Annotated in this window: 35 protein-coding genes and 6 tRNA genes; 21 read left to right on the forward strand and 20 right to left on the reverse strand. The window is 41.6% G+C overall.

The window, feature by feature from the left end:
- Positions 1-132: 132 nt before the first annotated feature.
- The 3 genes from ACY3FQ_RS10585 to ACY3FQ_RS10595 all read left to right on the forward strand — a co-directional run bounded on the left by ACY3FQ_RS10585 (position 133) and on the right by ACY3FQ_RS10595 (position 6734).
- A complete protein-coding gene (locus tag ACY3FQ_RS10585) occupies positions 133-3009 on the forward strand; it encodes a bifunctional diguanylate cyclase/phosphodiesterase (protein WP_078388893.1) in 2877 nt (958 codons plus the stop codon).
- Between the two features lie 138 nt (positions 3010-3147).
- On the forward strand, positions 3148-5427 hold the full coding sequence (locus tag ACY3FQ_RS10590; RefSeq protein WP_078388892.1) for an NADP-dependent malic enzyme: 2280 nt from the start codon (positions 3148-3150) through the stop codon (positions 5425-5427).
- 83 nt (positions 5428-5510) lie between these two features.
- Positions 5511-6734 (forward strand): multifunctional CCA addition/repair protein, encoded by a 1224-nt coding sequence (locus ACY3FQ_RS10595; protein ID WP_151835901.1) that lies wholly within the window; start codon positions 5511-5513, stop codon positions 6732-6734.
- 52 nt (positions 6735-6786) lie between these two features.
- On the opposite strand, the gene epmA is transcribed toward ACY3FQ_RS10595, so the two are convergent.
- The 5 genes from epmA to ACY3FQ_RS10620 form a co-directional block, all read right to left on the reverse strand.
- Complete coding sequence (gene epmA, locus ACY3FQ_RS10600; RefSeq protein ID WP_201950828.1) at positions 6787-7770, reverse strand: EF-P lysine aminoacylase EpmA; 984 nt, start codon at positions 7768-7770, stop codon at positions 6787-6789.
- On the reverse strand, positions 7767-8834 hold the full coding sequence (locus ACY3FQ_RS10605) for a 4-phosphoerythronate dehydrogenase (protein WP_201950824.1): 1068 nt from the start codon (positions 8832-8834) through the stop codon (positions 7767-7769). Before ACY3FQ_RS10605 ends, epmA begins: the two co-directional genes overlap by 4 nt.
- A gap of 303 nt (positions 8835-9137) precedes the next feature.
- The gene (locus ACY3FQ_RS10610) at positions 9138-10310 is read right to left on the reverse strand and encodes an OmpP1/FadL family transporter (protein WP_201950822.1); all 1173 of its coding nucleotides are present in this window, start codon (positions 10308-10310) and stop codon (positions 9138-9140) included.
- A 623-nt stretch (positions 10311-10933) separates the two neighbouring features.
- Positions 10934-11098: a rubredoxin gene (locus ACY3FQ_RS10615; RefSeq protein ID WP_004693963.1), complete on the reverse strand. Its 165-nt coding sequence runs from the start codon at positions 11096-11098 to the stop codon at positions 10934-10936.
- Positions 11095-12312, reverse strand: a complete 1218-nt coding sequence (locus ACY3FQ_RS10620) for an alkane 1-monooxygenase (protein WP_201950820.1) — start codon at positions 12310-12312, stop codon at positions 11095-11097. The genes ACY3FQ_RS10615 and ACY3FQ_RS10620 overlap by 4 nt, the downstream gene beginning before the upstream one ends.
- 114 nt (positions 12313-12426) lie before the next feature.
- On the opposite strand from ACY3FQ_RS10620, the gene ACY3FQ_RS10625 reads away from it, so the two are divergent.
- From ACY3FQ_RS10625 to ACY3FQ_RS10635, 3 genes are all read left to right on the forward strand, one after another.
- Positions 12427-13461: a helix-turn-helix domain-containing protein gene (locus tag ACY3FQ_RS10625; protein ID WP_201950819.1), complete on the forward strand. Its 1035-nt coding sequence runs from the start codon at positions 12427-12429 to the stop codon at positions 13459-13461.
- 174 nt (positions 13462-13635) lie between these two features.
- Complete coding sequence (locus ACY3FQ_RS10630) at positions 13636-14598, forward strand: hypothetical protein (RefSeq protein WP_201950818.1); 963 nt, start codon at positions 13636-13638, stop codon at positions 14596-14598.
- A 4-nt stretch (positions 14599-14602) separates the two neighbouring features.
- Entirely contained in the window at positions 14603-15475 is an 873-nt protein-coding gene (locus ACY3FQ_RS10635; protein ID WP_201950817.1) for an arginase family protein, read from the forward strand.
- A 50-nt stretch (positions 15476-15525) separates the two neighbouring features.
- Here ACY3FQ_RS10635 and ACY3FQ_RS10640 read toward each other — a convergent pair whose 3' ends face one another.
- From ACY3FQ_RS10640 to ACY3FQ_RS10665, 6 genes are all read right to left on the reverse strand, one after another.
- On the reverse strand, positions 15526-15882 hold the full coding sequence (locus ACY3FQ_RS10640; protein ID WP_087526884.1) for a roadblock/LC7 domain-containing protein: 357 nt from the start codon (positions 15880-15882) through the stop codon (positions 15526-15528).
- Between the two features lie 39 nt (positions 15883-15921).
- A complete protein-coding gene (locus ACY3FQ_RS10645; protein ID WP_227556997.1) occupies positions 15922-16914 on the reverse strand; it encodes a hypothetical protein in 993 nt (330 codons plus the stop codon).
- An 83-nt stretch (positions 16915-16997) separates the two neighbouring features.
- Positions 16998-17414, reverse strand: a complete 417-nt coding sequence (locus ACY3FQ_RS10650; protein WP_004693977.1) for a roadblock/LC7 domain-containing protein — start codon at positions 17412-17414, stop codon at positions 16998-17000.
- Positions 17415-17423: 9 nt separating this feature from the next.
- A complete protein-coding gene (locus ACY3FQ_RS10655; protein WP_201950813.1) occupies positions 17424-17978 on the reverse strand; it encodes a GTP-binding protein in 555 nt (184 codons plus the stop codon).
- Positions 17979-18015: 37 nt separating this feature from the next.
- Positions 18016-18948: an IS5 family transposase gene (locus ACY3FQ_RS10660; protein WP_201950812.1), complete on the reverse strand. Its 933-nt coding sequence runs from the start codon at positions 18946-18948 to the stop codon at positions 18016-18018.
- 7 nt (positions 18949-18955) lie between these two features.
- Complete coding sequence (locus tag ACY3FQ_RS10665; RefSeq protein ID WP_201950811.1) at positions 18956-19516, reverse strand: hypothetical protein; 561 nt, start codon at positions 19514-19516, stop codon at positions 18956-18958.
- Between the two features lie 112 nt (positions 19517-19628).
- Between ACY3FQ_RS10665 and ACY3FQ_RS10670 the strand changes: the two genes are divergently transcribed.
- Positions 19629-20451, forward strand: a protein-coding gene (locus tag ACY3FQ_RS10670) for an IS5 family transposase (protein ID WP_087554504.1) whose coding sequence is annotated in 2 segments (ribosomal slippage) — positions 19629-20009 and positions 20011-20451 — 822 coding nt in all. Because the reading frame shifts where the segments join, the coding sequence is not laid out codon by codon here.
- 102 nt (positions 20452-20553) lie between these two features.
- Here the strand turns inward: ACY3FQ_RS10670 and ACY3FQ_RS10675 are convergent.
- The 6 genes from ACY3FQ_RS10675 to lldP all read right to left on the reverse strand — a co-directional run bounded on the left by ACY3FQ_RS10675 (position 20554) and on the right by lldP (position 28556).
- Positions 20554-20644, reverse strand: a tRNA-Ser gene (locus ACY3FQ_RS10675).
- Between the two features lie 87 nt (positions 20645-20731).
- Positions 20732-22768: an NADPH-dependent 2,4-dienoyl-CoA reductase gene (locus ACY3FQ_RS10680; RefSeq protein WP_125273175.1), complete on the reverse strand. Its 2037-nt coding sequence runs from the start codon at positions 22766-22768 to the stop codon at positions 20732-20734.
- Positions 22769-22956: 188 nt separating this feature from the next.
- Positions 22957-24654: a D-lactate dehydrogenase gene (dld, locus tag ACY3FQ_RS10685; RefSeq protein ID WP_201950809.1), complete on the reverse strand. Its 1698-nt coding sequence runs from the start codon at positions 24652-24654 to the stop codon at positions 22957-22959.
- Positions 24655-24955: 301 nt separating this feature from the next.
- Entirely contained in the window at positions 24956-26110 is a 1155-nt protein-coding gene (gene lldD, locus ACY3FQ_RS10690) for an FMN-dependent L-lactate dehydrogenase LldD (protein WP_195728858.1), read from the reverse strand.
- 2 nt (positions 26111-26112) lie between these two features.
- Positions 26113-26856: a transcriptional regulator LldR gene (lldR, locus tag ACY3FQ_RS10695; RefSeq protein WP_004694009.1), complete on the reverse strand. Its 744-nt coding sequence runs from the start codon at positions 26854-26856 to the stop codon at positions 26113-26115.
- 32 nt (positions 26857-26888) lie between these two features.
- A complete protein-coding gene (gene lldP, locus ACY3FQ_RS10700; RefSeq protein WP_171054209.1) occupies positions 26889-28556 on the reverse strand; it encodes an L-lactate permease in 1668 nt (555 codons plus the stop codon).
- Positions 28557-29182: 626 nt separating this feature from the next.
- Between lldP and argG the strand changes: the two genes are divergently transcribed.
- On the forward strand, positions 29183-30526 hold the full coding sequence (argG, locus tag ACY3FQ_RS10705; protein WP_004694013.1) for an argininosuccinate synthase: 1344 nt from the start codon (positions 29183-29185) through the stop codon (positions 30524-30526).
- A 53-nt stretch (positions 30527-30579) separates the two neighbouring features.
- Here argG and ACY3FQ_RS10710 read toward each other — a convergent pair whose 3' ends face one another.
- Positions 30580-31842: a GGDEF domain-containing protein gene (locus tag ACY3FQ_RS10710; RefSeq protein ID WP_195728857.1), complete on the reverse strand. Its 1263-nt coding sequence runs from the start codon at positions 31840-31842 to the stop codon at positions 30580-30582.
- Positions 31843-31993: 151 nt separating this feature from the next.
- Here ACY3FQ_RS10710 and pyrC point away from each other — a divergent pair, with 151 nt between their 5' ends.
- From pyrC to ACY3FQ_RS10765, 11 genes are all read left to right on the forward strand, one after another.
- Entirely contained in the window at positions 31994-33028 is a 1035-nt protein-coding gene (gene pyrC, locus ACY3FQ_RS10715; RefSeq protein WP_010326368.1) for a dihydroorotase, read from the forward strand.
- The gene (gene rnt, locus ACY3FQ_RS10720; RefSeq protein WP_005399764.1) at positions 33013-33672 is read left to right on the forward strand and encodes a ribonuclease T; all 660 of its coding nucleotides are present in this window, start codon (positions 33013-33015) and stop codon (positions 33670-33672) included. The genes pyrC and rnt overlap by 16 nt, the downstream gene beginning before the upstream one ends.
- 20 nt (positions 33673-33692) lie before the next feature.
- Positions 33693-33768: transfer RNA gene (locus tag ACY3FQ_RS10725), tRNA-Glu, on the forward strand.
- A 125-nt stretch (positions 33769-33893) separates the two neighbouring features.
- Positions 33894-34055: a hypothetical protein gene (locus tag ACY3FQ_RS10730; protein WP_171455598.1), complete on the forward strand. Its 162-nt coding sequence runs from the start codon at positions 33894-33896 to the stop codon at positions 34053-34055.
- Between the two features lie 193 nt (positions 34056-34248).
- Positions 34249-35610 carry an amino acid permease gene (locus ACY3FQ_RS10735; RefSeq protein WP_227556995.1) on the forward strand — a complete coding sequence of 454 codons (1362 nt, stop codon included), beginning with the start codon at positions 34249-34251 and terminating at the stop codon, positions 35608-35610.
- A 175-nt stretch (positions 35611-35785) separates the two neighbouring features.
- Positions 35786-35861, forward strand: a tRNA-Glu gene (locus tag ACY3FQ_RS10740).
- 109 nt (positions 35862-35970) lie between these two features.
- Positions 35971-37383, forward strand: a complete 1413-nt coding sequence (locus ACY3FQ_RS10745; RefSeq protein ID WP_078388883.1) for an amino acid permease — start codon at positions 35971-35973, stop codon at positions 37381-37383.
- 79 nt (positions 37384-37462) lie between these two features.
- The gene (locus ACY3FQ_RS10750) at positions 37463-38368 is read left to right on the forward strand and encodes an alpha/beta fold hydrolase domain-containing protein (protein ID WP_125273035.1); all 906 of its coding nucleotides are present in this window, start codon (positions 37463-37465) and stop codon (positions 38366-38368) included.
- A gap of 132 nt (positions 38369-38500) precedes the next feature.
- A tRNA-Glu gene (locus ACY3FQ_RS10755) sits at positions 38501-38576 on the forward strand.
- A gap of 24 nt (positions 38577-38600) precedes the next feature.
- Positions 38601-38676, forward strand: a tRNA-Glu gene (locus ACY3FQ_RS10760).
- Between the two features lie 47 nt (positions 38677-38723).
- Positions 38724-38799, forward strand: a tRNA-Glu gene (locus tag ACY3FQ_RS10765).
- Between the two features lie 78 nt (positions 38800-38877).
- Here ACY3FQ_RS10765 and ACY3FQ_RS10770 read toward each other — a convergent pair.
- Complete coding sequence (locus ACY3FQ_RS10770) at positions 38878-39486, reverse strand: YiiX family permuted papain-like enzyme (RefSeq protein ID WP_125274810.1); 609 nt, start codon at positions 39484-39486, stop codon at positions 38878-38880.
- Positions 39487-39548: 62 nt separating this feature from the next.
- Here ACY3FQ_RS10770 and ACY3FQ_RS10775 point away from each other — a divergent pair, with 62 nt between their 5' ends.
- Positions 39549-39944: a glutathione S-transferase N-terminal domain-containing protein gene (locus ACY3FQ_RS10775; protein ID WP_489774030.1), complete on the forward strand. Its 396-nt coding sequence runs from the start codon at positions 39549-39551 to the stop codon at positions 39942-39944.
- 38 nt (positions 39945-39982) lie between these two features.
- Positions 39983-40219, forward strand: a complete 237-nt coding sequence (locus ACY3FQ_RS10780) for a glutathione binding-like protein (protein WP_489774422.1) — start codon at positions 39983-39985, stop codon at positions 40217-40219.
- A gap of 8 nt (positions 40220-40227) precedes the next feature.
- Here the strand turns inward: ACY3FQ_RS10780 and ACY3FQ_RS10785 are convergent.
- The coding region (locus tag ACY3FQ_RS10785; protein WP_489774031.1) for an oxidoreductase at positions 40228-40868 on the reverse strand (641 nt) is incomplete at its 5' end.

Raw genomic sequence — 40868 nt, forward strand, 5'->3', positions numbered from 1 at the left:
TGATGTACAACAATATTACCCTTGACTTATATCAAAATATAAATTGATTGTGTTTTACACAATGCATTTAAATTTGAAAAAAGACACAACACAACGCCATTGGGTCATAAAAAAAATAAGGTTTCGCGATTCATGCCAGATATTTCTACAGAAAATCTTGATCGGCACTTGCAGACTGCGCAAATATCGCATTCCATTAGCCATCTTCGTTTCCTCATCAGTAGCTTACTGATTCTTAATTTTTATATTTTCTGTGCATATCACTATAATTTTTCTCAAGATTCTTTTTATTTTAACCTGTGGTTTTTTATTTCCGAGTTTATTCTCAGTATTTTTTGGCTCGTGAACACCGTGTATTTCAACCCGAAAAATCACTCTGCCAAACATGCACACCGCTGGATTCAAGGCATCTGTTTAAGTATTGGTCTTTTGGTTGCAGCAGGCGTCGTATGTATCTACTACTACTTACCCAGCCTATCTGGCAATTTTAACTATACAAATGCCCTACTCTTATCTGCACTTTTAGTGATTGTCACACAGACCGTTTGCCTCACCTATTTAACGCAACGCATCAGTTATTTTTGTTTGGTTTTTATTCCGTCTATCACCCCTTATGTCCTCTCGCAATTTATCAACTTCGATGCCAATCATACTCTTTTTCACCTTGCTGTGAACTTTATTCTGATTGTGATTTTGCTCTGTGCCAATGCCACCAACCGTATTAATCAGCACTTATCCCGTCTCTCAATTAAAAATCGAGAGTTGAAAAAAGAAGCTGAAAAACAAGTCGCTTGGACCGATGATTTATGCAAACAGCTACAAAACGAAATGAATAAATCCAAAGAAATTGAACAACAGTTACAACTGAATAATCAATTACTTGAGCAAAAAGTACGTGAACGAACCTTTGACGTAAATCAAATCAATAAAGACTTAAAAAATAAGCAAGAAAACCTATCGCTTGCCCATGAAATTTCAGGTATTCGTCCTTGGGATTGGAATATTAAAGATCGGCTCATTTCCCTGACCAATCACAAACAAGAAAAAGTACTTAAAAATTCCACAGAGCATCAACTTCAGCTTCAGTATCTGATTCATCCAAATGATATTGCCCCGTTTAAATCTGCAATGAAAAGTCATTTGCGGGGTCATTCAGATCGTTATGAAGCCACTTATCGTGTGCAACATAACAATGGGAAATGGTACTGGGTACATGACACTGGGCGTGTCATTGCTCGCGATCCAATCAATCAAAAACCGTTACAAATGGTGGGTATTCGACGAGATATTCAACATGAAAAAAGCAACCAAGAACGTCTGCGACTAGCAGCAAGCGTACTTGAACAAGCTGAACAAGGGATTTTCATCTTAGATGAAGACCTGCGTTATATCGACGTAAATCCGTTCTTTGAACGTTTGGCTGGCTTTGAAGCTGCACAAATTAATGGCAAGCATCTGTTTGATATTGTTGCAAACTATAAGTCGCATCAACGCAGCACACATAACCAAATCATTGGACAGCTCCTAAAAAAAGGCGAATACGACGGTGAACTGAATGAAAAGTTCCTATCAGGCAAAGAGCTGTGTATTTGGATGCATCTGAATGCCATTACCGATGAGCGAGATCGTGTCACGCATTATATTGGTATCGTATCCGATTTAACCGAGCGCAAACTGCAAGAACAGCGTCTGTCTTATTTAGAAAACTACGATACGCTGACCGACTTACCCAATCGTTTTTACTATAACTATCAGCTTCATCAGTATTTGGTTTCTCAACAAGACAGCATTAAACAACTGGCAATTATTCGGCTCAACATTGACCGTTTCCGCCCATTGAATGAATTCTTAAGCAATAATGGCGGCGATGAACTTCTGCGCCAAGTTGCTCAGCGCCTTCGTTTAACCAATGCTGAAGCCTTGATGGTGGCTCACTTAAATGGTGACGATTTTGCAATTGTATATGAGGTCTCTCATATTCGCCCCTCAGTTCAGGAACATATCGATCGAATTAACAAAGCCTTTAGCCTACCTTTTGATATTTTTGGTCAAGAACATATTATTACGCTTTCAATGGGGATTTCGCAGTACCCTGAACATGGTCGTCAACTGGACTACTTAAACAACTGTGCAGAACAAGCACTGAGTGAAGCAAAACGTTTAGGTGGAAATGCGACCAAGTTCTACAGCCTGAGCAATACCGTTGCATTAGAAGAAGTAATTTATTTAGAGCGTGATTTAAGGCTAGCGATACAAAACAATGAGTTGGTGGTTTATTACCAACCCAAAATCAACTTTCACGATCAGAAAATTTATGGTTTTGAGGCGTTGGTACGCTGGAATCACCCAACCAAAGGCATCGTGCCGCCGGGTCTCTTCATTCCGATGGCAGAAAAAACCAGCTTGATTTCAGATATTGGCCGCATTGTAATTTTACAAACCGCTAAGCAAATCAAAGAATGGAATAAATTGGGTTTTGATAATATCTGTGTTTCGGTCAATGTGGTTGCCCAACAATTACAACGTGGACAGCTTTTAAAGGACTTAGATGAAGCCCTTGATCGATATAAAATCAGTGGTAGTAGCCTCGAATTAGAAATTACAGAATCCACTTTGGTTGAAAATTCGGAAGCAGTGAAAAACCTCCTCGAAACCATCAAATTGCGTGGCATTCATATTTCTTTAGATGACTTTGGTACAGGTTATTCATCACTGTCTTACCTAACTGACTTCCCTATCGATACTTTAAAAATTGATCGAAGCTTCATTTCAAAAATTGGACACTGCAAACAAGAAGCCATTGTGAGCGCCATGATTGCCATGGGGAAAGCCATGGGTATGACCGTGGTGGCGGAAGGAATTGAGACCGAACAACAACTGAGTTACCTACAAAACTTAGAATGTGATATCGCGCAAGGTTATTTATTTTCCAAACCTCTTCCGCAGCTCGATGCTACCCAATATTTAAGAGATCATCTCGACACACCCTCGTATACATACTCAATATAAATCAGACTGTTTTAGCTCTAAGTTTGCTTAAAAAGCACCAGCTATCACTGGGATATACCAGCAACTAATGGTATATTCGGTCTTGTCTACTAAAAACTACCAGCTCCGCTGGCTAACCCACGCTACAAAGAGATTCAGATGGACGATCAATCATTAAAACAGCAAGCTTTGTATTATCACGAATTCCCAACCCCAGGGAAAATCAGCGTTACACCTAGCAAGCAGCTGGTCAACCAACACGATTTAGCCTTGGCGTATTCACCTGGTGTCGCAGCACCATGTCTTGAAATTGAAAAAGATCCTTCAAAAGCAGCGCTTTATACTGCACGTGGGAACCTTGTTGCTGTAATCACAAATGGTACTGCCGTTTTGGGTCTAGGTAATATTGGTCCACTTGCGTCTAAACCTGTCATGGAAGGTAAAGGCGTTTTATTTAAAAAATTCGCAGGTGTTGATGTATTTGACATCGAAATTGCAGAAAATGATCCTGACAAAATTGTCGATATTATTGCTGCATTAGAACCGACTTTTGGTGGTATCAACCTTGAAGACATCAAGGCACCAGAATGCTTCTATATTGAACAAAAACTTCGTGAACGTATGAATATCCCTGTGTTCCACGATGATCAGCATGGTACATCCATTATCGTTGGATCTGCTTTACTGAATGCTTTGCAATTGAATGGCAAAAAAATTGACGAAATTAAAATCGTCGCTTCAGGCGCAGGTGCTGCGGCTCTGTCTTGCCTAGATTTACTTTGTGCCATTGGTGCAAAAAAAGAAAATATTATTGTTGCAGACTCACGAGGTCTACTTACAACAAAACGTGAAGGTCTAGACGACTCTAAAAAACGTTATGTACAAGATGTTGAAGGCACTCAACTGGCTGACGTGATTGCAGGCGCAGATATGTTCCTCGGCTTATCTGCTGCGGGTATCTTAACCAAAGAAATGGTTAAAGTAATGGCGAAAGATCCGATTATCTTCGCACTTGCCAACCCAGATCCTGAAATTCTGCCTGAACATGCACACGAAGTTCGTGATGACGTGATCATGGCAACAGGTCGTTCAGATTATCCAAACCAAGTGAACAACGCACTTTGTTTCCCTTACATTTTCCGTGGTGCTCTTGATGTAGGCGCAACCACCATCAATGAAGAGATGAAAATTGCGTGCGTATATGCGATTGCGCGTATGGCACACATTGAAGCAGATGCGGCATCTTATGGTGAAAAATCTGCATCTTTTGGTCGCGATTACTTAATTCCACGCCCACTTGATCAGCGTCTGATTTTAGAAATTGCACCTGCTGTTGCACAAGCGGCCATGGATTCAGGTGTTGCAAGTCGTCCAATTCAAGACTTCTCTGCATACCGTCAACGTCTTTCTGAGTTTGTTTATAACTCAGCACTGATGATGAAACCTATTTTTGCTCAAGCAAAATCTGATCCGAAACGTATTGCTTATGCTGAAGGTGAAGACCTACGTGTACTTCGTGCAGTACAAATTGCGGTCGATGAAGATCTTGCAAAACCAATCTTAGTTGGTCGTACTGCGGTTATTGAAGCGAACATTAAAAAGTTAGGCTTACGTCTTGAACATGGTGTGAACATCACTATTGTCGATCAAGAAAAAAACCCTGACTACGAATTGTTTGCAGATGACTACTACACACTTATGCAGCGTAAAGGTGTAACACCTGAATATGCACAACGTGAAGCACGTCGTCGTTCAACCTTGATCGCATCAATGTTGGTGAAACATGGTAAAGCAGACGGTATGCTATGTGGTACGTATTCAAGCTACGACATTCACTTAGACTTCGTTAAAAACATCATTGGTAAAAAAGAAGGTCACAACTCTTTCTTTACATTGAATGCTTTAATGCTTGAAGACCGTAACCTGTTCATTGCTGACACTTATGTCAACACCAACCCAACAGCTGAACAGTTGGCTGAAATGACAATTTTAGCTGCTGAAGAAGTACGTCGTTTTGGTATGACACCACGTGTTGCTCTACTTTCTCACTCAAGCTTCGGTTCAGATCAAACTGATCCAAGTGCGCAAAAAATGCGTAAAGTGTTTGAGATTTTGACGCAAATCGCGCCAGAACTTGAAGTTGAAGGTGAAATGCATGCGGACGCGGCATTGGATGAAAACATCCGTAACTTTGCATACTCAAACTCGCGCTTCAAAGGTTCTGCGAACCTATTGATCATGCCAAACTTGGATGCAGCCAACATTTCATTTAACCTGTTGAAATCAACTTCAGGTAATAATGTTACCATTGGCCCTATCCTACTTGGCGCAGCGAAACCAGTTCATATTCTTACACCGACAGCAACAACACGTCGTTTAGTGAATATGACTGCGCTGACTGTAGCGGAAATTCAAGAAGCGGAGAAAAACGGCGAATAATTGTTTGTCGTTATACTCGTATCTTGTGACTTGAGAAAACCTCTATTCTGTAGCATGATGGCTGCAAGAATAGAGGTTTTTTCATGCAAGTTTATTTAGTAGGCGGTGCGGTCCGAGATCAGCTTCTGGGTCACCCCTATCACGAAAAAGATTATGTAGTTGTCGGTGCAACGCCTGAACAACTGCTTGCCCAGGGTTTCCAACCTGTAGGTAAAGATTTTCCTGTTTTTTTACATCCTGAAACCAAAGATGAATATGCACTTGCCCGCACCGAACGTAAGTCGGGACAGGGTTATCATGGCTTTGAGTTTTATACCGACAGTACCGTTACCTTAGAACAAGATTTAATTCGACGCGACCTTACCATCAATGCCATCGCCATGGATGCGGAAGGTACACTGTATGACCCCTATGGCGGCCAACGCGATTTAGAGCTCCGTGTTTTAAGGCATGTTTCTGATGCTTTTGTAGAAGACCCACTACGCGTCCTCCGTGTTGCACGATTTGCTGCACGTTATAAAACCCTAGGATTTACGGTGGCCGAAGAAACGTTGGCACTGATGCAACAACTCGCAGACTCGGGTGAACTGGAGGCACTGACTCCTGAACGCGTTTGGAAAGAAACCTCTCGTGCTCTGATGGAAGATCATGCCGATGAATACTTCGAAGTGCTACGTCGCTGTGGTGCTTTAAAAGTGCTTTTTCCAGAAATCGAGGCCCTTTACGGTATTCCACAGCGCCCTGAATATCACCCTGAAATTGACTGTGGTATTCATACCATGATGTCCTTACAACAAGCGTGTCGTGCCAACTACGCACTGGATGTTCGTTTTGCTGTTTTAGTACATGACTTAGGCAAAGCTTTGACACCTGTGGACGAGCTACCGCGTCATATCATGCATGAAGAACGTGGGGTCAAGCCTGTGACAGAAGTGTGTGAGCGCCTAAAAGTTCCAACGCAGATGAAGCAGCTCGCAATTACGGTCTGTAAAGAACATTTGAAATGTCATCAAGCCCTGACCTTAAAACCAGGCACTTTGTGGCGCTTACTGCAACGCTTAGATGTACTACGTCGTCCAGAACGGGTTGAAGCCTTTGTACAAGCTTGTGAATGTGACTCACGTGGTCGTTTAGGGCTTGAAGATCGTGAATACCCACAGTCTGCATATATTTTAAAGGTGATGGATGTGGTGCGAAATATCAAAGCACAAGACCTGCCTGCGGATATCAAAGGCCCTGATATTGGTGAAATGCTGATTGAACGTCGAATACACGCGATTGGAGAGTTAAAGGCTCAATACAGTTAAACCTTGATCGACTCAAATAAAGCGCCACAATCGGCGCTTTATTTAATTTCACTTAAGAAATGGATGCAGGAAAGGTAATTACTTTTTCCAACTGCATCTGTTCAGTTGCAATCATTAACAAACGATCCACACCTAAAGCAATACCTGCACATGCGGTCATTTGAGGCAAAGCAGCCAATAAAAACTCATCGATCGGCATCGCATGTAAGCCTAACTTTTCACGTTCAGCATTATCGGCTTCAAAACGTGAACGTAACACCTCCGCGTCGATCAACTCATCATATGCGTTGGCGAGTTCCAAACCTTCAATATACAGCTCAAAACGTGCTGCAACTAATTCACCATCTTCATCCGTTTTAGTTTTGGCAAGCGAGGCCAGCTCTGGTGGAAAATCGGTTAGAAATACGGGCGTATCAAAACCTAGGCTTGGCTCTACAAAATGTGAAAAGAGCAAATCGATATAGCCAAGTCGGTCATCACCCAAGTCCAAATTTAAACCCACGCGATTACAGCAGTCTTTTAACTCCTTCAAACTGGCTTGCAGTGGGTTCAAATCCAAACGATCCATAAACGCATGCTTATAGCTCAAAATGGTAGGGCGAACCTCACCAAAACGCTGCTTTAATGTGACATTCAATAAGTCTGTCACTTCAAACATCAAATCCTTCAAACTGAAATTCGGTCTATACCATTCCAGCATGGTAAATTCACTATTGTGTTTACGACCATGTTCATCATCACGGAAAACTTTACAGATTTGATAAATCGGCCCACTACCACTGGCCAATAAGCGCTTCATGGCAAACTCAGGTGAGGTCTGCAAATAATGCGTTTGTTGTTTGCCTTGTAGATGGCGCTGTGCTTGAACCGAAGCCAAATGCACATCGGTCACACCAGCTTGAGATAAAATCGGGGTTTCAACCTCAAGCACTTCACGTTCAGCAAAAAACTGACGAATTTGGCTGTACATTTGCGCACGCGCTCGCATGGCTTTTAAGTCACAGGTTGGCTGATAATGGATCACGTCCTGACTCATGCCTTCGGCCCTCCTTGTGCAGCCCATTCACGACGTAATGGATAAGTCTTTCTTAAATGATCAAAGGCTTTTTGGTCAATCATCCCTTCTTTTAAGCAAGCACGTAAGGCTTGGTCATCTCGTGCAATCGGGTAGATTTCCCTTAAATGCTGTTGAAGTACAGATTTCAAATCTTGGCCTTCAAAATATTGAGCACATACAGGCAACTGCGACTCGAAACTTTTATGTGCTTCAAACTGAAAGGTTTTACAGAAAGCCTCATAGATCATTTGTGTACCACGCGCTTTGCCTTCTAAGCTATAACCTGCGATATGTGGCGTCACCAGACTCACAGCATTCAACACTTGTTCAGAAATCACAGGCTCATGCTCAAAGACATCTAGTACCACTTTACGCTGTGTTTTTTCGATGTCGGCCAATAAAGCCTGCTCTTCAATTACAGGCCCACGCGCAGAATTAATCAATATTGCTGTCGTTTTCATCGCAGCGAAAGCTTCGGCGTTGAACAAATGGTAGGTTGGATGTGATCCTGTTTTGGTTAAGGGCACATGCAATGAAATCGCATCAGCAGTACTTAATAAGGCATTTAAATCGACCTGCTGAATCGCATCTTGCTGTACAAAAGGATCATGACCGATCACATTCCAGCCCAATAGTTTGACCATATAAGCTAAGCGAGAACCGACATTTCCTAGACCAATAATGCCCAAAGTAAAACTTTCTTTAGCGTTCAGCAATACTGGATTGAGATGGAGTAAAGCCGTAATTACATATTCAGCCACCGCCTGCGCATTACAACCTGCGGCATTCGCCCATTGAATATTCTGTTTCTCAATGGCTTCAATATCTAAATGGTCTGTACCAATGGTTGCACTACCCACATATTGAAGTGTGGTGTTATTGATTAATGCTGGATTGACTTGAGTTACGGAACGCACCAACAGTGCTTTGGCATCTACAACATCGGCATGTGTTAAAGTACGCCCTGCTTTGTGCTCAATTTCACCAAATTCGGCAAAAAAATAATCGGTAAATGCGAGATTTTCATCTGCCACGATTTTCATAATGTCTTCCAACGCTTTGTTGACTCTATGATAACCGTTGCACAAGCTCAACACTATGTTGCTCTGCAATACATCTGAATAAACAGTCACGATGTTTCATCTTCATGGTAAAAAACCGAATACTTTAAAGAATTGTTTAATATAGATTTACTTCGTTCAAAATACTGAAAAATATAAAGTCAACTCCGTAAACGCTATGATAGTACAAACAACTAGACAAATAATTTAATACTGTTATAAAAAAACCTTCTCCCAACATTTCAGAGAGAAGGCAAAACCTCAAGCAAGTAATAAGCGAGATAATTATTTAGATTTATAAGAGAGTTTCATCCCCACGATATAGCCTGTATTGTCCTCAAACTCGCCAACAATACGACGATCCGAAGTTTCACCTTCCGCATCACCAAACCACATATAGCGACCACCTACGCTGAACGCCAACTTTTGGTTGATATTATATTTCGCTGCCAAGCCAGCGCCCCAATAGCCATTTACTGGGCCTAAAGTTGGAGCAGGGTCGCCTGCACCAGAGTCCCATAAACCTGATACAGAAATCGCGAGCTTTGGTGTCAAACGTTTACCAACACCCAGTTCAACTGAGGTTTGATCTTCTGAATAGTCAACTAAAGGCAAACCTTTGCCCAATGCAGCTGTAGTAGATGCTTTTAATACTGGAGGATAGTAGGCAAAGTCCCCCCACGGCACATAACGGACTTTTGCATAAACTGCTGTGGTCGCATTCAGACCTGTTTGCAGGTTTAAGTTGATAGACTCAGGAGTCGTGATCGTGCCCGAGTTACTGTGTGAATAATCTCCTGCAAATACAATATCTGCCAAAGGAACATCTTCTTTAATCGTTGCTTTATGCTCAACTTCCGAGCGATAGGTTAATGAGGCCAAAATCCCCATTTCAGGTTTAGCATAGCTTAGACCTGCAACCCAACCGACAGCTATATCATCAAAATGGTTGTTATAACCACTATTTGGTCCATAAGTTAAACCACGTAAATGAACATCGGCTTGAAGCTGTTGAAGTGCTGGGCCAGCATAAATCATGACATTTTTATTTAGGTTATAGCCTAAAAGTGCTGTGATGTTTTTCGATTTAACATCTACACGCGTATTGGCATCTGCTGCTGGATGGTTTGTTGCAATGAAATTATTATCACCCTCAAACTTTACTTTGGCACCAAAAGGTTCATCATAAATCACCGCAAGGCGTAACTTCGGATTGATGTCCGTTTTTACTGCATAATTAAGTGATTGAAAGTCTTCAGCCATATCAGAGATATTATTACCACTGGCATCTTTACCAGTCACGTCTGGTGAAATATGCGTGTAGCCCACTTCTGCATAGGTGCCAGATTCAAACAAAGCATCAATTTGTTGTGGAGAACGCTCAAGACCCGTAGCATAGGTTTGGCCTGCACATACGGACAGTATCGCCCCAATGAGATACTTCTGATTCAATTTCATTTCTATTTCTTTAGTTGCGTTTTAAAACAGCAAATGCCGACCATTCCTATGAAAAGCACTCACCATATTTGATTAAATCTTGGATGACTTAATCCTTTTTGTTGGCCTCAAATATGTATTAAGGCGTATAAAACTCGACGACTTTTATGGCGTATTTGTGAGGGATAAATAACGTATGCTTGGATATACACATTTCAGTGTTAATTGGATTTGAAAATTGATAACAGCGGTTCTGTTCTTCTGATTCATCATAGCTATACATCCTTTTAAGCTTTGTTCTCTTGTAATCCACTACAAGACTTTTCTATCTCTGTTATTTTCGAACGTTTTATCTCGTTACTATCATTCGATTTCGCATCGATCTTTTTTAAATATGCTTTAGATTTTAAAGAAACCCACAATCGTCCTTAATAGTGGGTTTCTTTAAAACATGACTTACGATTTTCACTCTGAGACGGAGCATTCAATCTGCTTCAGAAGATTAGCAGTCTTAAAGCGCAGAGCAACCATGCGAAAGAATGGTTCTAGAATGGTTTAGCAAAATAAATTATCAAATAGAAAGGTTTTAGGTGCGGCCACAGTCCGTAGCAGCACCTTATACAGAATGCATTCAAATCTATTGTTTAAATCTCGACCATATCGAAGTCAGCTTTAGATATCCCACAGTCAGGACAGCTCCAGTTCTCGGGGACATCTCGCCATGGCGTACCCGCGGCAATTCCCTCTTGTGGCCATCCGAGTTGCTCATCATAAATCCATCCACAAACCAAACATTGATAGCATTTCATGTTAAGTCCTCATGTATAGAGGATGACTGAGCGAACAATCCCGCAAACTTCTGCTGAATTTTCTGTTTGGCTTTAGGGTAAATATTCATTTTGCTGAAATCACCGGCATAATGCTCCACCACCCGTTGATCCATCAATTTAAACCACCACTTCGGAATCAGTGCCGGTAAAATCATGGCTCCATAACCTGCTGGAAGCTGCGGTACGTCGTCATAGTTTCTTAGGGTTTGAAAACTCCGCGTTGGGTAAGCGTGATGGTCAGAGTGACGCTGCAACTGATACAAGAATAGATTAGTCACCAAGTTGTTATTGTTCCAACTATGTTCTGGCTGGGTGCGTGCATATTGGCCATTTTCAAGCTGCTCCCGCTTTAGGCCATAGTGCTCAATATAATTTACGACTTCAAATAACGTAATACCGTACAAAGCTTGAGTGGCTTGGGTGACCGCAATATTTTTCCCAAAACATTTCAGCATCGCCGCATGATAAAGCCCTGACATCGCCCAACCTTGCAACAACTCATTCTTGAGTGACCAAAAACCAAGACCTTGGCGCTCTAAACGTCGAGTTTCAATTTCAACTGCCGACTTAAAACTGCCCACAACCGTTCTCGGCCAAAACTGCCAAAAAGACTCGCCCATTTGCGAAGAAGCTGGGTCCTCAGGTGTCGCCACACGGTGATGGTGCCCATAAGGATGCTCAATTCGAAAATGATTATAAGCCGTCGGTGCCAATGCCAAATGCGACAACATTTGTTCTAATTTATTCGGTTTATGACTCAGCTCATGTGCAGTATTAATCGCGACACCATTCAATACACCCAATAACGTACCAATAAGCACACGATCATGCGTTGGAGTGCTATCACGACTGGCGAGGTATAAAGCATATAAGTTGGCAGTGTATTGTAGTGGAATAAACAACTTCAAAATACGGGCATAGTAGGGATCGGCCTCTAAGGCTGCAATTGCGGCATCAGGTGGGTTTTCGCTGTCCTCACCAATCAATTTGTCCAAAGCTGGCATGACCACGTGCATAAAAATCGGGCCTGTCGAGGCAAACACCGAACGTAATTTTTTGGGGCCAAACTGATAGCCTGCCAAAGCACCCATAGCAATACACGGGTACGCCAAACCAAATAACCATAAATGCCGTTTTTTATCCTTAAACTGATGTTCACTGTGCTGCTGCTCAAGCAAGGTCAGTGCATTCATGCGGAACTCCTTTTTATTTTAGATAGAACGCTTGCTCATTATTGGTAAAATCAGTTGTGATCATTATTCATTTTCGGACACTATATATTCAAAACAAGACATCACTTTAAAAATATGAATCCTCACATTCCATCTATTCCAGCCCGATATTATTTGCGTTTGCTGCCTTTATTGCTGGAACGCGAGATGGATTTGACTGAACTTTTTCAACTGTTAGGAACGGATTTGAGCAGCTATGTACAACAGGAGGATGCCAAGCTTTCTCTGGCACAAATTGAAACCTTAGTCAGCTATTTACTTAAATTTCCAGAAAACCGTGATTTGGCCTTTGAGCTCGGTCGCTCCTTAAAATTGAGCGCCCATCATTTAGTGGGTTATGCCTTACTCAGCTGTGAAAATGTTATGCAAGCCTTAGGCGTGATGTCGCAATATTTCAGCTTAATCATGCCGAACTTTCGACTAAAAGTGACTGAGTTAACAAACGTCGTGGTTTTGGACATTCACCCGCTGCAAGCCATGAGCACGCTCACATTGAATTTTCATTTAGAAGCCATTGCAGTGGGTTTTTGCAGCAGTTTTGCTGAATTGCTCAATCACCAAGTTAAACCCTATGACATTCATTTATCCGTGTTTCAACCGACTTATGTACAAGCTTTACAGCAACTCAAGCCCGCTCAATTTCACTTTGGTACACTCATTCGTCCTAGCATTAAAATCTTTATTCAAGCGGATAATTTAGACACTAAACTCCCCAAAGCAGATGCATTTTCATTGAACATTTTGGAACAACAGTGCCGCGAACAACTGAAACAAATCAGTTTAGATGGAGAGATTATTGACTGGATCAGCATGATGCTCCGCGAAGCATCTCCTCCGCCAAGTTTTGAAGACTGTGCACAAATGTTGAATATCTCAAGTAAAACCCTGCAGCGCTACTTAAAAAAGCAGGATGCCAATTTTAATACCATTCGTAAGCAGGTCATTTTAAGCCGTGCTGAGCATCTGCTGATGCACACCAACAAAAGCATCACCGAAATTAGTTTTGAGCTGGGCTACTCCACGACAGCGAATTTTTGTAGGACATTTAAAGCTGAATTAGGCACCACACCACAGATGTATCGGCTGAATTCCACACCGAAGATAAGCTGACCTTTGTAGTTTCAATAAAAGACACTTTAATAAGAGTTCATACCAAATAAAACAATGATTATCCTGCCAAAATAAATGTCGTAGTCCCTGCTGGTTTTTATTTCAATATCAATAGTAATTTGATATATAACTGTATAATAAAACAGATTTTAAATTTATTTTTTTGGGGCAAGGATGCGCGAAACTGATCACGAAATTATTCAACTTTTTAAACAACACGTTCACCCGCTTTCAAGCAAACTCACCGAAATGTTAAATGAGCATTTCTCCCACCAAACAGAACGTCGCGGTTGCGGCTATACGCAGGCGACACGTGTTTTAGCGGACTATATTAACAGCCCCAGACTCAGCCAAGATTTTGCCGACTTAAAACTGTTTGACCAATACGAAACCAAGACCTTAAAAGTATTGCTTGAGCAATCGCAGTACATGATTTCTGATTGGCATAATTTAGATTTGAATGAGCAAATTCAACCACTGCTCGCAACCGAAAAAAGCTCTGAATTTGCTCAGCAAGTGCAACGTCAACGGCAGTTACAACTACAATTACGCAGTATCAGCACACAAGCGCAACTGGAAGAAACTCAGATTCTGTGCCAACTCATTGCCGATATTATTCTCCCGCAAAGCACAGCGAAAACAGGTTTGGTTGAGCTCGAAGCCTTGGCTGAAAAACCGAAAGTCGGTTCTTGCCCCATGGCTGAAAACTTCTTTCTTAAAATTGCCCATGGCCGCGTCTTAAGACAGGGCGAACTCAATATTTTTGTGGATGAACAACAGCAGCCCTTATTGTTAGAAAAACTCAATATGGGAGATGATCATTCCTGTATTAGCCTCAAACCGATCCTGATGAATGGGGTATGTTTGCCTGCGGGTTCATTGTTCTCAGTCAACTACGATCGCACAGCCATTCAAAACAAAACTCAAAACCAGCAATATAAAGGCTATGTGATCCCCTATTCTGAGATCAACGGCTTTTGGTTTTTAAGACTCACGACCTTAGCCATTTCTCCTGAAAATCGTGCACGTGCTTTTACAACGCATTATCAGCAGCAAGTTGAAAATGGTTTATTTAGTCCGGGAACCACACGCCTACAACAATTGGTTGATGTCGCGACCGTGCAAATACGGAACTAAACGCATGCTACAGGTTTGCTACTCACCAGATTATTATGCTCAGACCCATACCAACAGTATGGAAAAACTGAGCGCTGTGGCCGATGCTTTAGATCCCCTAGGTATCGTAGAGTTCCATCGCCCTGAAAAGCTCTCCATAGATATTTTAAAACAACTGCATGATCCAAAATATGTCGATGCTTTTGATACAGGCTTCCCTGAAAAGCTAGCCACTTTCCAAGGTTTTAAGCCTTGGAATACTCAACTGCGTGATGCGGTTTACCAGATTAATGCAGGGCAAATTCTCGCAGCAGAATTGGCATTCAAACATCAAATTTCGGCCAATATCGCACAAGGCTTTCATCATGCGGTTTACGAACATGGTGGGTCTTTTTGTACCTTTAACGGGCTAGCTTTAATCGCACAACAGTTTCCAGATAAACGTATTTTCGTGCTGGACTGTGATCAACATGGCGGTAATGGTACGGCAGAATTTACCAGCCGTTTTGACAACTTTTTTAATTATAGTATTTATGGGCTGGCCTTTGGCTGTCCGACCTACGAACGTTCAGAAACCTATCATGTGCATAAACATCAAGGGAACTTCAGCCAATACATTTTAGCGATCCATCAAGCTTTTCAACGTGCCCTAGACTGGAACGCTGATTTAATTATCTTTCAGGCGGGAATGGACTGCCATCAAGATGATCCTTGCGGCTCATCATGGTTCAGTACAGAACTGATTGAAAAACGCGATGAAATTGTATTTCGCTTGGCCAAAAAGCACCAACTGCCTTTGATGTTTGTTTTAGCTGGCGGCTATCAAGCACTACCAGAACTGGTCAAGCTTCATGTGGGGACGTTTCAAACTGCTTATAAAACTTACTATACCGAATAAAAAATGCCAGCATATTGACATACACTGGCACAGATAACTCGGCTATTTAATTAAGAAAAATCAAGCTCTTTCTCAAAGCCTTTTAACTCATAACGCGCCATCGCTAAGTTAGACTTGGTACGGTCAAGTACCAAATATAAAAACAATGTTTCATTGCTATCAAGCGGACGAATCAAATGATATTGTTTACCCAAAGTAATCAAAATATCTTCAATGTTATCGTTTAATTGTAATGCTTTCGCAACTTTACGCTTAGAACGTACAACTTCAGTATTACCTGCTGCTGCTAATTCTAAGTCTACACCACTCCCCTGAGTCGCGAGTGCTAAGCCACTGTCACTGTCGACCAGTGCAGCAGCAACAAAACCATCAATCCCTGTTAACGCATCTAAACTAACACGTGCCATCTTATTCTTACCTCTAGTTATAGGGTTACCCCAAAAAATTTAAAGACCCAGTTTCTTACGTAACTTCCCAATAAAACCGCGTAATTTATTTACTTGCCCTGTTTCTGCTTGTTGTGTATCTATCTGATACTTCACTTGATTTTGATCAACAAACTGACCTAATTGCAGTAGAACAGCACATGCTACAAAATTCAATACCCTTTCATTACTTAAATTTAAGGACTGTTTTACTTGATCAATTTGTGCGCCTTGTGAAAAACAGGTTGCCATCTTTAAAAAGTCACGACGTTGTAAATTTTTTTCAAACTGAGGCCATATTTCAAGTCTAAAGTTCTGATTCAAGCTGACTTGCGGTAACTGAATCGCAGACGAAGCATTCACCACTTTCCACAGCCAAATTCTTAGATCATAAACGTCTTTATCTTTAATCGTATCTTGGACCAACTGTGCAGTTGCATACGTTTGGTTCAAGGTCTCATTAAACTGAATCTCTTTATTCGGCTCGACCCAAACACGTTCGGTCCGCGTATCGACCAAAGCGAGAAAACCATGGGCATCGAACAACTGAATATAACCATTACGTGGTGTAAAAATTTCGCTAAAAACCTGTGCCGTGGTCATTACTGGGTTCAGCACTGTAGGCATAACAGATTGAACAGGCATAATGACTTCAAGCGTTGATTTCACATGCGCGGTAAGTTCATGTTGTGATAGTAATTTTCTAGATAACCAATCGTGCAAATGCTCTATGTTTGAAAATGGATAGAACAATTGATCTCCAACAATGTGCCCTGCATTTTCAACCTTTTTGACCAGACGCAAATACACAATGTTTTGAATGGTCAGCAACTTTTGAATGCCTGGTGAATTAAAAAACACATCATTGACCAGCAATAAATCGATTTTTTGCTCAGCAAGATTGACCCATTTCACATTCAAATTTTCAGGTAAAGACAGTAAAATTTGTTCTTTTATTTGCTCTAACGAGTTTAAACTTAAACCAAATACTGCAATATTTAATACGTTTTTCATGCCTAAACCCACGACAACCTCACCCTTTAAATCACGGCATCACGCCGATTGATATAATTAAAAATCAAAAAATATAGAATTTCTTATGATGCAAGGCTGAGCGGCGCGCTGCTTAATCGTGCACTTAACTCTTTGTAGTAATACAGCATTTGCCCCATCAAAATATCTGTGTGGGTGACCGCCACCATGACCATCGGATGCTGTGGGTGGTGGACAGCAGTTAAAAACACTTTGCCATTGTCCGCATCAAGAGTAATGGTTTGGCAGCCCAACAATTGAATTTCTGTAATAAATGCATTCACCATAGCCAAGATGGAGCTGCTGACTGCTGCGATTTTTCCTGTATTGTCGATATTTTTCTTTGAAGCCAAAGCAAGCTCAAAACCATCCGATGAGCACAACATCACAAAGTCGATGCCTGTAACGGTATTTAAAAAACGTTGTAACTCGATATGGGCAGACTCAATCAGTGCTTGCGGAATTTCACGTGAACTATTCATTTATCCTACCTATGCAACTGCAGATTCAGCTTGCATTTCTAGTGTTGTAATTAGTGTTTCAATCATCAGTAAAACATCATCTTGTTCACGCGCATCAACGGCAAACAGCGGAAATTGTTTTTGATGGATCTGCATCCAATCACGGTAAATTTTGAGCTTATGCTGATCTTCTTGATCTAAATGCGTAATGCCAACCACCACATTTGATCCATACTGCTCAAATGCTTTTAAATAAAACTCTAAATCCTTTAAACGATCTGCTTGGCTATGATCGATTAAGATCACGATTCCCATTGCACCCTTGCAGACAATAGACCACATAAAATCAAAACGATCTTGACCTGGGGTACCGTACAAGCCGATCTGCGTACCGTCATCAAGGCTAATTTCACCGTAATCAATACCTACAGTGGTCAAAAATTTATGGTGCGCTGCAGTATCAGTGTTTACTGCTTCTGTCGTCACGACAGGAATATCAGACAATGCTTGAATGGCAGCAGATTTTCCTGCCCCCATGGTTCCCCCGAAAACAATTTTGTACTGCTGTAGGGCTTTGTTGCACAAACATTCAAAAGCTAAACTTCTTCCAAGTTATCTAAATTTAAGTGGCAACTTGGGTGTGAGGTCGACCTAAATCTGTAAATTTATTTAATACGGCCACACGTGCATGAATCTCATTGACTTGGCTTTGAAAGTTTCTCGCACGGAGTTTATCGCCTAATAATTTGATGCAATGCATCTTGGTTTCGACCAAACTTCGGCGATGATAGCCTGCCCATTTTTTCCATAGTGTCCTGCCGAAACGTTTAACTGTTCGTAGTAATTCATTTCGCTCTAGCGAACTGGTCTTTGTATCTTTCCAAGGCTTCGCATTTTTTCTTGGCGGAATCACTGCATGTGCTTGCCGATCTGCAATGACCTGACGGCATTGCTTGGTGTCATAAGCCCCATCAGTATAGACAGAGTCAATCTGCTCATCTTGTGGAATCTGATCGAGTAAATCACCAAGCACTTGTGAATCACTCACGTTATTGGTTGTAAGCTGAACTGCTCGTATTTGAAGGGTTTCAGCATCTATCCCAATATGAAGTTTACGCCATTGGCGACGATATTCAGGTTGGTGTTTCTTACGCTTCCATTCACCTTCGCCTAGAAACTTTAAGCCAGTAGAATCGACGATGAGCTGGAGACCATTACTGCTTTTTTGATAGTTAATTGCAATATCAATATGCTTTTGTCTTCTGCAGATGGTGGAATAGTCTGGTGCTGTCCAATCTAATCTACAAAGATGAATGAGACTTTGCACAAAGCCAGTGACCATGCGTAAAGAAAGATGAAATAAGGATTTGATCATTAAACAGCATTGGATGGCTGTATCTGAATAAGTTTGATTTCGACCATGTTTACCTTTGGGTTGAGCGTACCATTGAGTCTTGGGATCAAACCAAATTGAGAGATATCCTCGATTTATTAATGCACTGTTATAAGAAGACCAATTGGTTGTACGATAGATTTTAGGTGTGGGCTTATTCATTTGAGAATTATATTGTGGAATAAGCCTTTAGAGATAGGTTTGTGCAACAAAGCCATTTAGATATCTCCCCCAAAATAGAGTCGGTCAAAGCGTGCCTTGAAAAGCCAGCTGGAACTGTCAAAACATCTTCTAATGCATGTCGTAAAAAAGATTTTGTTTCTTCAGGAGTCGGGGTATAAAGTTTATTGTCATTTTCTTGAATCAAAGGATGACTACATAAATGACGTTTCTTTTGTAAATGTAGAAGATTTTCATATGTATCTTGGTCAAAAAATTTCATTCGTTCATATACATCTTTAACAATAGACTGCTCCCAATCGCTTCCTTTTTCTCTTTTTTGTTGTTTAGTTTTTATTTCAGCTAAAATTTTATGGGCTGTGGAATCATTAAAATCGATTTCAACCTTTTGCAATTTTGAAACTATATCTGTTACAACTACAGACCACAGTAAGCCAACAGCAGCTCTATAGCACCCAGCTTCATAGCACTTGTATACTTCTAGAAAGTTTTCTTTAGAATTTTTATCTACAATTTTCTCAATTGCTAACTCGATTGAAAATGGTGTCATCAGTTAGTTATTCCGTTTTAAATGATTTAATTTTTTTGATTTTAACAATTTATATAAGTTAAGTATTTATTAGATCTCTTGCGAAAGTAAAAACCACCTCAATATAAATTTCATGAGATATCAGAAATTAAATCGTTTTTCAGATTCTGAATTCAAACGCTTGGTTGGCGTACCTCGACAAGTTTTTACTGAAATGGTAGAGGTTTTAGAAAAAGCAGAATCACTCAAAAAGAAATCAGGTCGTCCTCATACTTTAGATATAGAGGATCAGTTGTTATTAACTCTCAATTACTTACGGAACTACAGCACTCAACTGGAATTAGCGGCAAATTACCATATCGCTGAAAGTAATGTGAATCGAACCATTAAAAAGGTTGAAGATGCATTGATGAAATCAAGACGTTTTACTCTGCCAAAACGAAGCATTACCACAGCAGACGAACACTTTAACTGGGTCATTATTGATGCGACAGAATGTTCAATAGAACGTCCGAAAAAAAAATCAGAGTAAGTTCTACAGTGGTAAAAAGAAGAAACATACGCTAAAAGCACAAGTGATCTATCATCCGAACAGCAAACAAATCATAGGGCTAGATATATCGAATGGCAGTCAGCATGATATTAAATTGGCAAGAAAAACGGTTAAGAAATTCAAACATTGTGAATATGTTATGACCGATTTAGGGTACTACGGATTAGAGCAAGATGGCTTTAAATTATTGATGCCAATAAAGAAAAAGAAGAATTTACCCTTATTTGATGTTGAGAAAAGGTACAATAAAATGATTGGAAAAATACGAGTTGTGATCGAACACATTAATAGTCAATTGAAAACATTTAGAATATTAAGTGAACGCTATCGAAATAGACGGAAAAGATTCGGTTTACGCATTAACTTAATTGCTGCACTCGTAAACCGGATAAACTTGCAATAATGACTTTCGCAAGAGATCTATTTTTTGCTTATTATCTGCTTACGTTACACAAATTAGAAACAACAAAGCCCTGACATTATCAGGGCTTTGTTGTTTCTAATTTGGCGGAAGCGGTGAGATTCGAACTCACGGAGGGGTATAAGCCCTCGTCGGTTTTCAAGACCGGTGCATTAAACCGCTCTGCCACGCTTCCATGTGCGCCATCATACGGAGCTTTTGTTTTCATGACAAGTAAAACTTACCGTCAAAGCAACCAACTGCATATTGTTTCATCAAAAGCTTATAATTTCGAGGCGATTTCGGCACCTTCACGAATCGCACGCTTCGCATCTAGCTCAGCTGCCAATTTAGCACCACCAATAATGTGATAATTCGCTAACATATTTTGCTCAACACTTGGCATCAGATCCTTCACAGACTCCTGTCCTGCACACACAACGATAGTATCAACACGGAGCAATTGATCTTGTCCTGCCATATCGACCCAAAGCCCTTCATCAGTCACAGCTTTGTACTGAACCCCACGTAACATACGTACTGCATGCTTTTTCAACTGTGCGCGGTGTACCCAGCCCGAAGTTTTGCCCAAACCTGCTCCAAGTGCAGAGGTTTTACGCTGTAATAAATAAATCTCACGAACAGGCGGATGAACTTCTGCGGCCTGCGTGCCTCCTTCAGAAACATAATTCGGGTTTGGATCTACGCCCCATTCACGTTGCCAATCTGCAAGCGGTTGTGGCTGAGGTTGATGCTCTGGTTTCAATAAATACTCAGACACATCAAAACCAATCCCTCCAGCACCAATCACTGCAACCTTTCGACCGACAGGTGCGCCGCGTAACACTTCTGCATAAGACAAGACTTGCGGTGAATCACTCCCTTCGATACGTAATGCACGTGGCACAACGCCTGTTGCAATAATAATTTCTTCAAAGCCTTCACGCTCAAGCTGCTCACGATTCACCTTGGTGTTTAAACGTAAGTCGACGCCAGTTTTTTCAAGCTGTACTTTGAAATAACGAATGGTTTCATGAAACTCTTCTTTACCGGGTACAACTTTTGCCAAGTTGAACTGTCCACCCACCTCATGACTTGCTTCAAACAGAGTCACTTGGTGTCCACGACTGGCTGCAACCGTCGCGGCTGACATACCTGCGACGCCACCACCAACAACCGCAACTCGTTTCGGTTGTTTCACTTTCAAATAAACCAACTCAGTTTCAAACGCCGCACGCGGGTTAACTAAACAGGTTGCACGCTGATTTTTAAAAGTATGATCTAGGCATGCTTGGTTACAGGCGATACACGTATTGATTTCATCGACACGATTGGTCGCTGTTTTATTCACCCAAAAAGCATCGGCCAATAACGGACGTGCCATTTGCACCATATCGGCTTTGCCCGATGCCAAAATCTCTTCTGCCGTGTCTGGCATATTGATGCGGTTTGAAGCAATCACTGGCACAGCCACTTGCTTTTTCACTTCCGCAGTATAGTCAACAAAAGCAGCACGTGGCACAGAAGTCACAATAGTTGGAATACGTGCTTCATGCCAGCCAATTCCTGTATTCAACAAAGTAATACCTGCTTTTTCTAGTGCTTGCGCAATGGTAATTACTTCTTGCATGGTATTGCCATCATGCACCAAATCGAGTAATGACAAACGGAAGCAAATAATAAATTTCTCACCAACTTGTGCACGTATCCCTTTGACGATTTCGACCGCAAAACGCATACGGTTTTCAATCGGCCCACCCCAACGGTCTTCACGTTGGTTCACATGACGGCTTAAGAATTGATTCAGTAAATAACCTTCTGAACCCATAATTTCTACACCGTCATAGCCTGCTTTTTTTGCAAGACTGGCACAGTTAACATAGTCATCAATGGTATTCAAAATTTGTTTTTCAGACATTTGACGCGGTTTAAAAGGCGAAATCGGCGACTTGATTGGACTGGAAGACACAACAAAAGGTTGGTAGCCATAACGTCCAGCATGCAAAATTTGCATTAAAATTTTTGCGCCATGCTTATGTACCGCATGTGTCACTAAACGATGCGGAGCAATATCCCCCAGCGTATTCATCGTCCCGCCCGCAGGAAGAAGCCAACCTTGACGGTTTGGAGAAATCCCGCCTGTAATGATCAGGCCGACACCGCCTTTAGCACGCTCACCGAAGTATGCTGCCAATTTTGGATAATTATAAAAACGATCTTCCAAGCCCGTATGCATGGAGCCCATCACCACACGGTTTTTAATGGTGGTAAAACCCAAATGTAAGGGTTTTAAAATATGTGCATAGCTATTGGTTGTCATCATGAATCCTTATCTTTGGCTTTGCAACTTGTTGCATACTACTTTAGCTGTTTTTTAAAATATTGGGATGACAATTTATAAAAAATTCTTGGCATCTACGGTCAATTCAACTGAGCTCTCAAAAACATACGACAATAAAAAACCAGTGACGTTGCCCTCACTGGTTTAGTTTTTTAGACCAAAGCCCTTTACTGCCAATGCTTCAGCTTACTGGTTTGACCAATACCCACATTAAAACTATTGGTTGGATCAAGCTTTTCATAATGCGTTCGTAGTGCAGGTTTTGCTACATATAAATGTCCGACATTATGCTCAGCTGGGTATTCCGCCCCACGAGCATCCAGTAAATGCCACATTTGGTGCTCCATCGCCAAAGGATCTACGCCTTTTTTCACAATATAGTCCTGATGGAACACATGACATAAAAAGTGACCATAATAGAGTTTATGAACAATCAGATCATCCATCTCTTTGGGTAAGGTTTCCACCCACTCGCGATCATTACGACGCAATGCGATATCCAGAGCCACAATATCTTCAACTTCTGAACGGTGCGTATCCCGATAGCGAATTGCTGCACCTGCAACGGCAAAGCGATGTAAAAATGCTTTACGTCCTTCTTCCTCTGTACAGTGGAAAAAATCACCTGAGGTTTTATCTTGAAAATAACATTTTAAAAAGCTTTCAACTTGCTCGACATCTTGATTTTCAATCCGAATAACCAAATGATGTTCATACAGATCACGAAAAACATTCATCCGTTTCGGTAAATGATTGGGCAAAAATTTGGTGATCAATTGCAGGACTTTATCTGACAGACCTTTCACACCAAATTTTTCTAAGTACGCATCGACCTTATCTTTCATTGCAAATGCGGCAGGTACTTTGGCTGTACCGAGTTTTTCAATGAACATGAAGGTGTCTTTACCGTACTCCGCCCCAATATCATAAGCCACACGGTGGATGTATTCCCCTGCAATCGGCAATCGCGGCAAATCTTTTAGTAAAAAACGGCGGATTTCAGTCAAATCATCATGTGAGTTTGTACCGACATAGAATACTTGACTTGGAATTTTTTCAAAGGTATCCAAACGTACGGCAAAAACACACACTTTACCTGCCGAACCCGATGCTTCATATAAACGAGACGGATCGGCATTAAAACGTGCCGGCGTATTTTCATCAACTTGTTTAACATCATGTCCATAACGATGGTCCGATGCGCAGCAACCTGAGTTATTGATAATATCGCCGATTTGATAATTTTTAGTTTCAAGCTTGCTTAGAATTTCTTCAGGTGTTTCTCCGAGATTTACCCCTAAATGATTCACCAACTCTAACTGACCTTCATCATTAACACGGGCATACAATGCCAGCTCAGTATAAGCAGGACCACGACGCACCAAAGCACCGCCTGAGTTATTACAGACGCCACCTAAAACTGAAGCTCCAATACACGATGAACCAATCACCGAATGCGGCTCCCGATTAAATGACACCAATTCTTTTTCAAGTCGATCTAGTGTTGCACCAGGTAGACAAATCACTTGCTGACCGTCATTAATAACCTGAATGCCAACCAAACGACGCGTGCTGATCAGAACTACAGGACGGTCATAGTCATCGCCAAAAGGCGTTGAACCACCGGTCAAACCTGTATTGGCTGCTTGCATAATCACAATACAATCTGCATCAACAGCGGCTTGCAGTACTTGCCACTGTTCCAGTAATGAACCTGGCGCAACAACAGCTAGTACTTTCCCTGCACCGTAACGACGACCTTGGCGGTATAAACGTGTGTCTTTATCGTCAGTTAAAACATGTTGTTTACCAACAATGGTGATGAGTTTTTGAATAGTTTGCGGTGCGTCTAAATTGGATTGCATTTTATATCCTGCCCATTAATTTTTTGAGCTTTTCAATAAAGCTAGATTATGAAATAACTCATTCATTTTTTAAGCGTATTAATCACGGTATTCGATGTCGTGTGGCGGCATGGATGTCGTGTGGCGGCATGGATGTCGCCGTTGGGCGGGGGTACAGGACGTACCCCTCGCCCAACAAAAGATTTTTGTTACTTTTCATCTTTGAAAAGTAAGGTATCGCCTACGCAATTGAACTTAAATTTTTAATTCAAAATGAGGCAAAGGATGCTTCTTTATATTCATTCGCTTTTAGTAGAGAGTTTTACTCAGCCAACTCTCGTTCTAACTTCACTAAACAGTCAGACGTAATATCAGCAATGGTTTTTGCACCTGTTAAGGTCATAGCAACACGCATTTCTTTATCAATCAATTCTAAAAGATTTGAAACACCTTCACCGCCTGCTGCACCTAAAGCATAAACAAAGGCACGACCAAGCATACACGTGTCTGCACCCAACGCCAGCATACGCACAACATCTAGACCATTACGAATACCCGAATCCGCGAGGATTTTAATATCACCTTTGACTGCATCTGCAATTGGTGGAAGTGCGCGTGCAGAAGATAAAACGCCATCGAGCTGACGACCACCATGGTTTGAAACCACAATCCCATCTGCACCGAAACGCACTGCATCTTTGGCATCTTCAGGATCCAAAATTCCTTTAATGACCATTGGGCCATCCCAAAACTCACGAATCCACTCAAGGTCTTTCCACGAAATAGACGGATCGAAGTTAGAACCTAACCAACCAATATAATCTTCTAGACCTGTAGGCTTACCTAAGTATTTGGAAATATTACCCAAGTCATGCGGACGTCCCATCATGCCAACATTCCACGCCCAGTGTGGGTGGAAACACGACTGCATATAACGACGCATTGCTGCATTCGGGCCACTCATACCCGAGTGGGCATCACGATAACGCGCTCCCGGAACAGGCATATCCACAGTAAACACCAAGGTTGAACATCCTGCCGCTTTAGCACGTTCCAAGGCATTTTTCATGAAACCACGGTCACGTAGTACATAGAGCTGGAACCACATTGGACGCTGAATCGCAGGTGCCACTTCTTCAATTGGACATACTGAAACAGTAGACAGTGTAAATGGAATACCCTTTTTATCTGCAGCGACCGCAGCTTGAACTTCGCCGCGGCGTGCATACATGCCTGTTAAACCCACAGGAGATAATGCAACAGGCATCGACAAAGTTTCATCAAACAGTTTGGTTTCTAAACTTAAAGCAGACATGTCGTTCAATACACGCTGGCGCAAAGCAATTTTTGACAAATCTTCTACATTACGCTTCAGGGTATATTCTGCATACGCACCACCATCGATGTAATGGAATAAAAATGGCGGTAAACGACGTCGTGCCGCTTCACGGTAGTCATTGGCAGAAGAAATAATCATGCTTATATCCTGTTTAATCGACTGGCGCGCTGACGACGAGCTTCTTCCTCATCAATCATTCGCACCTGTTGTACTACAAACTCAATGTGTCCACAGACTGCTTTACGTGCAGCTTCTGGATCACGACGTTCAATTGCATTCATGACTTGAAAGTGCTGATCATGCAATTGATCAAACCGGTGTGCTTCGCTATAGACTTTTCGACGTCCCAAAGCGACGTTGAACTGCAACAAATCGAACAGACCACGCATCATCTGAATCAAGACCAAATTATGAGAGGCTTCAGCAATCGCTAAATGAAATTTCGCATCTGCACGAGCCGCTTCGTCATCATTTCCCAAAGCCTGAAAATGGTTAATCTGGTCATAATGATGTCTGATGTTCACCAGATCTTCTTGGGTTGCGCGTTGTGCTGCATACCAAGTTGTTCCACCTTCTAAAATAATGCGCGCCTCTTGCACATCAAATCGATAGGCAGGATCCTCACTCATCAAATTACTAATCGGTTGTACGATTTGATAACTGGACCAAGTTGCTGGTAATTGTTTTAAAAAAGTCCCCGCCCCCACTTTGCTGACCAACATACCCATGCTGGTCAACTGCGAAATGGCCTCTCTTAAAGAAGAGCGAGAGACTTGAAGCTGTTCACACAGTTTTCTTTCAGCAGGCAGACGGTCTCCAACTTGCATATTGCTTTGTTCAATCAATACACGCAGGCTTTGTACAGCTTTATCGGAGACTTTCATCTGCTTTCCTTAACGTTGATACACAATTTGTGTTATGGAATCATCCATGGGAACACATAGGCTTGTAGAGTAATCATAATACCCATCATAATTGTGAACGTTATACTGTGTTTTAAGGTAAAACGGAATAAATCAGACTCTTTACCAACCAGTCCTACCGCCGCACACGCAATCGCAATCGATTGAGGTGAAATCATCTTACCGGTCACACCACCACTGGTATTTGCTGCCACCAGTAAAACTTCTGGCACACCAATTTGCTGAGCCGTAGTGGCTTGAAGTGCTGAAAACAGTGCATTGGCAGAAGTATCTGAACCCGTGAGGAATACACCCAACCAACCCAAGAAAGGCGAGAAGAACGTAAATGCTGAACCTGTATGTGCAAGGGCCAAAGCCAAGGTCGAAGACATACCCGAATAGTTTGCGATAAAAGCAAAAGACAACACCATACCAATTGAATAAATGGGAACTTTCAACTCATTCAGAGTTTCACCAAAAGTTACCACAGCATCTTTCGGTTTCATCTTCAAATAGGCAATGGTGATCAATGCTGCAATAAAGATCGCAGTTCCTGTCGCCGAGATCCAATCAAACTTGTAAATCGCGTCATAATCTTTAATTTCAGCAACCACTGGTGGCATTTTTTGAATCATTTGATGCAAAAATGGCACTTTGATTGAAATCACGAGATCATGCAATGCACCGTCTTTGGCAAATAAATCCTTAAACGGTTTCACACTCCAGATCGTCACCATCACAGTTAAAATCGCGAATGGAGACCATGCTTTTGCAATTTGTCCTACAGTGTATTTTTGCTGTTTTTGTGCAGCCACATCTTCACTCATCGTTGCATCTTGATCTGCAAAACGGAAAATGTGCTTTGGCTGCCAGTATTTAAACAAAATCGTTAAAGAAACCAAGGATGCAATTGCAGCCGTAATATCGGGTAATTCTGGACCGACAAAGTTAGAAGTTAGGTATTGTGCAATTGCAAAGCTACTTGCACCCACCACAACTGCAGGCCATGTTTCTTTAACACCGCGCCAGCCGTCCATAATTGCCATAATCCAGAACAACACGATTGGCACCATAAATGGTAGCTGACGGCCCACCATTTGGCTGATTTCCATCGTATCAACACCAGAGACTTGTCCAGCAACAATAATTGGAATACCCATTGCACCAAAAGCCACAGGTGCTGTGTTTACGATTAGACAGAGACCTGCTGCATATAACGGTTTAAAGCCTAAACCGACTAATAATGCTGCGGTAATCGCCACAGGAGCACCAAAGCCTGCAGCACCCTCTAAGAAAGTACCGAAAGCAAAACCCACCAACAGCATTTGTAAGCGCTGATCTTCAGTAATTGAGAGAATAGAAGAACGAATGATGTCAAACTGGCCTGTCTTCACTGAAATTTTATACAGGAATACCGCACCAATAATAATCCATGCAATCGGCCATAAACCGTAGAGGAAACCATAAGCCATCGATGCGAATGCCATCAGCACCGGCATCTTATAGGCAAATAAAGAGACAAGAAGTGCAAGTACAACAGTGATCGTACCTGCCACACTGCCTTTTAAACGAAATACCGCGAGCGCCAAAAAGAAGAATATAATCGGAATCAGTGCAATTAGACTTGAAATCCAAATATTCCCCATCGGGTCATACATTTGCTGCCATTGAAGCATTGTCATCTCCTTGAAATGCTTACTAAGATTTAATTTTGAGCATATTATTGGCACTTTTGCCAATATTGGACAGACCAATATAAGCAACCGTAAAGAGAAACAAACCAATAATGACTTATGCTTGGCTTATTTTGATTTAAAATGAAGTAAAACTTCAATTAAAAGTTAATATTGGTATGACCAATATTGACTACCTTCATAAACTAGATCATATTTCAATCAAATTAATATCATTGTTTTTACTGATATTTTTATGAAAATAATGCCAATTTTAGACTTTAGTCTAATAATATAAAAAATAATCACCGAACTTAAATCCAGCTTAATACTCAAAAAATGGAAAAATCACACAATATTGATCATACCAATTTAAAACCAAACCAACTTCCCCACTTTTCTGATTAATTTACAGCCTAAACATCTTCTAAAAAGACAAAAAGTGAGCACACAATATAGAAACCGATTTTCTCCAGAAATTTTTCAACAGTATCGATATGCACATGAGCTTTAATATTTTTAAAGCCCTATGATTTTTTAGAAAAACCATTTGGAAAAGTGCTACAATCGCGGACATATTTATTCTTTCAGGCCACCCATTCTCGGTGCCTATATTTATATCGTTAGGATTAACAATGACTGATAATGCAACTATCTTGCAGAATGTCCCAGTTGGCAAAAAAGTTGGTATTGCCTTCTCTGGTGGTCTAGATACTTCAGCTGCACTTTTGTGGATGAAACAAAAAGGCGCAGAACCTTATGCTTATACAGCAAACTTAGGTCAGCCTGATGAAGACGACTACGATGCGATTCCAAAAAAAGCGGAAGCGTATGGCGCAGTAAAAGCTCGCTTAGTTGACTGCCGTTTACAGCTTGCACTTGAAGGTATTGCTGCAATTCAATGTGGTGCGTTCCACATTTCAACTGGTGGTGTACCGTATTTCAACACGACGCCATTGGGTCGTGCAGTAACAGGGACTATGCTTGTTACCGCAATGAAAGAAGATGATGTAAACATCTGGGGCGATGGTTCAACATATAAAGGAAACGATATTGAACGTTTCTACCGTTATGGTTTGTTGACCAACCCTGCACTTAAAATCTATAAACCTTGGTTAGACCAAACGTTTATTGATGAATTAGGTGGCCGTGCTGAAATGTCGCAATTCTTGATCGACAACGGCTTTGACTACAAAATGTCAAAAGAAAAAGCGTATTCAACTGACTCAAACATGTTGGGTGCGACCCACGAAGCAAAAGATCTTGAATACCTCAATGCAGGGATCAAAATTGTTGACCCAATCATGGGTGTTGCATTCTGGAAAGACGACGTAGAAGTTAAAGCTGAAGAAGTATCGATTACTTTTGAAGAAGGCTTCCCTGTTGCAATCAATGGTCAACGTATCGAAGACCCTGTTGAGTTCATCCTTGAAGCCAACCGTATTGGTGGTCGTCATGGTCTAGGTATGTCTGACCAAATCGAAAACCGTATTATTGAAGCAAAATCTCGCGGTATTTATGAAGCACCAGGTATGGCACTTCTACATATTGCTTATGAGCGCTTGGTTACAGGTATTCATAACGAAGACACGATTGAACAATACCGTATTAACGGTCTACGTTTAGGTCGTTTACTTTACCAAGGTCGTTGGTTCGACTCTCAAGCATTAATGCTTCGTGAAACTGCACAGCGTTGGGTTGCGAAAGCCATCACAGGTACTGTGACTTTAGAGCTTCGTCGTGGTAATGACTACACCATCATGAACACAGAGTCTGAAAACCTCACTTATGAAGCTGAGCGTTTGACGATGGAGAAAGGCGATTCAATGTTTACGCCAATGGACCGTATTGGTCAGTTAACTATGCGTAACTTGGACATTACCGATACTCGTGCGAAACTTGGTATTTATACCAATACTGGTTTACTTGCAGTCGGTACTGGTTCTGCTGTTCCACAGTTAAAAGACAAAAACAAATAAGTTTGTTGAATGTCAAAAAACCGCTCATAAGAGCGGTTTTTTTATTCAGTGATTTATTCCGTACAAGTAGAAGTGGTTAAAGGCTGATAATAAATCTGATTACGTCCTAATTGCTTGGCACGGTATAAAGCCTGATCTGCGATCCCTAGCAACTCGACTTTGCTCAAATCGACCTCGCCTTTAAAGACTGTAATCCCTAAACTAATGGTGACAAATGGCGATACTTCAGACATTTCATGCGGAATTTCCAACCGCTCAATCGCTCGGTAAATATTCGAAGCAACCGCATAAGCGCCATGTGCATCGGTTTCTGGCAATAAAACTACGAATTCTTCGCCACCATAACGCGCCACAAAATCCATATGCCGAATCGCATTTTTAATAGACTTTGCAATCGATGAAATCACATCATCGCCCTTTTGGTGACCATAACAGTCGTTATATTTTTTGAAAAAATCAACATCAATAAACAAAATCGACAAGGGTGTTTCATCCTGACGTGATTGCTCATAATAAGTATCCATCATTTCGTCAAAATTACGCCGATTTGATATCTTCGTCAGCTCATCATTCTGACTCAAATGCAGCAATTCTGAAGTATGTATTCGATGTATTTTTTCACTAATTTTAGCGCGGCGAATATTTAAAAAAATGATGCGCTCGCGAGCATAAATCATACGACTAATGATATACCCCAGCAAACAGCTACCAAGCATCACACGCCCCATCACGATCGCATCAAACTTGACCAAAGTCGAGATCAGGACTAAAAATGAAACCCCAGCAGCCACTACGCCAGTGATAAAAATATATCCTGGTTTTACTCCAGTCAGCAAATACCCCAAGACATAAATCATGCAGATGATCATCATCGCTTGATGACGCAAAGCTTCAGTATGCACCGACATGGTCAACCAAGTCGTAGAGACCACAGCCCAAAACACAGCAAACATGGCTGCATAAGCAAAAAAAGGCTTCAGCTTGGTAAAATGTGAAAAAACATAAAGGAACAAAAGACAGACAGCACCATTCAGCAATCCCAGTAAGCAATGAATAAAATCTTGTTTAAAATGAGACTGTTCAATAATCCAGTAATCCCCCGGAATCGTGAAAATGGCAAAAATAAAATAAGCCAAAACACCAGACCAAAGAAAGTCATTAATATTACGACGCGCGCGCTCTAAGTTTAATCGCCAAAACTCTTGTTCTAATTTCTGAGGAAAAACCTGACCAATACGACGGTTATGTCGTGTAATCAGCTCTTCCATTTTTTCTTTATCGTACTGAAGTTTGGCGAGGTTGTATTTATATTCCATACCAGACCAGATTTAATTCTTGTGGTTGCTTAAAAATAACACAAATTTACAAAGATGAATCATAATAATCAGACAAGATGCCTTTATTTGTCATTACCATTTTTGGCGTATATGCATTATCATCTGTTTTATTTCTTTGACAGAAATCGCCTTGAATACGATTACGATTCTCCAGCCAGATGACTGGCACGCTCACCTTCGTGATGGTCTTGCATTACAACGTACGGTTCCCGATTTAGCCCAACAGTTTTCACGCGCTATTTGTATGCCAAATACCGTACCTCCCGTTAAAACGGTTGAGGAAGCGAATGCGTACCGAGAACGCATCATGGCGCACGTACCAGAAGGCAATGCCTTCGACCCACGTATGGTGTTGTATTTTACTGACACAACTTCGCCTGAAGAAGTCAAGAAAATTAAAAACTCTGAGTTTGTAAATGCGATTAAACTCTACCCTGCTGGCGCGACCACCAATTCAGACAATGGCGTAAGTGACATTCGTAAAGTCTATGCTGTCATTGAGCAACTTGAAGAACATCAGGTTCCATTACTTCTGCATGGCGAAGTTACACACAATCATGTCGATATTTTCGATCGTGAAAAACGTTTCTTAGACGAAGTTCTTTCTCCGCTGCTAAAACAATTTCCAAAACTGAAGTTGGTTTTAGAACACATTACGACCAGTGAAGCGGCCAACTTTGTTTTAGAACAAGACCGCAATGTGGCTGCAACCATTACTCCGCAGCATTTACTGTTTAACCGTAATGATATGTTGGTTGGTGGCATTAAACCGCACTTCTATTGCTTACCCATTTTAAAACGCCAAACGCATCAGCAAACTTTGCTCGAAGTTGCGACCAGTGCCAACCCTAAGTTTTTCTTAGGCACAGACAGTGCACCACACTCTAAAAATGCTAAAGAAAATGCATGTGGATGTGCAGGCTGCTACAGCGCACCAACGGCAATTGAACTTTATGCTCAAGCATTCGATCAAGTGGGTAAACTTGAACGCCTTGAAGGTTTTGCCAGCCACTTTGGTGCAGACTTCTACGGTCTACCGCGCAATACTTCAACAATTACACTGGTAAAAGAAGACCAAGTCATCCCTGAGAGTTTAGACTATTTGGATGGTGAACAAATTATTCCGCTGTATGCGGGTAAAACCATTCAATGGAGAAAAGTGTGACAAATGAAACATTGCCAATAATTGGTCAGCGTTTCCGTGGTTTTCTACCTGTTGTTGTCGATGTTGAAACAGCAGGTTTTAATGCACAGACCGATGCCTTATTGGAAATTGCCGCAATTCCGATTATTTATAATGAAGAAGGTCAATTTGTACCGGGTCCTGCACATCATGCGCATATCAACCCATTCGAAGGTGCAAATCTAGACCGTCGCTCATTAGACTTTATTGGTATTGATCCCTTTAACCCCATGCGCATGGCTATGGCTGAAGACGAAAAAACAGCATTAAAACGTATTTTTAAAGCCGTCAATGAAGTCCGTCGCCAACAGAACTGTACACATGCGGTCTTGGTCGGTCATAACGCCCACTTTGATTTAGGCTTTGTACAGGCAGCGATTGCACGTACAGGGACTAAAAATCAAAACCCATTTCACAGTTTCTCTGTATTTGACACCGTCACCTTAAGTGCTGTGATGTTTGGTCAAACCGTTCTTGCGAAGTCATGTATTCAAGCAGGGATTGAGTTCGATGGTAGAGAGGCCCACTCGGCTTTATACGACACTCAAAAGACCGCCGAACTGTTCTGTTATATTTTGAACAAACTCGCGCCGCACCTACTTGACACTCTGGTGGCGGATCAATAGGATACCGCCATCCTCGCAACGTCCCTATCGTCTAGAGGCCTAGGACATCGCCCTTTCACGGCGGTAACCGGGGTTCGAATCCCCGTAGGGACGCCATCTTATTCTATTTCTAGAAAACACCACTTTTCATTTAATCAGTTCTAATTGAACACCGATATTTCATTTCAATTTTAACCATGCGCTAGTTATACGATGCTTCGTGTTTTTCAAGGTTGATTGTTATGTTTAAGAAATTTTTAATCTTTTTATTGATTCTATCACCTTCTATTTTTTATCTATGGTTTGTCCAACAAGGAACCAACAACACCAAACAAGACCCTGTTGCAGAAGAAATACACCCAAGTGCTGAGAACAGCCCTTCTTATCCAACACCTGACCACTAAAAGTCGACTTTAAACATTTGTTTTTTAAATTAATACTGAGATTTCATTAGAAAATTTCAATTCACGTGATTTTTCATCTTATTAAAAACTAGAATATAACTTTAAGCCCATTGTTTGATTTTCTATGCAATCTGCAACGCCGCCTTCGCGGTCTTCAACTGATTCACCGTAAAATACCTCATTAAAACGTGCCATGAGCACACGCCACCTGATCATGTTATCGCTTGGTGGTGCCATTGGTACAGGCCTGTTCATGGGCTCAGGCGAAGTGATCTCTCAGGCAGGCCCTCTTGGTGCTGTGCTGGCTTATATTATTGGCGGGTTGATCGCATATATGGTCATGCTTTGCCTTGGAGAGCTTGCAGTACATTTGCCTGTTTCTGGTTCATTTGGTGCCTTTGCAACACTTTATATTGGCCCTGGCACAGGTTATATGGTGTCGTGGATGTACTGGCTCGGCTGGTCGGCAACACTCGGTACCGAATTTACCGCAGCAGCCATTTTGGTACAGGAATGGTTCCCACAAACGTCGATCTGGTTATGGACACTGATCTTTGCCAGTGGCGTCCTGATTTCAAACCTCAGTTCAACACGAGCCTTTGCAGAGTCTGAGTTTTGGCTCTCCATGATTAAAGTCGCAACTGTACTTATTCTCATTCTATTAGGCTTTGCCTGTATTTTCGGTATCATCCCTTTTCAGGGGTATGAATCTGCACCCTTATTTAACAACTTAACCGCACAGGGCTGGCTACCAAATGGCCTTATTCCTTTGTTTACCACCTTATTAATTGTGAATTTCGCTTTTAATGGCACAGAAATGATTGGCATTGCCGCAGGTGAAACTGAAAACCCAGAAAAAAATGTACCCAAAGCCATTCATGCCGCGGTTTGGCGCCTCATTATTTTCTTTGTTGGTACTATCATTGTCATCAGTTCGCTACTTAACTACACCAACACAGGTTTGCAAGTAGGTGGACATGGCGGCTTAAGCAGCAGTCCATTTGTGACTGTATTCACCCAAATGGGCATTCCCTATGCCGAAGACTTTATCCGTTTTGTGATTATCACGGCATTATTATCAACCGCGAACTCAGGCTTATATGCTGCATCACGCATGATGTGGGCCCTGTCCTCACAAAACCAACTCCCCAAGCTTTTTGCTAAAGTAAGTAAATCTGGCGTGCCTTATATTGCCATTTGGGTCACCATGATTGGTGGCTTGCCGGGCTTACTCTCAGAGCAGTTTGGTGCAGATGTCATTTTTAAGAACTTGATGGGTGTCGCAGCATTTACCATGGTGATTGTCTGGATGAGTATTTGCTGGAGTCAGTTTAACTTTCGTCGCCAATGGTTAAAGCAAGGTCGGGCTTTATCGGAGCTGAAATTCCGTACCCCTTGGTATCCGTTGGTTCCGATCCTAGGCTTTATCTGCTGTACAGCAACAGGCTTAAGTATGGCGGCTGACCCTGAAATGCTTTCAGGTTTTATTGGCTGCTTACTCTTTATGGCGGCTTGCTATGCTAGTTACTATTGGCTCTATCATAATAAAAACTAAGTACCTTCAGCAAAGTGAGCTCAAGCTTATTTTTTGGGCTCACTTTTGCAGCAATAAAAAATTCATTCAATTTAATTACTTGTTTTGCCTAATGTTTGAACTTTCAACCATCACAGAGCAAAAACCCTTTTGACAAATAGGCCTTTAATCCTTAATATACGCATCACCTCGCAACGTCCCTATCGTCTAGAGGCCTAGGACATCGCCCTTTCACGGCGGTAACCGGGGTTCGAATCCCCGTAGGGACGCCATATCTTGATCTTATCCGATCAACACTTATTCATAATTATTATTATTTCATTGCAGATTTGCAGTTTTTCACTACAATAGCCCGCTTCATTCCTGAACTTATTAACGCTTATGCACTCATCTCCGAATGATGCTTCGCATCAGGGCAATTCTGCGCCTTTAAAACGCGCTATGAGTACTCGACATCTGGTTATGATTTCGCTTGGTGGCGCAATCGGGACTGGCCTATTTTTAGGATCGGGTGAAGTCATTGCACAAACGGGGCCTGTAGGTGCCATTATTTCTTATTTCCTCGGCGGGATCATTGCATATATGGTCATGCTGTGTTTAGGGGAACTTGCTGTTCATATGCCTGAGTCTGGCTCATTTGGCGCCTATGCCAAACGCTACATCGGACCAGGTACAGGTTATACCATCACATGGCTGTACTGGCTAACGTGGTCGGTCACGCTAGGAACCGAGTTTACAGCTGCTGCACTGCTCATGCAGGAGTGGTTTCCAGATAGTTCAATGTGGATGTGGACCTTAATATTTGGTGCTTTTGTATTTAGTTTAAATATGATCTCGACCAAATGGTTCGCAGAATCTGAGTTTTGGTTGGCTTTAGTCAAAGTTATCACCGTTGTTATTTTTATTTTATTGGGTCTACTCGCTATTTTTGGCGTGATTGGCTACAGAGGCTATGAAGCTGCGCCTTTATTTAGCAACTTAACGGCTCAGGGTTGGTTCCCAGAAGGCTTGTTCCCTATCTTTACCACCATGTTGATCGTGAACTTTGCATTTTCTGGTACAGAGCTGATTGGTGTTGCTGCGGGTGAAACCAAAGATCCTGCTAAGAATGTACCCAAAGCCATCAATACTGCGATTTTCCGCTTATTGATTTTCTTTGTGGGTACCATCTTGGTCGTGACTTCACTCCTTCCGCATCAAGAAGCAGGTTTAGCAGCTGAAGGCGTGAGTAGCAGTCCATTTGTAACCGTATTCCAACACATTGGCATTCCTTATGCTGAAGATATCATTCGTTTTGTGATTATCACTGCGTTGCTATCTGCTGCGAACTCAGGACTATTTGCCGCTTCGCGTATGATGTGGTCGTTATCTTACCAAAAGCAGTTACCAGCAGTCTTCTCAAAAATCAATGCACGTGGTGTCCCTTATGTGGCAGTCATCGTGACCATGATTGGGGGTATGCCAGGTTTACTGTCTGAACAGTTTGCACCTGAAGCCATTTTTACCAATTTACTGGGTATTGCAGCGTTTACCATGGTCGTCGTTTGGATGAGTATTTGCTTAAGCCAATTTAACTTCCGTCGCCAATGGTATAAACAAGGACGTAAAAAAGAAGAATTAGGTTTTGCAGCACCCCTGTTTCCTATTGTGCCAATCCTTGGCTTTATCTTCTGCTTTATCACCTGCGTCAGCATGGTGTTTGATCCAAGTATGCGTATTAGTTTCTTTGGTTGTTTATTGTTTATTGCAGTATGTTATGCCAGTTATTACACCTTTTATCACAAGAAAACTTAATCCGTATTGTTAAAAAGAGCGACTTCGGTCGCTCTTTTTTTATACTGTTTTGATCAAGTACATCATCGGTGCATGCACGATGAATATTGTATGGATTCATGGGATGAATCAGCAGCACAAGACTGCACGTACCCTGCTTAAACATTGGCTTGTGATCTTACAACAGGTACTGAGCGAACTTGGCCGCGCAGATGACCTTCCCTATCTTCAGCGGCACAGTCGGCTGGCCTTTTATGGAGATCTTCTAACACGTCAGCATTTAGAAAACACCCTCAATGCCAGCACCCTCATGCCACAACATTGGTCTCCTTTTTCTTTTTTACATCCTATTCACCTGACGCACACCGCTGCACCCAATATCGAACATCAAGCTGAAATTTCTAAAAACCCTCAGCTCACAATTTCAGATGAACTCTCATTCAATAATAAAATTAAATACATTAGCCTCCTCGGCAAAGATCTGGCCTTACGTGAGTTAGCTAGTTTAATCAACCACTTCCCAGAGCTGCATAGTAGCTTTATTCATCGTTTTTTGATGGAAGCGTATCTATATTTATCCAATCCACACTTCATCCACACCGTGCATACGCGTCTGCATGAGCACTTACACGGTACGAAACCCAATATTGTGATTGCCCACTCTCTAGGCAGCGTGATTGCCTATATTTATTTAATTCAACACCCCGAACTTAAGATTCAAGCACTAATTACCCTCGGTTCACCACTTGCCTTTCGCGTTATTCAGTGTCATTTGCAGCAACCTATTCAACGGCCTGCAGCTTTATATGGCGATTGGATCAATTTTTATTCAGATGCTGATTTTCTGAGTGCTTTTCCACTGAACCAAAAACCGTTTGCTTTTACACCCGCCATTATCAACAAGCAAATCACCACCGATCTTGCTCATCCTCATCTAATCGAAGGCTATTTACACCATCCCGAGTTCATCAACAACTTGCTAAGTTTGCTTAAAAAATCGGCTTAAATCATATGATTTTTAATCATTTTATCTAGATTGTTTTAAATTTATGCACTCAACACTTAAAACTGGAATTATTTAGAGAAAAGCGTTTGACACCCCTCTGTTTTCGACCTAATATACGCCCACCTCTGAAACGTCCCTATCGTCTAGAGGCCTAGGACATCGCCCTTTCACGGCGGTAACCGGGGTTCGAATCCCCGTAGGGACGCCAATTTCAGAAGTAAAGTTTTATTAAGTCCCTATCGTCTAGAGGCCTAGGACATCGCCCTTTCACGGCGGTAACCGGGGTTCGAATCCCCGTAGGGACGCCATTACTTAAGATCAAAAGTAATCGGTTTTAAAACATCACTTCTGTACTGTCCCTATCGTCTAGAGGCCTAGGACATCGCCCTTTCACGGCGGTAACCGGGGTTCGAATCCCCGTAGGGACGCCATATTTGAGATTGATTTTTTTCTATAGTCATCTCATAAAAAAGCCCAAGCATGATGACTTGGGCTTTTTTATTCCCTGTTCATTTACGATCGACTTCAACCAAAGCGGTCGAGGCAAAAATAGTCTGTGGTGCAATCACAGTTTCATTCAAGGGAATGTTTTGCCCATATCGCTGTTGCATGAGTTGCTTGACTTCAGACGAACTTAAATCAAATTGCTTCAGTTTGGATAACGGAGCCAACTCAATACCTAAAGCATCATGATAGGCCTTCCAGACTATTTCTGAGCAATATAAAGCACGATTGTCCCACTCAAAATAAAGATCATAAGGCTGGCCTAAGTATTGTTCTGCGTTCTTGCTTAGTTGCTGCTTTTGCTGAACAGTCAAATTCGTTTTAAAACGCTTCACCACATAATGCCGCTCTACCCCGCGATCAATCCACTGCTGAAGTGCTGTATATTTCACAGGCTGAACTGCCTCTAAAACCCATGCTTTTCCATCTTTATTAACAATTAAACCCATATGGCTATAACGAGACTTGGTCGCTTTTTGTATCCCTAAACTTTGCTGAGACTTCGAAACATGAAAAATAATATCGCCCGTTTGATAGGACATATTCGCCCATAGCAGTTGAGGACTTACCAACAGTAAAACAGCACTTAAAATCACAACATTTCTATTTTTCATCCTAGATTTCCTTTATTCTTCTTTTTATAGACACGATCAATCACTTAAAACTAAAAATCTTTATGATCTTACATCATCTTCAAAACTCACGTTCACAGCGTATTCTTTGGCTACTCGAGGAACTTGAGCTTTCTTATGAACTCAAACTGTATGATGCAACACAAGCTAGACAAACAAATCTGAAATTTCCAACGCTCGACATTCCACATAATACTCAGACGATACGACTTACGGAAAGCAGCGCAATCGTAGAATATTTATGCCAACGACACCAGAAGTTGATTATTCCCCATGACCATACACAGTATTGGAACTTCTGTTTTTATAGTCGTTATAGCGATGTCAGTCTCATGCCCAATTTGGCATTGAAACAAGTTTTCCAACACATTAAGCAACAAACACCTTTGGTTGTACGTTTTGTGAGTTTGGCCTTTCAAAGCGCATTCAATTATGCTTAGCTTATTTAAACCCTGAGCTACATCGACAACTTAAAGAAATTGATACCCACTTAAGCGCGTATGCATACTTTGCAGGCGATGTGTTTAGTTATGCGGATATACTAATGTGGTTTCCACTCTATGCAGCCAGTTATGCCACACCGCAGTTTGCTCAGTATCAGGCCATTCAACACTATTTCACCCAAATACAAAGCAGACCTGCCTTCGATGCTGCTATGGCACATGGGCAATGGTCTGCTTCTGATTTTGAACACTATTGGTCTATCACGCAGTAATGCTATGCTTAAGCTGACTTTCTAGAGTTGACTTGCCCTTTAATCACCGCCTTTACATTGCCTTTTAAATAATTAAAAAACACTTTGAGCGGTGACAGTTTCGGATTTGGTTGTTTACCTTCTGCGATATCCTTAAATTGCGCGGCATACCAGATCACTTCCATAAGCGCCATTTTATCGATCATTGAAATGCCTGTTTTGATCTTATCGACTGCATAACGTACATCTTGCCCTGCAATTAAACGATTGGTCACGTCGGGTTCAACCGCAAATGGACGCGCCATCCCAATAAAGTCACACGCGCCACTTTCTAAGGCTGCGCTCATACCCGCAGCAGTACGAAAACCACCTGTCACCATCAACTTACACTGGACTTGTTCACGAATTTTTTCAGCAAACTCTAAAAAATAAGCCTCACGTGCAATGGTCGACGCTTTACGTTTTTCTTGCTTCACCCCAGCCATGGCAGGTGCTTCGTAGCTACCACCTGAAATTTCAATCAAATCAATCCCAGCCGCATCAATCGCTTTAAATGTCGCAATGACATCTTCTTCCGAGATTCCACCACGCTGAAAATCTGCCGAGTTGAGTTTGACCGAAATAATAAACTGCTCTGAAGTCGCTGCACGTACTGCTTTATAAATTTCCA

The organism is Acinetobacter sp. AB03 (assembly GCF_058107045.1).

What these genes read in the sequence shown, in the direction of transcription:
- ACY3FQ_RS10585 (WP_078388893.1), top strand. Translation starts at nt 133, where the DNA reads ATGCCAGATATTTCTACAGAAAATCTTGATCGGCACTTGCAGACTGCG.
- ACY3FQ_RS10590 (WP_078388892.1), top strand. Translation starts at nt 3,148, where the DNA reads ATGGACGATCAATCATTAAAACAGCAAGCTTTGTATTATCACGAATTC.
- ACY3FQ_RS10595 (WP_151835901.1), top strand. Translation starts at nt 5,511, where the DNA reads ATGCAAGTTTATTTAGTAGGCGGTGCGGTCCGAGATCAGCTTCTGGGT.
- epmA (WP_201950828.1), bottom strand. Translation starts at nt 7,770, where the DNA reads ATGAGTCAGGACGTGATCCATTATCAGCCAACCTGTGACTTAAAAGCC.
- ACY3FQ_RS10605 (WP_201950824.1), bottom strand. Translation starts at nt 8,834, where the DNA reads ATGAAAATCGTGGCAGATGAAAATCTCGCATTTACCGATTATTTTTTT.
- ACY3FQ_RS10610 (WP_201950822.1), bottom strand. Translation starts at nt 10,310, where the DNA reads ATGAAATTGAATCAGAAGTATCTCATTGGGGCGATACTGTCCGTATGT.
- ACY3FQ_RS10615 (WP_004693963.1), bottom strand. Translation starts at nt 11,098, where the DNA reads ATGAAATGCTATCAATGTTTGGTTTGTGGATGGATTTATGATGAGCAA.
- ACY3FQ_RS10620 (WP_201950820.1), bottom strand. Translation starts at nt 12,312, where the DNA reads ATGAATGCACTGACCTTGCTTGAGCAGCAGCACAGTGAACATCAGTTT.
- ACY3FQ_RS10625 (WP_201950819.1), top strand. Translation starts at nt 12,427, where the DNA reads ATGAATCCTCACATTCCATCTATTCCAGCCCGATATTATTTGCGTTTG.
- ACY3FQ_RS10630 (WP_201950818.1), top strand. Translation starts at nt 13,636, where the DNA reads ATGCGCGAAACTGATCACGAAATTATTCAACTTTTTAAACAACACGTT.
- ACY3FQ_RS10635 (WP_201950817.1), top strand. Translation starts at nt 14,603, where the DNA reads ATGCTACAGGTTTGCTACTCACCAGATTATTATGCTCAGACCCATACC.
- ACY3FQ_RS10640 (WP_087526884.1), bottom strand. Translation starts at nt 15,882, where the DNA reads ATGGCACGTGTTAGTTTAGATGCGTTAACAGGGATTGATGGTTTTGTT.
- ACY3FQ_RS10645 (WP_227556997.1), bottom strand. Translation starts at nt 16,914, where the DNA reads ATGAAAAACGTATTAAATATTGCAGTATTTGGTTTAAGTTTAAACTCG.
- ACY3FQ_RS10650 (WP_004693977.1), bottom strand. Translation starts at nt 17,414, where the DNA reads ATGAATAGTTCACGTGAAATTCCGCAAGCACTGATTGAGTCTGCCCAT.
- ACY3FQ_RS10660 (WP_201950812.1), bottom strand. Translation starts at nt 18,948, where the DNA reads ATGAATAAGCCCACACCTAAAATCTATCGTACAACCAATTGGTCTTCT.
- ACY3FQ_RS10665 (WP_201950811.1), bottom strand. Translation starts at nt 19,516, where the DNA reads ATGACACCATTTTCAATCGAGTTAGCAATTGAGAAAATTGTAGATAAA.
- ACY3FQ_RS10680 (WP_125273175.1), bottom strand. Translation starts at nt 22,768, where the DNA reads ATGACAACCAATAGCTATGCACATATTTTAAAACCCTTACATTTGGGT.
- dld (WP_201950809.1), bottom strand. Translation starts at nt 24,654, where the DNA reads ATGCAATCCAATTTAGACGCACCGCAAACTATTCAAAAACTCATCACC.
- lldD (WP_195728858.1), bottom strand. Translation starts at nt 26,110, where the DNA reads ATGATTATTTCTTCTGCCAATGACTACCGTGAAGCGGCACGACGTCGT.
- lldR (WP_004694009.1), bottom strand. Translation starts at nt 26,856, where the DNA reads ATGAAAGTCTCCGATAAAGCTGTACAAAGCCTGCGTGTATTGATTGAA.
- lldP (WP_171054209.1), bottom strand. Translation starts at nt 28,556, where the DNA reads ATGACAATGCTTCAATGGCAGCAAATGTATGACCCGATGGGGAATATT.
- argG (WP_004694013.1), top strand. Translation starts at nt 29,183, where the DNA reads ATGACTGATAATGCAACTATCTTGCAGAATGTCCCAGTTGGCAAAAAA.
- ACY3FQ_RS10710 (WP_195728857.1), bottom strand. Translation starts at nt 31,842, where the DNA reads ATGGAATATAAATACAACCTCGCCAAACTTCAGTACGATAAAGAAAAA.
- rnt (WP_005399764.1), top strand. Translation starts at nt 33,013, where the DNA reads ATGGAGAAAAGTGTGACAAATGAAACATTGCCAATAATTGGTCAGCGT.
- ACY3FQ_RS10730 (WP_171455598.1), top strand. Translation starts at nt 33,894, where the DNA reads ATGTTTAAGAAATTTTTAATCTTTTTATTGATTCTATCACCTTCTATT.
- ACY3FQ_RS10735 (WP_227556995.1), top strand. Translation starts at nt 34,249, where the DNA reads ATGAGCACACGCCACCTGATCATGTTATCGCTTGGTGGTGCCATTGGT.
- ACY3FQ_RS10745 (WP_078388883.1), top strand. Translation starts at nt 35,971, where the DNA reads ATGCACTCATCTCCGAATGATGCTTCGCATCAGGGCAATTCTGCGCCT.
- ACY3FQ_RS10750 (WP_125273035.1), top strand. Translation starts at nt 37,463, where the DNA reads ATGAATATTGTATGGATTCATGGGATGAATCAGCAGCACAAGACTGCA.
- ACY3FQ_RS10770 (WP_125274810.1), bottom strand. Translation starts at nt 39,486, where the DNA reads ATGAAAAATAGAAATGTTGTGATTTTAAGTGCTGTTTTACTGTTGGTA.
- ACY3FQ_RS10775 (WP_489774030.1), top strand. Translation starts at nt 39,549, where the DNA reads ATGATCTTACATCATCTTCAAAACTCACGTTCACAGCGTATTCTTTGG.